55 protein-coding genes and 1 pseudogene (1 of these 56 cut by a window edge) are annotated in these 55,960 nt (G+C 67.8%); 31 read left to right on the plus strand and 25 right to left on the minus strand.

The annotated features are described in order from the left end of the window. Window positions 1-201, minus strand: a 201-nt coding sequence (locus CHC08_RS36405; protein WP_143653483.1) for a hypothetical protein, incomplete at its 3' end; no start/stop codon positions are given. 282 nt (window positions 202-483) lie between these two features. Between CHC08_RS36405 and CHC08_RS36410 the strand changes: the two genes are divergently transcribed. Both CHC08_RS36410 and CHC08_RS36415 read left to right on the plus strand, forming a co-directional pair. Beyond that, the gene (locus tag CHC08_RS36410) at window positions 484-1,401 is read left to right on the plus strand and encodes an N-acyl homoserine lactonase family protein (protein WP_089211935.1); all 918 of its coding nucleotides are present in this window, start codon (window positions 484-486) and stop codon (window positions 1,399-1,401) included. Beyond that, complete coding sequence (locus tag CHC08_RS36415; protein WP_089211936.1) at window positions 1,388-1,861, plus strand: MarR family winged helix-turn-helix transcriptional regulator; 474 nt, start codon at window positions 1,388-1,390, stop codon at window positions 1,859-1,861. The genes CHC08_RS36410 and CHC08_RS36415 overlap by 14 nt, the downstream gene beginning before the upstream one ends. Window positions 1,862-2,186: 325 nt before the next feature. Here the strand turns inward: CHC08_RS36415 and CHC08_RS36420 are convergent, their stop codons facing one another. From CHC08_RS36420 to CHC08_RS36430, 3 genes are all read right to left on the minus strand, one after another. Next, a complete protein-coding gene (locus tag CHC08_RS36420) occupies window positions 2,187-2,375 on the minus strand; it encodes a hypothetical protein (protein ID WP_089211937.1) in 189 nt (62 codons plus the stop codon). Window positions 2,376-2,399: 24 nt separating this feature from the next. Then, window positions 2,400-2,843: a VOC family protein gene (locus CHC08_RS36425; RefSeq protein ID WP_089211938.1), complete on the minus strand. Its 444-nt coding sequence runs from the start codon at window positions 2,841-2,843 to the stop codon at window positions 2,400-2,402. Between the two features lie 180 nt (window positions 2,844-3,023). Beyond that, window positions 3,024-6,371 (minus strand): S8 family peptidase, encoded by a 3,348-nt coding sequence (locus tag CHC08_RS36430; RefSeq protein ID WP_143653484.1) that lies wholly within the window; start codon window positions 6,369-6,371, stop codon window positions 3,024-3,026. A gap of 91 nt (window positions 6,372-6,462) precedes the next feature. Here CHC08_RS36430 and CHC08_RS36435 point away from each other — a divergent pair, with 91 nt between their 5' ends. Continuing rightward, window positions 6,463-7,482, plus strand: a complete 1,020-nt coding sequence (locus CHC08_RS36435) for a TrmB family transcriptional regulator (RefSeq protein WP_089211940.1) — start codon at window positions 6,463-6,465, stop codon at window positions 7,480-7,482. 96 nt (window positions 7,483-7,578) lie between these two features. On the opposite strand, the gene CHC08_RS36440 is transcribed toward CHC08_RS36435, so the two are convergent. Continuing rightward, a complete protein-coding gene (locus CHC08_RS36440) occupies window positions 7,579-8,805 on the minus strand; it encodes a glycoside hydrolase family 16 protein (protein WP_089211941.1) in 1,227 nt (408 codons plus the stop codon). A gap of 58 nt (window positions 8,806-8,863) precedes the next feature. Between CHC08_RS36440 and CHC08_RS48740 the strand changes: the two genes are divergently transcribed. From CHC08_RS48740 to CHC08_RS36460, 5 genes are all read left to right on the plus strand, one after another. Continuing rightward, the gene (locus tag CHC08_RS48740) at window positions 8,864-9,115 is read left to right on the plus strand and encodes a hypothetical protein (protein WP_143653485.1); all 252 of its coding nucleotides are present in this window, start codon (window positions 8,864-8,866) and stop codon (window positions 9,113-9,115) included. A 126-nt stretch (window positions 9,116-9,241) separates the two neighbouring features. Beyond that, a complete protein-coding gene (locus CHC08_RS36445) occupies window positions 9,242-9,715 on the plus strand; it encodes a GNAT family N-acetyltransferase (protein ID WP_089211942.1) in 474 nt (157 codons plus the stop codon). Between the two features lie 453 nt (window positions 9,716-10,168). After that, window positions 10,169-10,516 carry a DoxX family protein gene (locus tag CHC08_RS36450; RefSeq protein WP_089211943.1) on the plus strand — a complete coding sequence of 116 codons (348 nt, stop codon included), beginning with the start codon at window positions 10,169-10,171 and terminating at the stop codon, window positions 10,514-10,516. Window positions 10,517-10,759: 243 nt separating this feature from the next. Next, on the plus strand, window positions 10,760-11,227 hold the full coding sequence (locus CHC08_RS36455; RefSeq protein ID WP_089211944.1) for a pyridoxamine 5'-phosphate oxidase family protein: 468 nt from the start codon (window positions 10,760-10,762) through the stop codon (window positions 11,225-11,227). 17 nt (window positions 11,228-11,244) lie between these two features. After that, window positions 11,245-12,216 carry a zinc-binding dehydrogenase gene (locus tag CHC08_RS36460; RefSeq protein ID WP_089211993.1) on the plus strand — a complete coding sequence of 324 codons (972 nt, stop codon included), beginning with the start codon at window positions 11,245-11,247 and terminating at the stop codon, window positions 12,214-12,216. A 147-nt stretch (window positions 12,217-12,363) separates the two neighbouring features. On the opposite strand, the gene CHC08_RS36465 is transcribed toward CHC08_RS36460, so the two are convergent. Then, the gene (locus CHC08_RS36465; RefSeq protein WP_089211945.1) at window positions 12,364-13,029 is read right to left on the minus strand and encodes a helix-turn-helix domain-containing protein; all 666 of its coding nucleotides are present in this window, start codon (window positions 13,027-13,029) and stop codon (window positions 12,364-12,366) included. An 89-nt stretch (window positions 13,030-13,118) separates the two neighbouring features. Between CHC08_RS36465 and CHC08_RS36470 the strand changes: the two genes are divergently transcribed. After that, window positions 13,119-14,015 carry an oxidoreductase gene (locus tag CHC08_RS36470; RefSeq protein WP_089211946.1) on the plus strand — a complete coding sequence of 299 codons (897 nt, stop codon included), beginning with the start codon at window positions 13,119-13,121 and terminating at the stop codon, window positions 14,013-14,015. 101 nt (window positions 14,016-14,116) lie between these two features. Here the strand turns inward: CHC08_RS36470 and CHC08_RS36475 are convergent, their stop codons facing one another. Further along, the gene (locus CHC08_RS36475; RefSeq protein ID WP_089211947.1) at window positions 14,117-14,545 is read right to left on the minus strand and encodes a DUF6010 family protein; all 429 of its coding nucleotides are present in this window, start codon (window positions 14,543-14,545) and stop codon (window positions 14,117-14,119) included. Window positions 14,546-14,840: 295 nt separating this feature from the next. Here CHC08_RS36475 and CHC08_RS36480 point away from each other — a divergent pair, with 295 nt between their 5' ends. After that, complete coding sequence (locus CHC08_RS36480) at window positions 14,841-15,848, plus strand: GlxA family transcriptional regulator (protein ID WP_089211948.1); 1,008 nt, start codon at window positions 14,841-14,843, stop codon at window positions 15,846-15,848. Window positions 15,849-15,970: 122 nt separating this feature from the next. Here the strand turns inward: CHC08_RS36480 and CHC08_RS36485 are convergent, their stop codons facing one another. Together CHC08_RS36485 and CHC08_RS36490 are read right to left on the minus strand one after the other, a co-directional pair. Beyond that, window positions 15,971-16,651 carry an NADPH-dependent F420 reductase gene (locus CHC08_RS36485; protein WP_089211994.1) on the minus strand — a complete coding sequence of 227 codons (681 nt, stop codon included), beginning with the start codon at window positions 16,649-16,651 and terminating at the stop codon, window positions 15,971-15,973. A gap of 170 nt (window positions 16,652-16,821) precedes the next feature. Then, complete coding sequence (locus CHC08_RS36490; RefSeq protein ID WP_218825656.1) at window positions 16,822-18,051, minus strand: ROK family transcriptional regulator; 1,230 nt, start codon at window positions 18,049-18,051, stop codon at window positions 16,822-16,824. 96 nt (window positions 18,052-18,147) lie between these two features. On the opposite strand from CHC08_RS36490, the gene CHC08_RS36495 reads away from it, so the two are divergent. The 7 genes from CHC08_RS36495 to CHC08_RS36525 all read left to right on the plus strand — a co-directional run bounded on the left by CHC08_RS36495 (window position 18,148) and on the right by CHC08_RS36525 (window position 32,444). After that, a complete protein-coding gene (locus CHC08_RS36495; protein WP_218825657.1) occupies window positions 18,148-19,011 on the plus strand; it encodes a LacI family DNA-binding transcriptional regulator in 864 nt (287 codons plus the stop codon). Between the two features lie 150 nt (window positions 19,012-19,161). Then, a complete protein-coding gene (locus CHC08_RS36500) occupies window positions 19,162-20,478 on the plus strand; it encodes an ABC transporter substrate-binding protein (RefSeq protein WP_089211949.1) in 1,317 nt (438 codons plus the stop codon). A 63-nt stretch (window positions 20,479-20,541) separates the two neighbouring features. Next, on the plus strand, window positions 20,542-21,435 hold the full coding sequence (locus tag CHC08_RS36505) for a carbohydrate ABC transporter permease (RefSeq protein WP_089211950.1): 894 nt from the start codon (window positions 20,542-20,544) through the stop codon (window positions 21,433-21,435). Further along, entirely contained in the window at window positions 21,432-22,262 is an 831-nt protein-coding gene (locus CHC08_RS36510; protein ID WP_089211951.1) for a carbohydrate ABC transporter permease, read from the plus strand. The genes CHC08_RS36505 and CHC08_RS36510 overlap by 4 nt, the downstream gene beginning before the upstream one ends. Next, window positions 22,259-24,853: a glycoside hydrolase family 2 protein gene (locus CHC08_RS36515; RefSeq protein WP_089211952.1), complete on the plus strand. Its 2,595-nt coding sequence runs from the start codon at window positions 22,259-22,261 to the stop codon at window positions 24,851-24,853. Before CHC08_RS36510 ends, CHC08_RS36515 begins: the two co-directional genes overlap by 4 nt. Continuing rightward, window positions 24,850-31,512 carry a discoidin domain-containing protein gene (locus CHC08_RS50930; RefSeq protein WP_089211953.1) on the plus strand — a complete coding sequence of 2,221 codons (6,663 nt, stop codon included), beginning with the start codon at window positions 24,850-24,852 and terminating at the stop codon, window positions 31,510-31,512. Before CHC08_RS36515 ends, CHC08_RS50930 begins: the two co-directional genes overlap by 4 nt. A gap of 578 nt (window positions 31,513-32,090) precedes the next feature. Then, entirely contained in the window at window positions 32,091-32,444 is a 354-nt protein-coding gene (locus CHC08_RS36525; RefSeq protein ID WP_218825658.1) for a helix-turn-helix domain-containing protein, read from the plus strand. Between the two features lie 11 nt (window positions 32,445-32,455). Here the strand turns inward: CHC08_RS36525 and CHC08_RS36530 are convergent, their stop codons facing one another. Continuing rightward, on the minus strand, window positions 32,456-33,058 hold the full coding sequence (locus CHC08_RS36530; RefSeq protein WP_089211954.1) for a ClpP family protease: 603 nt from the start codon (window positions 33,056-33,058) through the stop codon (window positions 32,456-32,458). Then, on the minus strand, window positions 33,055-33,684 hold the full coding sequence (locus CHC08_RS36535; RefSeq protein ID WP_089211955.1) for a ClpP family protease: 630 nt from the start codon (window positions 33,682-33,684) through the stop codon (window positions 33,055-33,057). The genes CHC08_RS36530 and CHC08_RS36535 overlap by 4 nt, the downstream gene beginning before the upstream one ends. A gap of 422 nt (window positions 33,685-34,106) precedes the next feature. Here CHC08_RS36535 and CHC08_RS36545 point away from each other — a divergent pair, with 422 nt between their 5' ends. Then, the gene (locus tag CHC08_RS36545; RefSeq protein WP_143653486.1) at window positions 34,107-34,937 is read left to right on the plus strand and encodes a CPBP family intramembrane glutamic endopeptidase; all 831 of its coding nucleotides are present in this window, start codon (window positions 34,107-34,109) and stop codon (window positions 34,935-34,937) included. Window positions 34,938-34,957: 20 nt separating this feature from the next. Here the strand turns inward: CHC08_RS36545 and CHC08_RS36550 are convergent, their stop codons facing one another. Both CHC08_RS36550 and CHC08_RS36555 read right to left on the minus strand, forming a co-directional pair. After that, a complete protein-coding gene (locus CHC08_RS36550) occupies window positions 34,958-35,656 on the minus strand; it encodes a DsbA family protein (RefSeq protein ID WP_143653487.1) in 699 nt (232 codons plus the stop codon). A 411-nt stretch (window positions 35,657-36,067) separates the two neighbouring features. Beyond that, window positions 36,068-36,736 (minus strand): hypothetical protein, encoded by a 669-nt coding sequence (locus tag CHC08_RS36555; RefSeq protein ID WP_089211959.1) that lies wholly within the window; start codon window positions 36,734-36,736, stop codon window positions 36,068-36,070. Between the two features lie 102 nt (window positions 36,737-36,838). On the opposite strand from CHC08_RS36555, the gene CHC08_RS36560 reads away from it, so the two are divergent. The 4 genes from CHC08_RS36560 to CHC08_RS48765 all read left to right on the plus strand — a co-directional run bounded on the left by CHC08_RS36560 (window position 36,839) and on the right by CHC08_RS48765 (window position 41,793). Further along, complete coding sequence (locus CHC08_RS36560; RefSeq protein ID WP_179282416.1) at window positions 36,839-39,622, plus strand: ATP-binding protein; 2,784 nt, start codon at window positions 36,839-36,841, stop codon at window positions 39,620-39,622. A gap of 96 nt (window positions 39,623-39,718) precedes the next feature. Continuing rightward, window positions 39,719-40,066 carry a hypothetical protein gene (locus tag CHC08_RS36565; RefSeq protein ID WP_089211961.1) on the plus strand — a complete coding sequence of 116 codons (348 nt, stop codon included), beginning with the start codon at window positions 39,719-39,721 and terminating at the stop codon, window positions 40,064-40,066. 110 nt (window positions 40,067-40,176) lie between these two features. Further along, window positions 40,177-40,806, plus strand: a complete 630-nt coding sequence (locus CHC08_RS36570; protein WP_089211962.1) for a zinc-binding dehydrogenase — start codon at window positions 40,177-40,179, stop codon at window positions 40,804-40,806. Between the two features lie 651 nt (window positions 40,807-41,457). Beyond that, window positions 41,458-41,793 (plus strand): hypothetical protein, encoded by a 336-nt coding sequence (locus CHC08_RS48765; protein ID WP_143653488.1) that lies wholly within the window; start codon window positions 41,458-41,460, stop codon window positions 41,791-41,793. A 196-nt stretch (window positions 41,794-41,989) separates the two neighbouring features. Here CHC08_RS48765 and CHC08_RS48770 read toward each other — a convergent pair whose 3' ends face one another. Together CHC08_RS48770 and CHC08_RS36580 are read right to left on the minus strand one after the other, a co-directional pair. Next, entirely contained in the window at window positions 41,990-42,274 is a 285-nt protein-coding gene (locus tag CHC08_RS48770) for a hypothetical protein (protein WP_143653489.1), read from the minus strand. A gap of 64 nt (window positions 42,275-42,338) precedes the next feature. Beyond that, a complete protein-coding gene (locus CHC08_RS36580; RefSeq protein ID WP_089211964.1) occupies window positions 42,339-42,731 on the minus strand; it encodes a hypothetical protein in 393 nt (130 codons plus the stop codon). Between the two features lie 421 nt (window positions 42,732-43,152). On the opposite strand from CHC08_RS36580, the gene CHC08_RS36585 reads away from it, so the two are divergent. The 4 genes from CHC08_RS36585 to CHC08_RS36600 all read left to right on the plus strand — a co-directional run bounded on the left by CHC08_RS36585 (window position 43,153) and on the right by CHC08_RS36600 (window position 45,441). After that, complete coding sequence (locus tag CHC08_RS36585) at window positions 43,153-43,413, plus strand: hypothetical protein (protein WP_089211965.1); 261 nt, start codon at window positions 43,153-43,155, stop codon at window positions 43,411-43,413. Between the two features lie 599 nt (window positions 43,414-44,012). Then, entirely contained in the window at window positions 44,013-44,258 is a 246-nt protein-coding gene (locus tag CHC08_RS36590) for a hypothetical protein (RefSeq protein ID WP_089211966.1), read from the plus strand. After that, a complete protein-coding gene (locus CHC08_RS36595) occupies window positions 44,255-44,593 on the plus strand; it encodes a type II toxin-antitoxin system VapC family toxin (protein ID WP_275937231.1) in 339 nt (112 codons plus the stop codon). Before CHC08_RS36590 ends, CHC08_RS36595 begins: the two co-directional genes overlap by 4 nt. A gap of 266 nt (window positions 44,594-44,859) precedes the next feature. Next, window positions 44,860-45,441, plus strand: a complete 582-nt coding sequence (locus CHC08_RS36600) for a DUF6461 domain-containing protein (RefSeq protein ID WP_089211967.1) — start codon at window positions 44,860-44,862, stop codon at window positions 45,439-45,441. Window positions 45,442-45,719: 278 nt separating this feature from the next. Here CHC08_RS36600 and CHC08_RS36605 read toward each other — a convergent pair whose 3' ends face one another. Continuing rightward, on the minus strand, window positions 45,720-46,418 hold the full coding sequence (locus CHC08_RS36605) for a GNAT family N-acetyltransferase (protein ID WP_089211968.1): 699 nt from the start codon (window positions 46,416-46,418) through the stop codon (window positions 45,720-45,722). A gap of 385 nt (window positions 46,419-46,803) precedes the next feature. Continuing rightward, entirely contained in the window at window positions 46,804-47,358 is a 555-nt protein-coding gene (locus CHC08_RS36610) for a nucleoside/nucleotide kinase family protein (protein ID WP_089211969.1), read from the minus strand. Between the two features lie 331 nt (window positions 47,359-47,689). Between CHC08_RS36610 and CHC08_RS36615 the strand changes: the two genes are divergently transcribed. Then, on the plus strand, window positions 47,690-48,136 hold the full coding sequence (locus CHC08_RS36615) for a tyrosine-type recombinase/integrase (protein ID WP_179282417.1): 447 nt from the start codon (window positions 47,690-47,692) through the stop codon (window positions 48,134-48,136). A gap of 394 nt (window positions 48,137-48,530) precedes the next feature. On the opposite strand, the gene CHC08_RS36620 is transcribed toward CHC08_RS36615, so the two are convergent. Both CHC08_RS36620 and CHC08_RS36625 read right to left on the minus strand, forming a co-directional pair. Next, window positions 48,531-48,851: a hypothetical protein gene (locus CHC08_RS36620; RefSeq protein ID WP_089211971.1), complete on the minus strand. Its 321-nt coding sequence runs from the start codon at window positions 48,849-48,851 to the stop codon at window positions 48,531-48,533. Beyond that, complete coding sequence (locus CHC08_RS36625; protein ID WP_089211972.1) at window positions 48,852-49,196, minus strand: hypothetical protein; 345 nt, start codon at window positions 49,194-49,196, stop codon at window positions 48,852-48,854. Between the two features lie 379 nt (window positions 49,197-49,575). On the opposite strand from CHC08_RS36625, the pseudogene CHC08_RS51955 reads away from it, so the two are divergent. Then, window positions 49,576-49,707 (plus strand): annotated as a pseudogene (locus CHC08_RS51955) (IS481 family transposase); the annotation flags it as partial. 430 nt (window positions 49,708-50,137) lie between these two features. On the opposite strand, the gene CHC08_RS36635 reads toward CHC08_RS51955, so the two are convergent. Both CHC08_RS36635 and CHC08_RS36640 read right to left on the minus strand, forming a co-directional pair. Further along, complete coding sequence (locus CHC08_RS36635) at window positions 50,138-50,698, minus strand: NAD(P)H-dependent oxidoreductase (protein ID WP_089211974.1); 561 nt, start codon at window positions 50,696-50,698, stop codon at window positions 50,138-50,140. 81 nt (window positions 50,699-50,779) lie between these two features. After that, window positions 50,780-51,550, minus strand: coding sequence for an SDR family NAD(P)-dependent oxidoreductase (locus CHC08_RS36640; RefSeq protein ID WP_089211975.1), 771 nt, complete (start codon window positions 51,548-51,550; stop codon window positions 50,780-50,782). Window positions 51,551-51,787: 237 nt separating this feature from the next. Here CHC08_RS36640 and CHC08_RS36645 point away from each other — a divergent pair, with 237 nt between their 5' ends. Then, entirely contained in the window at window positions 51,788-52,237 is a 450-nt protein-coding gene (locus CHC08_RS36645) for a winged helix-turn-helix transcriptional regulator (RefSeq protein WP_245878785.1), read from the plus strand. Between the two features lie 49 nt (window positions 52,238-52,286). Here the strand turns inward: CHC08_RS36645 and CHC08_RS50000 are convergent, their stop codons facing one another. Then, window positions 52,287-52,433 (minus strand): hypothetical protein, encoded by a 147-nt coding sequence (locus tag CHC08_RS50000; protein WP_179282419.1) that lies wholly within the window; start codon window positions 52,431-52,433, stop codon window positions 52,287-52,289. A 191-nt stretch (window positions 52,434-52,624) separates the two neighbouring features. Between CHC08_RS50000 and CHC08_RS53055 the strand changes: the two genes are divergently transcribed. Continuing rightward, complete coding sequence (locus CHC08_RS53055; protein ID WP_179282420.1) at window positions 52,625-53,695, plus strand: integrase core domain-containing protein; 1,071 nt, start codon at window positions 52,625-52,627, stop codon at window positions 53,693-53,695. 152 nt (window positions 53,696-53,847) lie between these two features. On the opposite strand, the gene CHC08_RS36655 is transcribed toward CHC08_RS53055, so the two are convergent. Together CHC08_RS36655 and CHC08_RS51965 are read right to left on the minus strand one after the other, a co-directional pair. Further along, window positions 53,848-54,240, minus strand: a complete 393-nt coding sequence (locus CHC08_RS36655; protein ID WP_089211978.1) for a hypothetical protein — start codon at window positions 54,238-54,240, stop codon at window positions 53,848-53,850. Window positions 54,241-54,299: 59 nt separating this feature from the next. Then, entirely contained in the window at window positions 54,300-54,650 is a 351-nt protein-coding gene (locus tag CHC08_RS51965) for a hypothetical protein (RefSeq protein WP_245878786.1), read from the minus strand. On the opposite strand from CHC08_RS51965, the gene CHC08_RS36665 reads away from it, so the two are divergent. After that, window positions 54,534-55,463, plus strand: coding sequence for a tyrosine-type recombinase/integrase (locus tag CHC08_RS36665; RefSeq protein WP_420823602.1), 930 nt, complete (start codon window positions 54,534-54,536; stop codon window positions 55,461-55,463). The two genes, CHC08_RS51965 and CHC08_RS36665, sit on opposite strands and share 117 nt — an antisense overlap. A gap of 254 nt (window positions 55,464-55,717) precedes the next feature. Here CHC08_RS36665 and CHC08_RS36670 read toward each other — a convergent pair whose 3' ends face one another. Then, a protein-coding gene (locus CHC08_RS36670) for a DUF6461 domain-containing protein (protein ID WP_218825660.1) crosses the window boundary here: on the minus strand, window positions 55,718-55,960 show its 3' portion. The gene runs 282 nt beyond the window's last position; 243 of the gene's 525 nt are visible here — the last part of the coding sequence; the start codon falls outside the window, past its right edge — the gene reads right to left on this strand; its stop codon occupies window positions 55,718-55,720.

Raw genomic sequence — 55,960 nt, forward strand, 5'->3', positions numbered from 1 at the left:
GTAGTTGGAGCGCTCGCCGCGGGACTCGCCGCGGCCGAAGTCGGAGGAGCCGGAGAACCAGTGCTTGGTGTACTGGGCCTGGGCGACCGAAGCGGTGCTGGCGGTGGTGGCGGTGGCGGCCTGGGCGGGGGCGGCGGCGATGCCGGCCGCGAGTGCGCCGGCCAGGGCGGTGCCGACCAGGACGCTGCGAAGCTTGCTCATGAGGGGACTTCCTTTGGGGTGAGGACGCTCGGGGTGAGCGTGTGGTGCCTGGTGTCCGGGGAGCTTTTTGATGGCCGCTCGTTCCGGACAGCACTGACATTAGGCAGGCGCAACGTCCCGTTCTGCGTACAAACGCACACTCAGCGCCGAGCGTGCACTACGACACACACGCGACCTTTCCGGAACGATGCCGCCGCGCTGATGCTCCCGCCGGGAGCCGTGTCGGCCGATACCGGGTCAGAAATACTTGACACGACATATATGTCGTGTAATCTATTTTTCATGAGGAACGAGACGACAGGTGCGACGAGCACGATCAAGCAGGTGTCGGTGGTCAGCACCGGGAGCGTGTCGATCCATCCCGAGCACGTGGGCCCCACCCGCAAGTCGATGTACTGGTGGCTGCTCACCTCGCGCAGGTGGACCGCTCCGTTGCCGATCAACGTCTATGTGATCGAGCGCGGCGATGGGCTGGTGCTGTTCGACACCGGTCAGGATCGCGCGTCGGTGACCGACCCCGGCTACTTCCCCGGCGGTCTCAACGGCCTGGTGTACGACAGGCTGGCACGCTTCGAGATCGGCCCCGCCGAAACTCTCACGAACGGGCTGGCCGCCATCGGCTACGACATCGCCGACGTGCACACGGCGGTGCTCTCCCACCTGCACCAGGACCACATCGGGGGGCTGCGCGAGCTCACCCATGCCGAGATCGTGGTCAGCGGTGAGGAATGGCGATCCTTCAGAAAGCCCCTGCCGGAGCCGCGTGGGTTCCTGCCGTCCCACATCGACCTCCCCGGGCTGCGCTGGCGACATGTCGACCCCGGCCCCATCGACGACCCCGGGCTCGCGCCCTTCACGACCGGCCACGACCTGTTCGGCGACGGCGGTCTTGTCCTGCTGCCCACCCCCGGCCACACTCCCGGGTCGCTGTCGCTGCTGGTCCGGAGCGCCGGACATCCGCCGCTGCTCATGGTCGGCGATGTGACGTACGACGATCATCGGCTGCGGGAAGGTCTGGTCCCGGGAGTCGGGGAGAGGCGGCAACTGGACGACACCACCAAGGCGATCAACACACTGCGGGAGCAGAACCCGGGGCTGGTGATACTGCCGGCGCACGATCCCGGAGCGGCCGCACGCCTGGCCGCCGTGAGCGGGGCCTTCACCGGGAAACGGGAGGCGCGTTCGTATGCGACCGGCTGAAGAACTCCGGTACCTGATCCTGGCCGCCCAGCGAGAGGGCAACCGGCTGCTCGGCCAAGCCCTGCGGCCGCTCGGCATCACCTCCTCCCAGGCCGAAGTGATCCGCATCCTGCAGGATCGCGGGTCGCTCACCCTCAACGGTCTCGGTGACCTGCTGGTCTGCGAGAGCGGCAACAGCCCCAGCCGTCTGGTCGATCGGCTCGCGTCCGCGGGTCTCGTCAACCGCCAGGTGCCGGCACATGACCGCCGCCACATCGAGCTGTCCCTCACGGAGGAGGGGCTGCGCCTCGCCAGGCAGATCATCGAGATCGAAGAGGATCTCTACCGGTCCATCGATGCCGCGTCCGAAGGCCACGACCTCGATGAGATCACCGGATTTCTCCGGGCCTTCGTCACCGGCCTGCCGGCCGGCCAGGCGCTGGCCCGTCGCATCGTCACCGAACAGGGAGTTTCCCCATGACCATCCAGAGAGCGAACCGGCTCCCGAACAACCCGACTCCCGCACGGCCCGGCTCCCGAACGGCCCGGCTTCTGATCGGTTCGGCTCCCGAGCGACCTGGCTCCCGAACGGCCTGGCCCCTGACCGGTTCGGCTTCTGACCGGTTCGGCTTCTGAGCGATCCGGCTTCTGATCGGCCCGGCCCCGATCGGTTCGGCTCCTGAGCGATCCGGCCTCTGAGCGCGTCGCCGGCCCGCGCCCGGCACGTGGGCGAGGGGTCCCGACCCGTCGTTTCCTGTCCCGTCGGCTCCGGTGTCCTGTGGCCGGCGGGACAGGCGTCATGTGTCCTAGCCGTCCGTAGCGCGGACGATCCGGTAGCCGAGTTCGGCGAGTTGCCGGGTCATGTGGTCGGCGTACCACTGCGGCCACTCCTCGTCGCGCCGGCCGCCGAGGTCTTCCTTCTCGTGGAGGTCGTGCGCGGCAGCTGCCTGGTTGAGGAGATCGAGGATGATCTCGGTCGTGTCGATGGGCTTCATTCAGCTCTCCTCTCCGTGCTGTGTTCAGCGGCCGGGGGCGCGGGTGACGATCTCCTGGAGGGTCCACTCGTTGCCGTCGGGGTCGGTGAACGAGGCGAAGGAGCCGTAGTCGGCGCGGTCGGGGTGAGGCCCGGCGACGCGGTTCTCCGTACCGGCGTGGTGGAAGACGCCGTCGGCGTCGTGCCAGACCTCGCTGACGTCGGCGCCGCGGGCGAGCAGCTCGGCGCGGGCGGCCTCGATGTCGGTGACGATCAGGTGCATGCCCTGCGCCGATCCGGGGGCGGCGGCGGAGACGCCGTTCCCGAAGATGATCGACGCCTCCGACCCGGGTGGGGTGACCTGAACGACCCGGAAGCTGTCGCCGACCGGGAAGTCGGCGTCCGGGCGGAAACCGAGCTTCTCGTAGAAGGCCTTGGCGCGGTCGACGTCGGAGACGGGAATGACCAGGACTTCGAGCTTCAGATCCATGATGCTGTTCTCCTCGATGTGGTGATCGGGGGGAATGCGGTCAGTGGCGGACCATGGTGGATCTATCGTCTCAGCCGACGGTGCGAGAGGAGCCTTCGGATCGGTGGTTCCGGTGAGTCCCCCTTGATCCGATGACGGAACCCCCGCCGCGTCCGGGAGACGCGGCGGGGGTTCCAGGACTCACTTGATCTCGTAGGCCCTGATGACGGTCTCGGTGAAGGCGTTGCCGCCGGTGTCGGCGGCCTTCACGCGCAACGAGGCGAACTTGCCGCGCGTGCCGGCCGGATGCCGGGTCTCGGCGGACCAGTCGCCCTTGCCCGACGGGTGTACCTGCGTGGACAGCCAGGTGCGGCCGTCGTCGTAGGAGATCTCCATGGTGAGCGTGGTCACCTTCAGGTCGGGTGAGCCGTCCTGGCGCTGAAGGTGCAGCGGTATGCGCATGTGGCCCGTGGAGGCACGGTTGCGGTCATCCAGCTCCGGGCTGATCTTGACGGCCATCAGGGGCAGCACCTGCCGCTTGCCCGGAGCGGGCGTCTTCGATCTGAACCGCCACTCGGCGCTGACCTTCGTGGAAACCTTGGTCATGACCGGGCTGCGGTCGGAGGTCATGGTGAGCCGGTACTGGCTCTCCTTCTTGTCGACGGGCACCTCGACGTTGCCGAGCAGGTAGTCGGCCGCGTAGATCTCCTTGCCGTCGCGGTAGAGCTTGGCCTGCGAGGTGAGATAGTCGCCGATGGAGAAGCGTTCGAGCGTGCTGTCCTCGAACAGCCCGGAGGCGAACTGCAGCAGGTTCTCCTCGCGCCAGGAGAGGTCGCCGCCCGGGGTGAGCCCGGCCGCGAAGACGCCGGTGTTCCAGCGTTCGGAGGTCTTCTGGCCGGCGCGGTAGACGATGGTCTTGTCGTTCCTGTGGAAGAAGAACTGGTCGATGTTGTCCCAGGCGTCCGCCTTGTACTGGATGAAGGACGGGTACCAGCCGGTGTCACCGGGCGTGTAGTACTCGGTCCGGTGGAACGGGAGCGAGAACTGGGACACGCCGCCGTACGGCATCCACGCCAGCTCCGTCCCGTACAGCGCGGGCAGGGCGAAGTGCTCGCCCTGCTTGCCGTCCTGCTGGGTGCCGTACGTGGAGGTGACCTCGGCGAGGTCGCGGCGGCGCGGGCGGTAGCCGGGGTCGGCGGGGATGCGCGGCTCGGCCTTCATCAGGTGGTAGAAGTACGGGCTGTCGTCGTAGGTGCCGTCGCCCTTCGGCTTGGCCCACTGCGTCCAGCGGTAGAAGGCGAACTTCTTGCTCGCCGTGCGGGTCGTGGGGATGGCCTTGACGCCTTCGACGCGGTCCGCGCCCCACATGCCGCCCAGGTCGACGTCCACGCCGAAGGGCTGCTTGCCGTCGACGAGCTGGAGCATGCCGAGCAGGCCGACGGCCAGCCGGGCCGTCGGCTCCTCCGTGCGCACGTCCACCGGCTTGGCCTTACGGGCGTCGGCGGCGAAGGTGCGGTCGGCGTTGAGGGTGAACTCCGGGTCCGCGGCCATCACCACGGTGCCGTCCTGGTCGGCCAGGAGGGTGACGACCGTGTAGCGGCGGCCCCTCTCCAGCCGGAGGTCCAGCGAGCCGCCGGAGATGTCGTAGTTGACCTGCTCCTCGGTATCGAGGTCGATCACTCCGGCGAAGGCGTTCTGAGCGGGCTTCCCGTCCGAGCCGGTGAAGGTCAGCCTGAGCCCGCGCTTCTCCGGCTCGACCTGCATGCCGATGCCGGTGCGTACGGAGACCTTGGTGCCCGTGGCGATGACCGTGCCGCTGTACATGCCGATCGCGTTCGGCTCGGCGGTCACCTTGACCTGCGCGGTGCCGTGCGCGGGCACCTCCACCGTGGTGGCGCCGAGCTTGAACGGAGTCACCGTCTCACCCCGGCCGTCCTTGGCCGTCACGCTCAGGTCCAGCCGGACGGCGGCGTCACCGTCGTTGCGGTAGGTGAGCGTGCGATCGAGGGGCGTGGGATGGGGCAGCTCGACGTATCCCATGCTCAGCGAGGCGGGCTCGGTCGTGACCTGCTGGGTGACGGCGCGGGCGACGTCCACGCGGCCGGAGCCCTGGACGTAGGCGCCCAGCTCGTAGCCGGGCGCGGTGGAGGCCATCAGCGCCGCCTTGATCTGGGCGGCCTTCCAGTCGGGGTGCAGGCCGGCGACGATCGCCGCCGCTCCCGTCACGTGCGGGGTGGCCATGGACGTGCCGCTCATCGCCGTGTAGGAGTCGTCCACCGGGAAACCGGCGGAGGTGCCCGCGGCCCTGGCCGCGACGATGTCCACGCCCGGCGCGATCAGGTCGGGCTTGACCGCGGCGTCGCCGACGCGCGGGCCGGTGCTGCTGAACCCGGCGACCGTGTCGTCGTCGCGGTAGGAGGCGCCGACCGACAGCGCGCGGTCGGCGCTGCTCGGCGAGCCGAGCGCCTGGGGGCCGTCGTTGCCCGACGCGATGACGAACAGCGTGCCGTACTTCTCCGACAGCGTGTTGACGGCCTGCTCCAGCGGGTCGTCGCCGGGGATGTCGGGGCCGCCGAGGCTGAGGTTGGCGACGCGGGCGCCGTTCTCCGCCGCCCAGGTCATGCCCTCGATGATCGCCGAGTCCGGGCAGTTTCCGCTCTGCTCGCAGACCTTGCCGATCAGTAGCCTCGCCCCGGGGGCGACGCCCTTGTTCTTGCCGCCCGAGGCGGCGCCGGATCCGGCGATGGTGGAGGTGACATGGGTGCCGTGGCCGTTGAGGTCGCGGACGTCGGGCTCGGAGGTGAAGTTCTCGGTCTTGGCGACCAGGCCCTGCAGGTCGGGGTGGCCGGGGTCGTAGCCGCTGTCGAGCACCGCGACGGGGACGTCCTTGCCGGTGTAACCGGCCGCCCATGCCTGGGGGGCGCCGATGTGCGGGACGCTGACGTCGAGGGAGAGCTTGGCCTTGCCGTCCAGCCAGATCTTCTCGGGCCCGGCCGCCGCTCTGGCGACCTGCCCCGTCAGGGACTTCCAGAGTGTGCCCGCGTCGGCGTGGGGCTCGCTCCGGGCGATGCCGTTGATCGCGGGCAGCGGGCGCCCGCCCGCGACGCGCAACGTGGCGGCGTCGGTCTGGCCGGGGTACGTCACGATCAGCGGGAGCGCCTGGCTGGCGGCGTCGTCGTAGCCGAACGCGGCGAGCTGGGTGACGTTGAACAGCCGGGGGTCCAGCTTGCCCGCGGCCAGGAGCGGCATCGCGTCCACGGGGACGATGCTGAGCCCTTCCGTGGCCCGGCGATGTATGAAGTTGATCTTCTCCCTGCCGGGGCCGGGCTTGATGTCGAGCTGGTCCTGCTTGGTGGGGAGCGGGCGAAGGGTGACCTTGTCCCCGGTGATGAGGGTGATCGTCTTGGGTGGTCCGGCCTTCGCGGTGGCCTGCCCGTCCTGGGTGGGGGCCGGGGCCGTGGGGGTGGGGATGGGCGTCGCCTGGGCGGGTGTGGCGGCCGCTACCAGGGCCGCTATCACAATGCCGATAAGGGGGGTTCTCTGAAGCACATCCCGATTTCTAACGGTATGTGAATTTTGGTGACAAGGTGGTTCGTGTGGCCTATTGCGGCAACTGCCGAAAGTGGCCAGGATCCTAGGCATGCTTGATGACGGTCCCGCGCTGGAAGTGGTGGGGATCAGCGCGTTCGACGAGCGGATCTACCGTGAGGTGCTGGCCTGCCCCGGCATCGCGGTGCAGGAGCTCGTCATGAGGAGCGGGGAGAGCTCGGGGCGCATCCAGACGTCGCTGAGCAGGCTCCGTACCAAGGGCCTGGTCAGCCGTCTGTGGGGACGGTCGCCCCGCTGGACGGCGACGAATCCGGGGACCGCCATCCGCTCGCTGGTGCGCGGCCTGCAGAGTGACCTGGACCGGCTCACCGACACGGCCGACCAGCTGGAGGCGGCCTTCCGCACCGTCGGCCAGGACCTGAAGGAGGGGGGGCAGTTCGAGGTCCTGGCGGGGCCCGAGGAACAGGCCCGATGGTACGTCCGGCTGCAGCAGGAGGCGAAGGAGGAGGTGCTGACCTTCGACCGGCCTCCGTACGTGCTGGACTATCACAACCCGGTGCAGACCGGCCTGCTCCGCAAGGGCGTCCGCTACCGGACCATCTACGTGCCGGAGGCGTTCGATCACGCGGGGGCGCTCGACGAGGTGGGCAGCCTGGTCAAGGCGGGCGAGGAGGCTCGGGTCCTGCCCGCGCTGCCGTTCAAGATGGCCATCGTCGACCGGTGGCTGGCGGTCATGCCGCTGGACATGGACCCGCCGCTGACGCGCGGCGTGCTGATCAAGGGGTCCACCATGGTGGTGGCCCTGGTCGAGCTGTTCGAGCGCCTGTGGCAGGAGGCGCTTCCGATGTGGCCGCCCGCGCCCGGTGACGGCGCGCCGGAACCGGCCGGCGACCCCGGCCGGGGCGAGGAACAGAAGTGGGCCGAACTCAGCCCGGAGCATCGACGGCTCCTCGCGATGCTCTCGGCCGGGCTCAAGGACGACGCCATCGCCCGCCAGTTCGGCACCAGCCCGCGCAGCCTCCGCCGCCGGTTGCGCGGCCTCCTGGACGAACTGAACGCCGAGACCCGCTTCCAGGCGGGCGCCCAGGCCAGCCGCCGAGGCCTCGTCTGACCTTCCCACGAGACGGTGACACCCCGCCGTACGAATGTACGGCGGGGTGTACGGGTCCAGCGTGCGGTGGGCGACGCGTTCCCGTAATCCTCTCTGTCAGGAACGGGTCCACTTCTGGTTGGATGCGCCGGTGCAGTCCCAGAGCTGGAGTTGCGCGCCGTTGGCGGTGTTGCGGCCAACGATGTCCACGCATCGGTTGGCGGCCGTGTTGACGAGGTCGCCTGCCGAGGTGAGCGTGAAGCGCTGGGCGCCGGTGCCGTTGCACGTGTAGAGCTGGATCGGTGTGCCGTTGGCCGTGCCGGCCGCCGCGGCGTCCATGCACTTGCCCATCGCGCGGACCGTGCCGTCGCTGTTGACGGACCATTGCTGGGCGGCGCTGCCGTTGCAGTCGTACATCTGCAGCCGGGCGGCGTCCGCGGGGTTGGCGGCGGGGATGTCGACGCAGCGACCGCTCAGGCTGGACCTCAGGGCGTTGCCGGTCCCGGGTCCGTCGTTGGTCCAGGCGGAGACGCGGACGTAGTCGATCAGCATCGTCTGCGGGAACGTGGTGCTGGAGTTCGGGTTGCCCGGCCAGTTACCGCCGACCGCCACGTTCAGGATCATGAAGAACGGGTGGTCGTAAACCCACTGGTTGCCGCGGATGTTGGCCGGCGTGACGCGGAAGTACTCCGAGCCGTCCAGGTACCAGACGATGAGGTTGGGAGACCAGTCGACCGAGTACGTGTGGAAGGCGTCGCCAAGCGGCGCGCCGATCGTGCGACCACCGCCGATGCCGCTGCCGCCGGAGTAGCCGGGACCGTGCACGGTGCCGTGGACGGTGTTCGGTTCGTAGCCGACGTTCTCCATGATGTCGATCTCGCCGGTGGTCGGCCAGTTGCCGCCGCCCAGCATCCAGAACGCCGGCCAGATGCCCTGACCTTTGGGGATCTTGATGCTGGCCTCGAAGCGGCCGTACGCCTGGCTGAACTTGTCGGCGGTCAGGATGCGGCCGGAGGTGTACTGGCAGGCGCCGTAGTGGCATTGGAGATTGGACGGGTTTTCCCGGCGGGCGGTGATGGCGAGGTGGCCCTGCCCGTCGTGGGACACGTTGCGGGTCGAGTTGGTGTAGTACTGCAGCTCGTTGTTGCCCCAGCCGCTGCCACCGGTGTCGAATTTCCACTTGGAACCGTCGATGGACGTTCCTGCGGCGCCGTTGAACTCGTCAGACCAGGTGACGGGGCCGATGGCGGCTTCGGCCCGATCATTGCCCGTGATGGCGACCAGGCCACTGGTCAGGGTGAGGAGCATGGCTGCGGCCATGAGGAGGAGCCGGGGTTTGCGCATGGAAGCCTCCGGTCTGTGGTCCTGCGGGGCACGGGCTTCCGGCCCACGCCCTCACGGTGTGGAGGCGCGCGCCGACGTGCCTGTGTTGTCGGAAGTACGTTTACTAGTTAAATTAAGAGGATGTAACACCCGAGTCACTAATATTGTCAATAAGAAGCTTTACTTATTATTTGGGTGGGCCATCGGCCCGGAGCAGGCATGGATCGCGCCCGGGGCCGTCTTCGACGTGACCGGATTCGGCATCCTGGGAATCGTCACGCTGGGCGGGTCGCCGTTCTCGCTCGGCTGGACGGCCATCGAGAACGCCTGAACCGGCAGGTCCTCGAACCGGACCCTGTTCGTCGAACCGGAACCGTCCGGAGAGGCGTCTCTCGCGCCGGAAGGCAGGGGCGCCGGCCGTACGGGGCCGCGCGTGGCAAACCCGTATGGTTCTCGCATGACTCAGAGCCTCCGGCTGGCGCCTATAACTCCTGCCAATGTCGAGGCGGCCATCGCCGTGAAAGTCCGTCCCGACCAGGAGCGCTTCGTCTCACCGGTGGTGAAGTCGCTGGCCGAGGCCTACGTCCACCCGGAGGTGGCCTGGCCGCGCCTCATCCTCGACGGTGACCGTCCCGTGGGCTTCCTGATGGCCTTCCTCGATATCGACTGGAACGGCGAGGGGGTCGACTTCCGGTCGGGACTGTGGCGCCTCAACGTGGCGCCCGACGCACAGGGGCGGGGTGTCGGCCGCTTCGCCGTCGAATCGGTGGCCGCCGAGATCAGGCGTCGCGGCGGCAAGCGGATGTATGTCACGTGGGAACCGGGAGAGGACGGGCCCGAGGGCTTCTACCGGAGGCTCGGATTCCGGCTCACCGGTGAGAAGAGTGAGGATCAGACGGTCGGGGTGCTGGATCTGACGCACCCTTCGTAACGGCGAGCACCCCGCCGTAAGGGGATCAGGGCCGTCTTCGCGATGCCACGTCCGGAGCGACCTGGCGGTGGCGCGTCGCCGGGGCCGGTGAGCGTTCCGAGTACGGCGGGTGCGTTGCGGTTGTGGCCCGAGGCGTCGCCGGCCGGGACCAGCCCCCCAAGGCTCCACGCCCGGGCGATCAGCTTGCGGACGTCAGGGAGCCGAGGTCGCGGACGGTGCGGGCGAGGGCGCGGATGAGGTGGCTTTCGGTTTCGCTCCGCCACACCAGGGCGTAGGACAGGGGATTCATGTCCCGGACCGGCAAGTAGGCGATGTCCGGCCCGAACAGTCCGTCTGTGGCCGAAGGATGCCCGTCACATTCGCCCGAGCCCCGGTGTCATTGAAGTGTCGGGCCGCTTCTGGCCGGTTCACGGCAGCGGCGAGTCCGGCCCTCGCACCGAAGGAGAATCTCTGATGTCCACCGCTTATGTCATCGTCACCGTTCTGGCCGCAGTCTGGGTGGGGTTCTCGGCCGTCTCGATCTTCATCCGCGCCAAGTGGGTGGTGGAGCCGCTCGCCGAGTACGGCGTTCCTCGCGCATGGTGGCCCTGGCTGGGTACCGCCAAGGCCGCGGGTGCCGCAGGTCTGGTCGTCGGGTTGTTCGTCCCGGCCATCGGCGTCGCCGCCGGCATCGGCCTGGTGGCGTACTTCATCGGTGCGGTCATCACCGTGATCCGCGCGCGCTCCTACAGTCACATCCCCTTCCCCCTGCTGTACCTGGTGCCCGTCGTCGTCGCCATGGCGCTGGGATCCGCCGCGTAAGGACGACTGACATCGGGTGGTCCCGGCAGAAAAGCTGTGGCGACCCGGAGGGGCTGTCGCGCCTCCTGATCGGAGGCCTCGATGCGTCGATCATGGCTTGACGGAGGGTTGAGCTGGGCAGGGAACCGGTCGTGAGGGACCGTTCGCCACCCCTCTCAACGGCCCGACCGATCAAGGCGTGACCTGCGCGGAGACCTTGACCTCCTCCCTGAGGCCGAAATACGGGGCACCAGGAGGAGAGACGTGAAGACAATCGACGACGATATGCGCCTGATCGTGGAGACCGCGCGGCTGTCCTTCGTGGCCACCATGTGCCCCGACGGCTCACCCAATCTCTCGCCCAAGGGATCGATGCGGGTATACGACGACGAGCACATCGCCTTCATGGACATCGCGTCCCCGAACACGGTCGGCAACCTCGAACGCGATCCGCGTATCGAGATCAACTCGATCGACGTCTTCCGCAGGCGGGGCTACCGGTTCAAGGGCACCGCGGAGTTCCGCGAGTCCGGCGACCCCGTGTACGAGTGGCTGCACGCATGGCTGCTCGACCTGAACGGTCCCGGCTACCCCGCCAATCGCGTGATTCTGGTGCACGTGGAGAGGGCGCTGCCGATCCTGTCTCCGGCCTACACCTTCGGCGACGCCGACGAGGGTGATCTCAGGCAGGCGTGGGCACACACGTACCTGGCCGACCTGGACGAGGGATGATGAGCGGCCAGGAGACCATGACCGCGGCGTACGTCACGCGGCCCGGCCCGGCGGACGAGATACGGGTCGGCCGGCTTCGGATGCCCGAGCCCGGCTCGTCGGAGGTTCTGGTGAAGGTGCGGGCCCTCGCCGTCAACCACGTCGACACCTTCGTCCGCTCCGGCGCCTATCGGACGCGCCTGCCGTACCCGTTTGTCATCGGCCGCGACCTGGTGGGGACCGTGGTCACGACGGCGCCGGGATTCGCCCCCGGCGACACGGTGTGGTGCGACAGCCTGGGGCTCGACGGTCGCCAGGGGTCCTTCTCCGAGTACGCCGCCGTACCCGCCGACCGGCTCTACCACCTGCCCGGCGACGTCGATCCGGAGAACGCGGTCGCCTCCCTGCACACCGCCGCCACCGCGCATATCGGCCTGTTCAGGGAGGCGGGCCTGCGGATCGGGGAGACGGTCGTCGTGGCCGGCGCGGGCGGCGGGGTCGGCACGGCCACCGTTCAACTCGCCGCGGCCGCCGGGGCGCGGGTCGTCGCGACCGCACGCCCGGACGACTTCGACTGGTGCCGGCGGTGCGGCGCCGACGAGGTCGTCGACTACCACGACCCGGATATGTACGCGGAGATCGCCAAACTCGCTCCCGACGGGGTGGACGTGTTCTGGGACAACGCCGGCCGCCACCATCTGGAGCGGACCGTTCCCCTGCTCGCCCGCGGCGGCCGGATGATCATCATGGCCGGCCTCGGCGTCACCCCCGTGCTGCCGGTCGGACAGCTCTACACGCGCGACGCCAGCCTCCGCGGTTTCGTGATCAGCAACGCCACCGTGGCCGAACTCGCCGCGGCGGCCACGGCGATCAACCACCTCCTGGCCCGCGGCACCCTGGTCTCCCGGATCGGGACGCGGCTTCCGCTCACCGAGGCCGCCCGGTCCCACCGCCTCCAAGAAGGCGCCGAGCCCCACCACCCCCGCGGGCGCATCGTCGTTCTCCCATAGCGCGGTCCGTCTCCTGCGGGACGCGAGAGGGGTCCGACAGCGGGGCACGGTCACGGTGAAACAGCCCGTGACCGCATCGGTCACGACCGGCTGAAGATCAAAGAGTCCGAGAAACAATGGACGAGCGCATCGGCGGGCCACCGTCGGTTACCCGTTGAGTCCGAGCTCGCCCACGCGCAGCCCGGCCTGGAACCGAGATCTGACCTCCAGCTTCGCCATCAGCTCCGCGACCCGTCTCCGGTAAGTGCGTAGTGAGAGGCCGAGCTGCCTGGCAGCGGTCTCGTCGGTGTGCCCCGCACCGAGGGCGCGGAGGATCGTCAGGCTGTCCGCGTCGAGGTGGGGCACGTCTCCACCGAGATAGGCGGCGAGGTCGGTGGCGGTCTCCCAGGCCGCTTGGAAGAGGGCGTACACGCCGCCGACCATCGTGGGCGAGGTGGTCACCGTGAACTCGCGGAGGCCCGGCGCGTCACGGCCGGCGAGGATCATCACCCGCCGGTCGATAATGATCGTCTCGTGAGGAAGCGGGGTCGAGCTGATCCGGACTCGGGCGCCCTTCTCCATGACCTGGTGAAGGTGCAGTCTTGTCGCCTCGTCGGCCAGGGCGGCCGGGCTGAGGAGCTTGTTCACCGCGAAGCCGGCTTCGCCGCCCGCGCGCATCCGACCGCTGATCGCCTGTCGTGCCGCCGGCTGGGACCACGTGTCGAGGTCACGCGCCACGCACACGAACTCCTGCTGAGCACCGGCGAACAGATGACCGGCCCGGGCGACGAGTTCCGCGTCGCCGCGGACGGTGAGGACCTGGTCAGCGGTCATCCGTTCGTCACCCCCGTCATCGTGCGGGCGGTGGCAGCTTGCTGCCACCGCGTTGGGCCACTGTACATAAACAGGGAAGGCTGACAGACATGACGACGGACAACGCACACTCAGGTTCGGCCACCCCCGCGGCTCTCTCGGGGAGTTTCCTCCTCGGCGGAGATCTTCCCGTACACCGGCTCGGTTTCGGAGCCATGCGGCTCCCGACCGGCAGTTTCCAGGGGCCTGCCCGTGACCCGGAAACCGGCGTCGCCGTGCTTCGCCGTGTGGTCGAGCTGGGCGTCAACCACATCGATACGGCGTGGTTCTACCGAAGGGGCGAGGTGGTGGCCAACGAGCTCATCCGAACGGCGCTTGCCCCGTACGGAAACGACCTGGTGATCGCGACGAAGGTCGGGCCGTTGCTCGGTGGTGACGGGGTTCCGAGCGGTCAGGCCGGGCCGGACCAGCTCCGGGGCCTGGTGGAGGACAACCTGCGCAGCCTGGGCGTGGACCGGCTCGACCTCGTCTACCTGCGGGTGGGTGGCATGACCGGCCCCGGTGGCGAGTCGATCGCCGCCCGGTTCGCGGCCCTCGCCGAGCTGCGCGAGGAAGGGCTGATCCGGCATCTGGGCATCAGCAACGTCGATGCCGCCCAGCTGGCAGAGGCGCAGGCGATCGCCCCGGTAGCGGCCGTGCAGAACAGTTTTCACGTGCAGGACCAGGGTGACGTCAAGCTTCTGGCGCAGTGCGAGAAGGACGGGATCGCCTTCGTGCCGTTCTTCCCGCTCGGTGGTGGTTATCGTCCGATCGACGCGACCCGGATGGCGCAGGTCACGGCCCGTCATGAGGCGACCGTCGCGCAGACGGCACTCGCCTGGCTGCTGGCGAGGTCACCCGTACTGCTCGCCATCCCCGGCACCGGTTCCCTCGACCACCTGGAGGAGAACATGGGGGCGAGCCGTATCCGCCTGACACCTCAGGACCTCGCCGCGCTCGGGGATTGACCACGCGTCGGACACCGCCGCACGTCACCGGCCGCTCGCCCCGCCCCCTTGAGCATTCCGTACATCGTCGGCCCGCCCGGAGGGGAAGCGGGCCGGCGCGATCAGGGCGGTGGCGTTGCGGGCCGTCCGACGCGGGACCGGCCGAGACGCGCGCGGAGCAGGCCGGTGACCGAGGGGCCGCCCGCGAAGCACCAAACGGCGATCACGGGATCGCAGATCGCGCATCCCAGGGAGGAGAGGTCCGCGAACGGGATGATCGGATTGCCGTGCAGGTGGTGCAGCAGATCCCAGCCGGTGTGCAGCAGCCACCCGATGCCGACGAACGTCCACGACTCCAGGCCGCGGTAGGCGCAGTAGGTCATGACGGCCGTGAAGGCGAATTCCCACGGGCCGAAACCCCCGCCGCTGAGGTAGGCGGCCCCGGCTCCGGCCACCATGATCGCGTTGAACCTGCGCCGGTGCGGTTCGCGGATCAGGGACATCAGGCACACGTACAGAACGCCGATCATGATCGGTGCGACGACGCTCATCGTCGGCGTCCCTCCTGCCGACGGCCGCCCGGCGCGGCGGAGGTACTCGCGGTGCCGTCCGCGTGGAGGAGCCCGGGGGCTGTGATGGCATCGAGCTGGGCGATCACGAATGTGTCCGTTCCGGTTGAGAATTACCAGGACGCCGTCGAGGCTAACCGGCGGCGTCCCTCGGCTCCCAGTGGCAGGAATGACAACTTCCAACGGAATATCGCCAGCCGCTCCCTGCGCTCAACAGGCCGAGAAAGAGCAGTAAGAAGGCGTTGGCGAGAATTCGGTGCAGGGGTATGTTGTCGCCATGCACACCGTCGTCGTTCTCGCGCTGGAGCAGGTGATCCCCTTCGACCTCTCCACCCCCATCGAGGTGTTCACCCGCAGCCGGCTACCCGACGGCCGCCCCGGTTACCGGGTGCGGGTCTGCGCCGAACGACCCGACGTGGACGCCGGTCTTTTCACCCTGCGCGCCCCGTGGGGACTGGACGCACTCGCGGATGCCGACACGGTCATCGTGCCCGGCACCGCCGACCCCGCCCGACCCCTGCCACCGGCCGTCCGTGACGCGCTCCGCGGGGCCGCCGCCGACGGCACCCGGATCGCCTCCATCTGTTCCGGCACCTTCGTCCTCGCCGCCGCCGGACTGCTCGGTGGGCTGCGCGCCACCACCCACTGGCTCGCCGCCGCCCAGCTCGCCGCCGCCTATCCGGACATCGACGTCGACCCGGACGTGCTCTACGTCGACAACGGGCAGATCCTCACCTCGGCCGGCGCCGCCGCGGGACTGGACCTGTGCCTGCACATGATCCGCCGGGACTACGGCTCCGCCATCGCCGCCGACGCCGCCCGACTGTCCGTCATGCCGCTGGAACGCGAGGGCGGTCAGGCGCAGTTCATCGTGCAGCAGTACCCGCCCATCCCTCGCGGCTCGGCCATCGAGCCCCTCCTGCGCTGGATCGAGGACAACCTCTCCCGCGACCTCACCCTCGCGGACATCGCCGACCACGCCGGCACGAGCACCCGCACCCTGATCCGGCGCTTCCGCGAGCAGACCGGCACCACACCATTGCAGTGGCTCCACCGGGCCCGTGTCCGCCAGGCCCAGCACCTGCTGGAGACCACCCCCCACTCCGTGGAGCGCATCGCCGCCCGGGTCGGCTTCGGCTCGCCCACGGCCTTCCGCGACCGATTCAAACGCGTCGCCGGGGTCAGCCCTCACACCTACCGGAGCAGTTTCCGCCAGAGCGGGGTCCCCGGCCACCGGCGGGGGAGAGCCAACGGAGATCGGACCCGCACCGCTGAGGGCCCGTAGAGAGACAACGTGCTTGTTCCCAGGGTGATGATCTCGGTGGAAGCGGTGTGAGCACGCAAGTCGTCAATCGGCAGGCCCCTGAGGGGCCTGCCGGTTTGCTGATACCTCGGCCGGTCCGGAGGTCAACGCTGGGCGGCGGCCAGCTTCGCGCGGAGCGCCGCGGCGTCGACGGGCACTCCCGGCGACTCCCAGAAGTTCTCGATTCCCCCCGAGTAAAGGAAGCCGTACGAGGGGGTGCCCGGCTGGAGACGCCACCCGTCCGCGAGCGATCCCGCGTCGACGGTGTCGTAGCCGATCCGGTCGAGGAACGCGGTCGTCTCACCCTTCGCGCCGGCGTCATCGCCCGCGATCGCCAGGACGCTGCGGTCCGCCGCACCGGTGGGCCGGGCCAGCGCCCGCAGATGCTCGAAGTAGATGTTGTTGAAGGCCTTGACGACCTTGGACGTCGTCAGGTGCCGCTGCAGCAGTTCGCTGGACGTGGTGGACGCGGCGTCGAGCTCCGGGAAGGCCCCGTCCCGCTGGGTGTAGTAGTTGTTGGTGTCGAGGACGGTCTTGCCGGCCAGCGGCTCCACCGGAATGTCGCGATAAGCCTTGAGCGGGATGCTGACGACCACCAGGTCGCCGGCCGCTGCGGCCTCGGCGGAGGTCCCGGCACTGGCCTTCGGCCCGAGCTCGTCGACCAGTTCCTTCAAGGTCTGCGGGCCGCGCGAGTTGCTCAGCACCACGTCATAGCCGGCCGCGACGGCGAGCCGGGCGACGGTGCCACCGATATTTCCGCTGCCGATGAATCCAACAGTTGTCATGAAAACCATTAACCTCCGCGCCAGACCCGACATTCCCCGCCGCCTCCACAGCCTGCGGCAACGCGTACGACGGTACCTTCCCGATCGCCCCAGAGCCGGGAGGACACTGCTCTGCGGGGGATCGCCGCCACGAATGCAGCACCGGCATGTGACCAGGGAGTATGGCCGCGTTATGCCTGTGGTGCGGTGACCTGGGGGCCGTGGCCGGGGGCGACGGATCCCTGCAGCACGAGGGCCGCTCCGCCGATGGCCGCGGCGTCGCGGGGATTGCTCGACAGGTCGACCTCCACCGCGTGCACCCCGCGCGAGAATGCCCGCTCCGCGAGGCGGCGGCGGATCTCGCTGACGTAGAGCGAACCGGCGACGGCGAAGCCCGGCCCCGCGAGCACGAGCGTGTCGAGGTCCCAGATGTTGGCGAGCATCAGGGCGCCGTCGGCGAGGAGCAGGGCCGACTCGTCGACCAGCGCGCGGGCCTGCCCGTCGCCGTAGATCGCCGCGCGGGCGAGGACGTCGAACGCCCGCGCGTCCGGGTCGTCAGGACGGATTCTCAGGCGGTTGGCCAGGCCCGGCGTGGCCCGGGCACGCTCGACGAGCACGGAGGGTGCGGCGTACAGCTCCAGGCAGCCCCGGCCGCCGCAGTGACACCGTGCACCGTCACGGACCACCGAGACATGACCGATCTCACCCGCGTTGGAGCTGGCGCCGCGATGGAGCGCGCCGTCGAGGACGACCCCGGAGCCGATTCCCGAGTTCATGTAGAGACATCCGAAGGTCCGCTCCCGCGAGACCTGCCGCCCCCAGAACTCACCCACGGCGGCCGCGGCGGCGTCGCTGTCGACGAGCACCGGCACGCCCAGCTCGGCGGTCAGGGCCTGGCCGAGGTCGAGCTCGGACCACCGCTCCAGCCCCGGGAGCGCGAGGAACCTGCCCCGTGCGACGTCGACCGGACCCGGGCCGACGACGGCCAGCCCCGCCACGCTCTGCGGCGACAGACCCAGACCCTGCGTCACGTCGCCGTAGAGCGCGGCCAGCTGGGCCACGACGTCCTCCGGCTTCTCGGAGGGAGGGGCGGAGACGAGCTCGCGCCCGACCGTGCCGCCACGCGTATCCGTCACGACGCACGTGAGAGTGTCGGCCCCGACGCGGATCCCGACGCCGTATGCTGAGCGGGAGTTGATCACGAGCAGGGTCCGTGGCTTGCCACCGGTCGCGACCGTGGCACCGGTCTCGCGGACGACGCCGTCGTCGAGCAGGCGGCGGACGATGTTGGAGATCGTCGGCTGGGTCAGCCCGGTCGCCTCGACGAGCTCCACCCGGCTGATCGGCCCGGAGGACCGGATGAGGTCGACGATGAGCGCACGGCTCCCGGGCCCTGCGGCCGCGGACTCTCGTCGGGCCACGCTCAACCGCCTCTCGCCCCGGCCGTGCGTACGGCAGCACTACGTTACAGGGCACGAGGTTAGTTCACGCAGGCAGTGCACGAGGGAGGGGCACCGATGGTCGCGGCATGGACGGGCACGGAGACACGTCCGCGGACGGGCACACCGGTGGGTCTCGCCCTCGTACGCGACGCTGAGGTCCTCGGCGCCGAGCCGTTCTTCCATGAGTTCATCGCGGGCATGGAGCGGGTCCTCGTCCCCTTGGGCGTGCCCGTGCTCCTCCAGGTGGTCGCCACGATTCAGCAGGCGAGCGACCGGATGCGCGCGTGGGCGGCCCAGGGGCAGGTGCAGGGGATGATCCTGATCGACCTGCTTCCCGGCGACGAGCGGGTCGCGCTCGTCGGCGAGCTGGGCATGCCGACCGTGGTCATCGGCGACCCGGTCACCGCCGGGGGGCTGTCCGCGGTGTGGACGCAGGACGAGGTGGCCATGCGCGACGTCGTCGCCGCGCTGGTCGCGGGCGGGCACACGCATCTCGGCCATGTCGCCGGGCCGGCGGAGATGGCGCACACGATCATCCGCCGCCGCACGTTCCACGCCGTCGCGTCGGAACACGGCGTGCGGACGACGACGTTCGACGGCGACTACTCCGAGGCGGCCGGGGTGCGCGCCGTCACCGCTCTCGCGGGGATCGACGACCGGCCGACGGCGCTGGTCTTCGACAACGACGTCATGGCGCTCGGCGCGCTCCACGAGGCGCGCCGTCTCGGACTGGGGGTCCCCTCCGACCTGTCCTTGGTGGCGTGGGACGATTCGGCTCTCTGCCAGCTCGCTGAGCCTCCGCTCAGCGCCGTCAGCCATGACGTGCAGGCACTGGGTGAGCTGGTCGGCGACGCCGTGGCCGAGGTGCTGGCGGGGGTGACGCCGTGCATGATCACGGCCGCGCCGGCGACGCTGGTCGTTCGTGGCTCGAGCATTTAATAGATTACTAATCTTTCTTATTGACTTCAGGGCTTCCGGTCCTGCACGCTGTGGTGCGAACAGCCTCTGCAATGTCTGCGCAACCCACGAGTAACCCCCGGGACACACGCCTCCCGACCACCCCCCCGGAACATGAGCAAAGGAAGCCCCATGCACCGCACCATGCCTCGGGCCGTACGCGGGGTGGCCGCGTTCGCCGCCGGAGCCCTGCTTCTCTCCCTCGCCGCCTGCGGCTCCGACGAATCGGCGGCGGGCCCGGCGACCGCGGCGAGCGGCGGCTCCATCGACGTCGTCACCCGTTGGACGGCGGGCAACTCGGCTGCCGCGGCCCAGAAGCGCGTCTTCGACGCGTTCACCGCGGAGACGGGTATCAAGATCAACATCACCGAAGGCCTCGAAGCCATCGACGACCAGGTGGAGACCGCCGTGGCGGCGGGCAAATCCCCCGACCTGGTGATCGTCAACCTGTTCGACAAGACTGTGGGCTGGCTGGACGCGGGCGTCACGGTCCCCGTCGACCAGTACGTCAAGGACTGGGGCCTCGCCGCCACGATGAAGCCGGAGGCCCTCGACGAGTGGCGGGTCGGCGGCGTCGCCGGCGGCGAGCTCCAGGGCCTGCCGTTCTCCGGGTTCAGCTGGCCGTTCTGGTACAACACCGAGCTGCTGACCAAGGCCGGTGTCACGGAGGTCCCGAAGTCCACCGACGAGCTCATCGCCGCCGCCAAGAAGCTGCGCGCCGCGGGTGTCGGGCCCGTCGCCGTCGGCGGCAACGACTGGAGCGGCCAGAAGCTCTTCTACCAGATCGCGCAGTCGTTCACCGACGCCGCGACGATGCAGAAGGTCATGAAGGAGGGCGGTTACTGCGCGACGCCGTCGGTCATGAACGGCATCAAGCTCTTCACCGACCTGCGCGACGCCAAGGTGTTCGTCGACAACGTCGCCGGCCTCAGCTCCGACGACATGTACGCCTCCTACTACTCCGGCAAGGCCGCGATCATGTCCGCGGGCTCGTGGGCGTACACGGAGTCGAAGGCCTCGGGCACCGGGATCGAGACGCGCACGGCCCTCGGCGGCTTCCCCGTCCCGAGTGGCTCGGTCTACCCGAAGCCGACGGCCTACCAGGGCTTCACCGGCGTCGGATTCATGATCACGAAGCAGGGCGCCGAGCCCGACAAGATCGACAAGATCCGTCAGCTCGTGACGAAGTTCTACGGCCGGCCGGCCGTCGGTGACTTCGTCAAGGACGCCGGCATCCTGCCCCCGGTCACCGGCGACTTCTCCTCGTCCGCGACCGACCCGCTGCTGAAGGCCTCGCTCGGCCTCGACGCCGACGTCGACTACGCGGTCCTGCCCGACGTCTGGATCGGCTCCGCGTCCGACCCGATCACCCAGGTCCTGACCGGGGCCTACGGAAAGGCGACCCCGCAGGAGATCTGCGGGGACCTCGACACCGCGACCAAGGGCTGAGACCCGATCGCTGAGTGGGGCCGCCGTGCCAGGCGGCCCCACCATGCCCGAAGGAAACGCACGATGTCCCTGACCAGTACCCGCGTGCATTCGCCCCGGGTCCTCTGGCTGACCGTCCCGTCTCTCGTGTGGTTCGCCGTCTTCTCGGTCGGCCCGCTCGCCGCCATGTTCGTCATCGCCACGCTGCGGTGGAAGGGGCTGCTGTACGAGCCCACGTACATCGGCCTGGAGAACATCGGACGCGTCTTCGCCGACCCGACGTTCCACGCCGCGGTGCGCAACAGCGTGATCCAGGTCGCCATCGCGATCCCGGTGATGATCCCGCTGGCCTTCATGCTCGGCTACCACCTCACCACCAAGCCGCGCGGTTACCGGATCCTGTCGGTGCTCTACTTCTCGCCGGGCCTCATCTCCATCTCCATGACCGGGATGATCTTCTACGGGGTGCTGTCCCCGAACGGCGGGGTCAACGGCCTGCTGCGCGGCATCGGCCTCGACTCCTGGGCCACCGCCTGGCTCGCCGACCCGAGCACCGCGCTGCCGAGCCTCATCGCGATCGACCTCTGGCGTGGCATCGGCTGGACCGCGGTGCTGTTCGCCGCCCGGCTGGCGAGCCTGCCGGCCGAGGTGATCGAGGCGGCCCAGATCGACGGCGCCGGGCGGATGCGCATCATGTGGCGGATCGCCTTCCCGATGGTCAAGGACTACGTCCGCACGCTGGCGATGTTGCAGTTCCTCTGGACGCTGTTCACCTCGGCCGCCCTGATCCTCCTGCTCACCAAGGGCGGGCCCGGCACCTCGTCGACCACGTTGTCGTACCTGGTCTACGCCAAGGCCTTCTCCCAGCGGGATCTCGGTTACAGCCAGGTGGTCGGCGTCGTGCTGCTCCTTCTCGGCGTCGCCGGCATGTTCCTCATCCGCGCGCTGCTGCGCGGCTCCGAGGAGGACTCCCGATGAACACACCACGCCGCAGTCGCAGCCCTCTGGCGACGGTCCTGTCCTGGTTGTACGTGCTGATCCTGGGGATCCCGCTGTACTACCTCGTGGTCAGTGCCATGAAGTCCAACATCGAGATCTTCACCCGGCCGTTCGCGCTGCCGGCGAACTGGTTGTGGGAGAACTTCGGCACCGCCTGGCAGACCGCCGACCTGGGGCGCGCCCTGCTCAACTCCGTACTCGTCTCGCTCGTGGCCATCGCGCTGACCCTGGGCCTCGCGGTGCCCGCGGCGTACGCGCTGGCCCGGACGGACAACCGGCTCGCCCGCGTGATCACGGGCACGTTCTCCGCGGGGTTCCTCATCCCGCCGTTCGCCGCGCTGATCCCCACGGTGGTCCTGGCGATCCAGGTGGGGCTCTACGGCACCCGCGAGTTCCAGATGCTGTTCCTGCCCGCGAGCGCGCTCCCGCTGTCGGTGCTCCTCCTCACGCAGTTCATGCGCACGGTGCCGCAGGCACTGGTGGAGTCGGCCGCCCTCGACGGCGCCGGGCACTGGCTGCTGCTGACCCGAGTCTTCGTGCCCATCGCGATGCCGGGCGTCGTCAGCGTGACGATCCTCCAGCTCCTCACCTTCTGGAACGAATACCTGTTCTCACTGACCATCACCGGCACCGGCCCGGACGTGCGGACGGTCCAGGTCGCCCTGCCGATGCTCGTCTCCGACGCGACCAACCTCGGCGTTCTCGCCGCCGGCACCGTGCTCACCGTCCTGCCGGTGTACGTCGTGTACTCGCTCATGAACCGTCGCATGCAAGAAGCACTCACCGCAGGGGCAGTCAAGGGATGATACAGATCACCACAGAGGTAACCACCTCCGCCGCCACCCGGCTCGACCTCGGTGGCGAGTGGGAGCTGACCTGGTCGGCGGGCCCGGACGACGTCCCCGAGGCCGTCCGCACGGCGGCCATCCCCGCGCAGGTGCCCGGCGAGGTGCACACGGCGCTCCTCGCGGCCGGCCTCCTCGCCGATCCCGACGTCGGGTGGGGCGAGCTGGCGCAGCGGTGGGTCGGTCACTCGCACTGGGTCTACCGGCGCCGCGTCCAGTGGGCGCCGACGCCCGGGGCCCGCACCGACCTCGTGGCCGACGGCCTCGACACGATCGCCGACGTCTACGTCAACGGCCGGCGGATCGGGGTCGCGCGTGACCAGCACCTGGCGTACCGGTGGCGCGTGGACGACGCATTGGTACCGGGCGACAACCTCGTCGAGGTGCGCTTCGCCTCGGCCTGGGACGCCGCCCGCGAGCACGAACGCGAGCACGGCCCGCTGCCGAGCCCGTACGACGAGCCCTACCCGCACGTGCGCAAGTCCGCGGCCAACTTCGGCTGGGACTGGGGACCGCACTACGTCACCGCCGGCATCTGGCGCGACATCCGGCTGGAGACCTACGTCGGCCGGATCGACCACGTCCGGCCGCTCGTCCACCTCGACCCCGACCACGCCGTCGCCCACGTGACGGCGCACGTGCGGGTGGACGCACCCACGGGCTCGGACGTGCGCGTCGACCTGATCGACCCCGACGGCCGGCCCGCCGGGTCGGCCGTCGGCACCGTCGCCGGCGACGAGGCGGCCATCGTCCTGCGCGTCGACGACCCCGACCTGTGGTGGCCGGTCGGCCTCGGCGCGCAGCCGATGTACCGCCTCCGCGTGGAGCTCGATCACGCCGGCACGGTGCTCGACTCCACCGCCGTCCGGGTGGGCCTGCGCAGCGTCGCGGTCGACGAGACCCCGGACGAGCTCGGGACGCGCTGGGCGCTCGTCGTCAACGGCCGGACCGTACGGGTACGCGGCTACAACTGGATCCCCGACGACACCCTCGCCAGCCGCGCCACGCCCGAACGGGTGGCGCGACGGATCGACCAGGCCGTCGCGGGAAACGCCAACCTCCTGCGCGTCTGGGGCGGCGGCCACTTCGCGACCGGGGAGTTCCTCGACGCCTGCGACGAGCGCGGCGTCCTGGTCTGGCACGACTTCCTCTTCGCCTGCGCCGCCTACAGCGAGGACGACGAGATGGTCGAGCTGGTGACCGCGGAGGCGGAACAGGCCGTCGCGCGGATGTCGGCCCACCCGAGCCTGGTGCTCTGGTGCGGCGGCAACGAGACGGTCCTCGGCTGGCACCACTGGGGGTGGGCCGACCAGGTCGGGCTGCGCGGGTGGGGCGCGCGCTACTACCTCGACGTGCTGCCCGGTGTCCTGGCCCGCCTGGATCCGACGCGGCCCTACGTGCCCAACTCGCCCTGGTCGGGCACCGTCGACCGGGATCCACTCGTCGACACGCACGGCCTGAGCCACCTGTGGGACGCCTGGAACGAGCGTGACTACGCCCACTACCGCGACCACGACCCGGCGTTCGTCGCGGAGATGGGCTGGTGCGGTCCCCCCGCGTGGACCACGCTCGGGCGCGTCGTCGTGGGCGAGACGCCCGGGCCCGACTCGCCCCAGACCCTCCACCACCTGCGCGCGATCGACGGCGTGCACAAGCTGACCCGCGGCCTCCAGCCGCACGTGCCCACCCCTCGCAGCGACGCCGACTGGCACTTCGCGACCCAGGTGGTCCAGGCCCGCGCGGTCTCGGCCGGCGTCGAGTGGCTGCGCTCGCGCGAGCGCTGCGGCGGGGCCGTCGTATGGCAGCTCAACGACTGCTGGCCGGTGATCAGCTGGTCGGCCGTCGACAGCGAGGGCATCGAGAAGCCCCTCTGGCACGCCCTCCGCCGCTCGTTCGCCCCCCGGCTGGCCACGGTCCAGCCGGTCAGTCCCGGGCCGACCCACGACCCCACCGGCGACGAGGGTCTCGTGCTCGTGCTCGTGAACGACGCGGACGCCGCCTGGCGTCCCGACGTCCTCATCCGGCGGGTCGGGCTGGACGGCCGGGAGCACGCACGGACGCGGGTACGGCCCGACTGCCCGGCCGGCGGCCTCGTCCGGCTGGCCGTCGACCCCGCGGTCGGACGGCCCGCCGACCCGCGGGCCGAACTGCTCGTCGTCGACGCCGACGGGGTGCGGACCACCTGGTCCTATCGCCCGGAACGGGAAACGACGGCCCCGCGGCCCGAGCGCGTCGTCGACGTCTCCGTCGTCGACGGCGCGCTGCACGTCACGGTCACCGCCGTGACCATGCTGCGCGACGTGTGCGTGTCCGCCGACCGGCTCGCCGAGCCGCTCGGTCTGGAGCCGCCCTCGCTCGCCGTGGACGACGCCCTCGTCACGCTCCTGCCGGGCGAGAGCCATGTGTTCCGAATCATCCGCCGAGACGGCCGCGCGATCCCTCCGGACCGTGCCGCCGCTCTCTCCACCACACTGCTCGACGTCTCGGTCCGGTCCTTCGGGGAGGTCACCGGTTCCGCTGGGAATTCGCTCTGCAACGAAGGAACCCCATGAACAAACTCCGAAGGACCCTCAGGGTCGCGCTAGGCGCGATACTCAGCGCCGTCGTGGTCACGGCGGCGGCGGTGCCGTCGATCGCGGCGGTGCAGGCGGCCCCGGCCGGTCGCCAGATCCACGTGGCCAAGGACGGAAAAGACACCAACGCCGGTACGGCGGCCGCGCCGTATCTGACGATCAACCACGCGGCACAGGAGGCGCAGCCCGGCGACACGGTGGTCGTCCATGCCGGGCTGTACCGCGAGACGGTCAAGCCGGCACGCGGTGGCGAGGGTGAGACGAGCCGCATCACCTACACGAACGCCGGCGACGGAGAGGCGGTCATCAAGGGCTCGGAGGAGATCGACACCTGGGTCAGGCAGAGCGGCGACGTCTGGAAGGTCACCCTGCCGGCCACCTTCTTCGGTGACTACAACCCCTACGCCACCGGGCAGCCCCAGGGAGGCGAAGGCGGCGCCTTCCCGGGCTACACCGCGGGTGACGTCTACCTGAACGAGCAGGCCTACTACGAGAAGGCCTCGCTGGACAAGGTGGCGGCCGCGCCCGACACCTGGTACTCGGAGGTGTCCGGCGGCACCACCGTCATCTACGCCAACTTCGACGGCGCCGACCCGAACGCCAAGCTGGCGGAGATCAACGTGCGCCGGCAGGTGTTCGCGCCGGACGCGTGGGGTCTGGGCTACATCACCGTCCACGGGTTCACCGTCAAGCACGCGGCCGGCACCTACTCCGACTTCCCGAGCAGTCCCTCCCGGCGGCAGGCCGGCGCCATCAGCGTCAACGGCGGACTGAAGTGGATCATCGAGAACAACACCGTCGTCAACGCGCGCACGATCGCCATCGACATCGGTCTCGGCTGTGACGAATGGGCCGGAAACCGGCCCGGCCAGACACGGACGAACTTCCGCGACACCGACAAGTACGGCTCGCACATCGTCCGCAACAACTACATCGCGAAGTCCGGCCAGTCCGGCATCGCGGGTGTCTTCTCCTGGAACTCCGACATTCAGTACAACATGATCGAGGACACGAACTACCGCGGCGAGTTCAGCGGCGCGGAGACGGCCCCGATCAAGGTTCACTACATGAACGAGGGGCTCATCCAGGGCAACTACATCAAGAACTCGAAGGGCGGCAACTCCGCGGGCATCTGGACGGACTGGGGAAACCAGAACGTCCGCATCACCGGCAACATCGTGATGAACAGCCCGTGGGGCTACTACGCGGAGGCCGTCCACGGCCCCATCCTCGTGGACAACAACGTCTTCATCGGCAACAGCGACATCCGGATGCTGGACGCCACCGGCGTCGTGTTCGCCAACAACCTGTTCGTCGACAACGGTCGCATCAACGTGGACGGCGGCGGCAGGGACGCCTACTACTTCCAGCCGGGCACGATGAACGAGACGACCGCGCCCACCTCCGTCCAGAAGTTCTTCTGGTACAACAACCTGGTCCAGGGGTCGACGCTGCCGGCCGACGCCTCCGGCAAGACGCAGGTCAAGGAGGGCAACTCCACCGGCGCCCTGTCCGGCATCCAGGTCACGGCGACCAACCGGGAGGTGAAGCTCGGCTTCGACCTCGACGCCTCCGGCATCAGCGGCCTGACTCCCGTGACGAAGGCCCGGGTCGGCGTCATCCCGAACGCCGGCGAGAGCATCGCCGCCGACGTGACCACCGACTTCTTCGGCAACCCGATCAACGCCGGAAACGTCATGGCCGGACCGTTCGCCGGCGCGAAGGACGGTGCCAACTCCTTCACGTTGTGGCCGCCTGCGGGCCAGACCGTGCCGACACCGCCGGAGCCGCCGGTCGACGTGCCGGTCAACCTGTCGCGGGGCGCCGACGCGAAGGCCGTCGCCTCCTACCAGGACGGCAACCTGCTCGCCGCGAACGCGATCGACGGCAACGGCTCGTCGCGCTGGTCCACCGACCACAGCAACGACCCGAACGCCTGGATCTACGTCGACCTCGGTGACGAGTACGACGTGTCCAGGGCCGTCCTGTCATGGGAGGCGGCCTACGCGAAGTCGTACAAGATCCAGGTCTCGGACGACGCGGAGAAGTGGTCGGACGTCTACACGACCACGACCGGCGGCGGCGGCGTCGAGACCGTGCCGATCCGCAAGACCGCACGCTACGTCCGCATGCAGGGCGTCCTGCCGAACACGCCGTACGGATACTCCCTGTACGAGTTCGAGGTGTACGGCACCCCCGCCGTGCCGGAGGCCCCGGTCAACGTCGCGCTGAACCTGCCGCCGTCCGCGTACACGGCGTCGTCGCAGTCCAACGACGGCAGCGGCGAGCACGACAGCCAGCCGCAGAACGACCGCTCCGCGTTCCGCGCGTTCGACGGCAACCCCGCCACGCGCTGGGGCTCAGGCGGCGGGGACGGCAACTGGATCCAGGTGGACCTGGGCAAGACGCACGTCCTCGACAAGGTCGTGCTCACCTGGGAATCCGCCTACTCCTCCACGTACAAGATCCAGACGTCGGAGGACGGCAGCACCTGGAAGGATGTCCGTTCCCACGACGACTCCTCACCCACCGGCGACCACACGGACGAGATCGCGCTCGACCCGCCGGCGGAGGGCCGCTACGTCCGCATGCAGGGCACCAAGGCGGCGACGCAGTGGGGCCTGTCGCTTTATGAGTTCGAGGTGTACGGCACGGTGAAGCCGGCCGACACCGCCCCGGACTGGCCGGCGTCGGCGCAGCTCCAGGTGAGCGCGGTGACGGGCACATCGGCGACCGCCACCTGGCCCGCCGCGACCGACAGCCAGGCGGTGACCGGCTACAAGGTCTACCTCGGCCAGGCGCTGAAGAGCACGCTGGGAGCGGACGCGCGCAGCTACGCGGTGACGGGCCTGGCCGCCGGCCGGACCTACACCGTGAAGGTGACGGCGCTCGACGCGAACGGCAACGAGAGCGGCGGCCTGACGAAGACGTTCACGACGTCCGGCAACCCGGCGACGAGGGCGCTGTCCACCTCCTACCCGCGCACCTACGCGGACTGGGAGGACGGCCTGCTCGCGGGCGACGGCAAGCAGGGCATCATCGTCTTCGGCGACCCGAACGACGAGACGGTCGTCTTCAACGACCGGGACTTCTTCATGGCACGGTCGGAGGCCCGTCCACATCGGACGTTCAACGCCGTCAGCCAGGCGAACATCAAGAAGATCCGGGACCTGGTGATCGCCGGCAAGTATCAGGAGGCCAACCAGCTCGCGGCCGACGTGCAGGGATACCAGGGCGGCGGCGAGGGCAGCAAGCACCCGGGCTTCAAGATGACCCTCAAGTCGCCGGCCACCGGTGAGGTCGTCAACTACGTCCGGTCCACCGACTACTCCTCGGGCGTCGTCTCGGTGAACTGGAGCGACGACAAGGGCGACTGGAAGCGCGACTCCTTCGTGTCGCAGACGGACGGCGCCACCGTCCAGTATCTGCCGGCCCCGGCGGGGCAGAAGCTCGACGTCAAGCTCGGCCTGTCCATCGACCCGGGCATGAACCTGCTCAACAAGGGCCTGACGGCCGTCAACAACTCCACCGTCGACTACCTCAACCTGCGGGTGAAGTACCCGAACGGCAGCTACAACGCCGGGTACGAGGGCGTCACGCGGATCGTGACGGACGGCGTCAAGACAATGTCCGGCACCGACGTGCAGGTCACGGGCGCGACCTACGTGACGCTGCTGTCGCTGACCCAGCGCTACGACGGCACGTACGAGGGCGGCGTCCCCGCCGAGCAGGAGTGGAACAAGCAGCTCCTGCAGACGAAGCTGGCGGCGCTCTCCGGCGACTACCAGACGCTGCTGAGCCGTCACGTGGCCAAGCACAGCGAGATCTTCAACCGCGTCTCCGTCGACTTCGGGGCGAGCCCCGAAGACCGCTCGAAGTCCAACGAGGAACTGCTCGCCGCGCAGAAGACCGCGACGACGCCGAACCTGGCGCTGTTCGAGCGGATGTTCAACTCCGGCCGCTACCACCTGCTCGCGTCGAGCAGCCCGACGGCCGCGCCCGACCTGCTCGGCAACTGGACCGGCGACAGCAACGTCGGCTGGGACGGCTACTACCACCTGGACGCCAACCTCAACCTGCAGATCTCCGGCGGCAACATCGGCAACATGCCGGAGGCGATGCAGGGCTACTGGTGGCTCAACAAGCAGTGGCAGGAGGACTTCCGGACCAACGCCCAGAAGCTGCTCGGCACGCGAGGCATGCTGACGGGCGGCAACACGCCCAACGGGGAAGGCCTCATCTCCAACATCAACTTCGACTACCCGTACCAGTACGTCACGGGTGGCGAGTCGTGGCTGCTCTACCCCTTCTGGGAGCACTACCAGGTGACGGGGGACAGGAAGTTCCTCGAAGAGCAGTACTACCCGCTGATCCGGGACATGGGTGACTTCTACGAGGACTTCCTCGTCGAGAAGGACGCCAACGGCAAGTACATCTTCGCCGGGTCCATCTCGCCGGAGAACCGCCCGGCCGGCGGCGTGCCGCTCTCCGTCAACTCGGTCTACGACATCTCCGGCGCCCGGTTCGCGCTGTCGACGCTGATCGAGACGAGCAAGCTGCTCAGCAAGGACCAGGACAAGATCGCGGTCTGGCAGGAGAAGCTCGACAACCTGCCTCCGTACCTGGTCAACAACGACGGCGCGCTGGCCGAGTGGGCCTCGCCGGACCTGGCGAACAAGAACAACTACCAGCACCGGCACTCCAGCGGCCTGATGCCCGTCTGGCCGTACCGCGAGATCACGCCGGAGAAGAACAAGACGCTGTATGACGCGGCCAAGGTGTTCCTGCAGAAGAAGGACGGCGGCAACTACGAGAACGCCGGCCACGGCCTGCTGCACGGTGCGCTGATCGCCGCAGACCTGAACAACGCCGAGTCCGTCAACGCGAAACTGATGCGGTTCGCCAAGGACGACTACTACTACAGCAGCCTGGCGACGTCGCACTACAACAACCACGGTGTGTTCGCCACCGACGTCGTCAACTCCGTACCGACGATCATGATGGAGATGCTGGCCAAGACCGATCCCGGCACGCTGGAACTGCTTCCCGCGCTGCCCAAAGGTCTGAAGAAGGGCTCCATCTCCGGCATGCTGGGCAAGAGCCGGTTCAGCATCGACGACCTCGACTGGGACATGGACACCCGCAAGGTGAAGGTGACGTTGACCTCCGACGTCGACCAGAACCTCACGCTGATCCAGCGCGCCGGCATCGAAGAGATCACCAGCGCCGACATCCAGGTCCAGAACTCGCCGCTCGGCGGCATCGCCCGCGTCCTTCCGCTGAAGAAGGACCAGACGGTGACGCTCGAGCTCACGCTGAAGGACACGACGCGGGTCAACCTGGCCCAGGGCAAGACCGCGCGCGCCTCCTCGGAGTCCAGCGGCGACTACACCGCCGCCAAGGCGTTCGACGGCGACCCGGCCACGCGCTGGAGCGCGAGTGAGAGCGCGGACAACTGGCTCCAGGTGGACCTGGGCGGCATCTACGCCCTCAACGAAGTCGACCTGAGCTGGGAGGACTCCTACGCCAAGCGCTACAGGCTGCAGGTGTCGATGGACGGCACCAGCTGGAAGGACGTCCACACCCAGTCCGACTCACGCAGCGGCACGGAGAAGATCCCGGTGAGCGCGCTGGGCCGTTACGTGCGGATGCAGGGTGTGCAGAAGGCCGGCCAGTGGGGCTACTCGCTCTACGAGATGGAGGTGTACGGCCAGGAGGCGCCGAACATCGCCCTCGGCAAGACGGCGACCGCGTCCTCGGCCTCGAACGCCCAGCAGACCGCCGTCGCCGCCTTCGACGGCGACGGCACGACCCGCTGGGGTGCGAGCGAGAGCGCGGACAACTGGCTGCAGGTGGACCTGGGGGACACGTACACCGTCTACCAGGTCGCCATTAACTGGGAGGATTCCTACGCCAAGGGATACAAGCTGCAGACCTCTCCCGACGGCCAGAAATGGACGGACGCGTTCACCGAAACCGCGGGTAACGGCGGCACGGACCTCGTCGACCTGAACGCCGACACCCGGTACATCCGGATGCAGGGCACCGCGAAGGCCGGCCAGTGGGGCTATTCGATATACGAGATGAAGGTCTACGGTGCCCTCCCGGACACCGGGACCACCATCCTCATCTCCGGTGTCGCGGACGGCGTCGAGTACGGCGACAGCCAGGACGTGACCATCGCCTGGGAGGTCGCCGGCGCCGGCATCAAGACCGTGACCGGCACGCTGGACGACCAGCCGTTCACGTCCGGGACCGTCCAGCAGCTCCACAAGCTGGCCCTGGGCGACCACACGCTCACCGTCACCGTCGAGGCCCAGCCCGGCGGCACGTACGAGCAGTCGGTGACGTTCACCACCGTCACCTCGACCGACGAGATCTCCGCCCTGATCGAGCGACTCCAGGCCGCCGGCCAGCTGTCGCCCACCGGTGCCGCGAAGCTCCAGGACAAGATCTCCAAGGTCATGGTCTCCGAGGACAAGGAACGCGAGCGCGACAAGAAGAAGATCGTCAAAAAGCTTGACCGCTTCATCGAGGCGGCCAACGACCCGAAGATCATCTCCGACTCGACGGTGAAGGCGACGCTCATCCGCGACGCCAACTCACTGATCGTGGAAAACGGCGGCACGCCCGTCTAAGCCCGGCCCGGGGCGCCGGGCTTTCCGCCCGGCGCTTCTCCCGAAGGGGGTGCCCCGCAACCTGCGGGGCACCCCTCTCATATTTCCCGGCGGGCCCCTGTCGAGCCGGTCGTGGCGCTACTCGCTCATTTGGACCAAGCCGGTCCGATGACCTCAGGAATGGCGCCTCTGATCTTTGCTGCGAGTTTCTCGGGCTGACGGCATGGGCGGACCGGCCGATGAAGCGCCAAGATCAAGAACGCCCGCGCCCGGCGATCGGGCACCTCCCACCCGAGGAGTACGAGGCCGTCTACTACGCTCGACAGCACCCCAGCCAGCTCGCCGGAATCAGCCGCTGAGGTCTCCATCGAACTCGGGGCGGTTCATCTCCGCGCCACCGGCGAACGTCGATCACGGCAGGTGAGGTCGCTGAGCTCGGCTTCGGCTCGGTCGTGAGTGACCGTGATCGGCCCCTCGTCACCCTGCCTGGTTAATGGCCTGCCAATGGTTCGGTCGTCATTGGGGAAACCCAGGGGTCGCCGTTCTGCGGTGGGCAGAACGCATAGGAGCTGACCGGGCCACCGACTTACGATGTGCGTATGCCCGACACCACCCGACCGCCCATGCCCTCCGACGAACCGACCGCGCCACGCCGGACGACGGAGCCGCTGTGGCGTGACGCGCTCGGCCAGTGCCTGAGGAGCCTGCGTCTCGAGCGCGGCGAGATACTGATCGAGACTGCCCGCCGTGCCGGGGTCTCGCCGCAGTACCTCTCCGAGATGGAACGCGGGGTCAAGGAGCCTTCGAGTGAGATGATCGCCGCAGTCGCCGGTGCCCTGGACGTGACGCTCGGTGAGTTGACGCTCGAGGTCGCCACGAGCCTGCGGGCCGCGCCGATCGGAACCGCTCCGGCGGGCCCGACCTGCCAGGTCGCCTACGCGCTGGCCGCATAGGCGGATTCTCCCTACGTGGGGATCGGTTGCCGTTCCTCGATCACATGGTCGATAAGACCGTAGTCCAGCGCTGTCGTCGCGGTGAACACGCGATCGCGATCCGTGTCGGCGCGCAGCGTCGCGATGTCCTGCCCGGTGTGCCGGGAGAGGATGCTCTCGATGTCCGCGCGCACGCGGACGACCTCGTCCGCCTGGAGAATGAGGTCCGGGATCGCTCCTCGCCCCTGCCCCATCGGCTGGTGCAGGACGACGCGGGCGTGGGTCAGCGCGGCGCGTTTGCCGGGAGCGCCCGCGGCAAGAAGCACGGCGCCGACCGCGACCGCTTGCCCCACGCACGTCGTCGCCACTTGCGGACGGATGTAGCGCATCGTGTCGTACACGGCGAGCATCGCGCTCGGGTCTCCACCCTCGCAATTGATGTACAGCTGGATCTCGCGGTCGGGACTGTCGGATTCCAGGTGCAGCAACTGCGCGACGAGAGCGTTCGCGACACCCGCGTCGATGGCGGTGCCGAGATAGATGATCCGCTCCGTCAGCAGTTGCGAGTAGACGTCCATGATCCGTTCACCGCGAGGGTGCTGCGCGATGACGTTCGGAATCGTGTAGGTGCTCATCGGACGGCTCCTTCGGACGGGAAGCCGAGCCCGATGGGACGATGGCTGGTAGGCGCGACTTCGTCGAAACTGCTGACGATCATGTCGATGAACCCATATTCGAGCGCTTGCCGCGCCGTGTACCAGCGATCGTGCAGCGAGTCCTCGAAGATCCGTTCAAGGGGTTGGCCGGTGTCTTCGGCGATGAGCCCGAGCACCGTGTCACGGGTGTGGCGCAGGTCGCCCGCCTGCAGTTCGATGTCGACGGCGGCGCCGGCGATACCGGCGGAGCCCTGGTGCATCAGCACCCGGGCGTGCGGCATGGCGCGGCGCTTGCCGCGGGTTCCGGACGACAACAGGAATTGGCCGGCGCTGTAGGCGATGCCGAGCACCATCGTGGACACGTCGCACGGGATGAGCCGCATGACATCGCGGATCGCAAGCATCGACGGCACCGATCCGCCGGGGGAATGGATCCACAGCGCGATATCGGACGACGAATCCACTTTCGCCAGGGTGATCAGCTGCGTTGCCAGCAACGTGCCGTTGTCGTCGTCGAGCGCGCCGTCGAGCACAAGAACACGTTCTTGGTAGAGCTCACGCCGCATTCGTTCGTTGAACAACGGGACTTTCTGTTCATTGCTCATGCCTTCACTCTGCGCCACCGCACGCACCGGCCACAGCCCGATCTGCCCACGGCAGATCCGCCCAGAGCAGCAGAACCAAGACAATAACCACCGTGCACTTGCCGAAAAAATACGCCCGCGCAGGTGAGGTAGAGGAGCGTATGCCCACTATCGATGAGGCCAAGCGGCCTGACATGCCGAAGAACGTCCCTCTGCTGGGCGTCTACGCGGCCATGCCATGGTCATCGTCGAGATGCTGCTCCCGGCCGATCGGCACGAGTCGGAAGACGCCTACGCCATCGCCTGCTCGGTCGTGGTGAAGGCTGCGATGCGCTTGGCCGAAGGTAAATCTCGTAGGGCAGGCGCTGAGCGGAGCGTGCCGTACCGCTTTAGAATCAAATCTGAGATCCACTGCCAGGCCATTCGTAGAGAGCGAGCCTGACGTGTCTGATCCCCAGACAACCCCCGACTCTCGCCCCGCTCTGCTCTGGCGAATTCTCATCGTGTTCGCCGTCACCGTCCTGCTCTGGTTGTTCGTCTATCACGGCACCCCGCTCGCCTACGACTACGACCGCCTTACCCATGCCGCCAGGGCCGTCCTCACGACGGTTCTCATCGTTCCCATGGTTGTGGCCGCCCGCCGCCTGCTCGACCGTCGTCCCTGGAGCGGCCTCGGCCTGCCCTCCTTGCGTGTCGGCGGGCGGCGCCTGCTGCTTGGAATGGCCTGCTGGCTCATCCCCGCAGCCATAGGTTTTGCGCTCTGTCTCGGCTTCGGCTGGGTGGAGATCAGCCTGCGCACCTCGGCTGCGGACGCGCTCCGAGTGGCAGCGCTCCTGGTCGTGCTCGCCTTCCTGTACGAGGCGCTGCCGGAGGAACTCGTCTTCCGCGGCTACCTGCAGCGCAACCTCGTCACCGTGCTGCCGGCCTGGCAGGCGGTCATCGGGCAGGCCGCGCTGTTCACGCTGTTCGGATTTCTCGTCGGGGCCGCCACCTCCCTCGACAGGCTCCTCATCCTCCTCTTCTTCGCCCTCGTCCTTGGCGGCTTCCGCGTCGCCACCGGCGATATCTGGGCGGGCATCGGCTTCCACCTCGCCTTCCAGACCGTCGCCCAGCTGTTCGACGGCCCGGGGGCCGTCTTCGACGTCACCGGACCTGGCACCCTGGGACTCGTCGCCTTGGGCGGCTTGCCGTTCTCGCTCGGCTGGATAGCCATGGAGCGTCTCCACCGAGAGCGCCTGAACTGGCAGGTCCTCGAACCGGACCCTGTTCGTTGACGGCGTAGGGCAGCGATCCCTTAGACCGTCGTCGCGCTCGGGGCGGCCCAGGGAGTGCTCCAATCGATGTCCTGGCCGTTGTACCGGACCGTCGGGGTGCCCTGGACTCCCTGGGCGAGGGCCGTCATGGACAGCTGTTCGGCCTTGTCGGAGGTTTCCTTCGAGGAGATGCAGGCGGCGAAGTCGGCCTGATGGACTCCGGCCTTCTCGGCCAGAACCATCAGGTCCCGGACGGCGAAGCCGCCGTCCTGCGCCTCGCTGGGTTGCGCGGCGTACAGGGCGTCGTGGTAGGCGAGCCACTGCTCGGGGTCGGTGACGCACAGGGCCGCCGTAAGGGCACGATGCGAGTTCTCGTGCATCGGCGAGTCCTGGAAGATCGTCATGGGGTGAATCAGCAGCGCGAACTCGCCGCGGAGGGCGGCCTCCCGGGCTGCTTTTCCGTTCCCCCGCTCGAACTCCTGGCAGACCGGGCACTGGTAGTCCTCGTACACCTCAAGGAGCGGGCGTTCCACGCCTGGCTGGGCGATCATGACGCTGCCGTCGGGACGTACGGTGACCAGCTCCGCGAGGGACGAACGCGCCGAAGAGATGCCGGTCGCGTCCTGGACGTCGACCAGGGAGGAGTAGGCCACGAGGGCGCCGAACAGCCCCAAAGCCATGATCACGGCGACGAACCGGCGGGTTCTCCTTGGCTTCGAGGGCACATCAAGGAGGCTCACGCCCTGCACCTTTCCCTAAGCAATCGACCGAAATGGCACTCTAGCGGTGATTTCGACAGCGAGACCCCGTTGACGGAGCGCGGGCACCAGCGGTGGATGCGCCGCCCGCGATCGACCCGATGAAAGGCCCAGGATCGAGAGGGATCGGGCACGTAGCGGGCACGGAAGATCGAAAAAGAATCAGGCCCGGGTCCGGAGGTTATCCGTGACCTGGGCCTTTGAGCGTGGAGCGGGTGACGGGAACCGAACCCGCGCTGTCGGCTTGGGAAGCATCCACTGACCTTGCTGCCCTGAGCTGGGAAAACAGGGGTGCAGGTCAGAGCCGGTCGAGTCCCCGATCCGCCGTCGCGGGCCGGGGACCTCGTCGTTCTCGGAGCGCGACCGGCAACGTGCGGCCGCGAACCTCACCGATCACTCGGAGCGGGCCGGAGACTCGCGGTCGTTTCCACCGGTGTCCGGGCGGCCGAGAGCCAGGCCGAGCGCGGCGAAGGTGAGCATCCAGGCCGTGAGCGTCAGCCGGCCGACGGTGAAGGTGTCATCGCCGGACAGGAAGACACCGGGGAGGACCAGCAGGAAGACCGCCAGGCCGCAGGCGAGCGGGGTGTACATGGCCCATCCCGTCCACCGTCTGGTCTTGACGGTGGCGATTCCGGCCAGGACGAACCCGATGCCGATGACGATGCTGGAGATGCCGTAGCCCGCATCGAGGGTGTCGCTCTGAGGCGTGGGATACGCCGAGTCCGCCAGCGCGATCGCGCCGGCCTCGCACAGGGTCAGCGCCACGAGACCCACCATCGCCGTCCACGAACCGGCGCGTCCCAGACCACCTCCCGCCGCACCGGAGCGGATGAGCCCGAGCACACCGGCGAGCAGCAGCAGGTGGTTGACGATGAGCAGACTTTCCGAGACGACGAAGGCCCCCGGAGTGTGGGGGTAGCTGTACCGGTCGACGGCGACGGCGGGCGAGATCAGGAGGCCCACCAGCGCGACGAGCACGCCGATGACCGCGCCGAGTAGGCAGAGCCGCCCGGAGATGCGTACGAAGCCGGGCCGCGTCCCGGTTGCGGAGGTGATGTTCATATGCCGGACGGTAGGGAATGGCGGGCGCGGCGCCATCCGGGAAACCACTCAGCGGAGTACTCAGACCCACCACGCCCCGGGATCGCGGTTTACGATCACTCAATGGAGGACGGCGTTTTCGTCGGCCGGGTCCGGGAGTTGGCGGACCTGGAAAGGCGCGTGGCCGCGGCCCGCGAGGGCAGCGGCGCGCTGGTCCTGGTGGAGGGCGAGGCCGGTGCCGGGAAGACGGCACTGGCCCATTCGATCGTGCGTCGCGCGCGGCGTGCCGGTGTGCGGGCGGCGTGGGGCTCCTGCCGCGAGGGCGAAGGCGCGCCGGCCTACCAGCCGTGGGTTCAGATCCTGCGCGGGCTGGGGCAGTCCTCCATGATGTTGCTCGATCCGGCTGTCACCGAGACGGGCAGCCGCTTCCACGTCTTCGAGGACGTGGTGGGAATGCTCCACGGCGCCGCCGGCGACGCGGGCCTGCTGCTGATCCTCGATGACCTGCACTGGGCGGACGTGCCGTCGATACGGTTGCTGGAGGCGGTCGCGTCGACGGTCGCCGACTCCCGGCTGCTGGTGATCGGGCTCTGCCGCACCCGCGACACGTCCCCGCATACCGAGCCGGCCGAGGCGCTGCGGCCGTTGACCAGGGAGCGGGCCACCACCCGTCTGAGCCTGGGAGGACTCGCCCCGGCCGAGGTCGCCGAGCTGGCCGCGCGTGTGCTCGGGCGTCGCCCGGAGCCTGCTCTGCTGAGCGCGGTGGATGAGCGCGCCGAGGGCAATCCGCTGTTCGTGCTGGAACTGCTGCGGCTGGTTGAAACGGTCGGGAGCCTCGACCCCGGACTGCCCGGCGGCGTGCGCCACGTCGTCGGACGCCGCCTGGACGGCCTGCCGACGGCGACCCGCCGACTGCTGAGGCACGCCGCGGTGCTGGGGCGCGAGTTCACCGGCGAGGCGGTGGGCGCGCTTGTCGGCGAGGAGATCGAGGATGTGCTCGACCTTCTCGACCCCGCACTCGCGGCGAACGTGATCCGTGCCGACGGGCACTCCCTGCGCTTCACACATGTGCTGACGCAGGAGGTGCTGTACGCCGAGCTGCCCACCGCCGCGCGCCGTCGGCTGCACGCGCGGGCGGCCGACGTCGTCAGGTCGACGAGTGCGGGGGAGATCCCGGTCGATGCCCTGGCGTATCACCTGCGCCAGTCCGCTCCGCTCGGCAACGCGGAGGAGGCGCTGCGGGTCACGCGTACGGCCGCGACGAGGGCACGTGCCCAACTGGCCTACGAGCACGCGGCCTTCCAGTACCGCGCGGCGCTCGACCTGCTGGCGCTGGTGCCGTACGGCGCCGCCCAACGGCCGGAGCTGCTGCTGGAGCTGGCGCGATGCGAGTTCCGTTCCGGCGCGGTGGAGGAGGCGTGGCGGTCGTGCCAGGCGGCGGCCGACCTGGGGCGGGCGACGGGCGAGGGAGCGGTCGTCGCGGATGCCGCGACCGTGTTGCGGGGCATCTCCAACTCGCCGGTGACGGCTGCGATCCACGTGCTGTGCCGGGAGGCGCTGGCCATGCTGGGCGGCTCCGACGAGGTACGCGAGGCGAAGGCGCTGGCTCAGCTCGTCATCACGGCGGATCCCTTCGCCGAACGTGGCGAGAGCGACCTGAGCCTGCGCGCCCTGCGCATGGCCGAGGCGACCGGTGACCCCGACGCACGGTTCCTGGCCATGCAGGCGCGCTACACCGAGCTGGGCAACGGCCGGCACGTGCTGGAGCGACTGTCGATCGGTGAGCGCGCGATCCGGCTCGCGGGCGAGACCGGATACTACGAATACGCGGCGTGGGGACACACCTGGCGGCTGGACGCGTTCTGGGAGCTGGGCCGGCGGATCCAGCTCGACGCCGAGCTGAAGGCGTTCGGCGCGGTCGTGGCGCAGCTGCGAGAGCCGCTGTGGCGGTGGAGACTCATCTCGATGCAGGCGGCGACGGCCCTGCTGGAGGGCCGTTTCGAACAGGCGCGCCTGCTGGCTGACGAGGCGTTGGCGATCGGGTTGCGCGGTGGACACGAGGGCGCGGAGTTCGTCCACCTGGTCTTCCGCTCGCACCTGGGCCTGCAGGACGGGACGGGGCTGGATCAGGTCGAGGCCGCCGTGCGCGGGTTCGTGGAGACCGGACCCTACCTGGCGCGGAGCTGGCATGCGCTCGTGCTCGCCGGCATGGGACGACGCGACGACGCCAAGGCGCTCTGGGAGGCCATCACCCCGCATCTGGCCGCCTTCCCCCGCGACGCACCGGAGTGGATCGTCTCCGGGGCCGGGAACGCCCAGCTCTGCGTCGCGTTCGACGACCGCGTCACGGCCGCCGCCGTCTACGAGGCACTGCTGCCGTACGCGGACCGGCAGGTCGCCCCCGAGTCGCACACCCCCGGCTCCGGCCCGGTGTCGCTGTATCTCGGCATGCTCGCGACGCTCCTGCGGCGATGGGAGGCGGCAGAGGCGCATCTGCACGCCGCGCTGGCATCCTGCCAGGCGATGGGCTCGGCGCCGTACGAGGCGTACACCCGGCTGGAACTGGCCCGGATGCTCCGGCTGCACCCGCCGTCCGGCGCGGGCGCGGCCGCCGACGAGCACCTTGGCGGCGCGGTGCGGATCGCCCGCCGCGTGGGCATGCCGTCGCTGCTGGCCGACGCCGAGACGCTGCACGAGGCCCGGGGACGCGCGGGCGTGCTCACCCCACGCGAGGAACAGGTCGCCGAACTGGTCGCCGAGGGGCTCAGCAACCGGCAGATCGCCCACCGCCTGCGCATGGCGGAACGCACGGCGGAAAACCACGTCACGCACATCCTGACCAAGCTCGGCTTCGACTCCCGCGCCCGCGTCGCCGCCTGGTACACCGCACGCCGGCACACAGGCTGAGTACCGGCCTGAGTGGTCCCCCGGATGGCCACCGCCACCGCAACGCCTAGCGTGACCGATGGCGTCGGTCGATCGGCCGAGGGAGGAAGCAGCGTGATGCATGCGGTGATCGGCATCTGGACCGTGGACCCGGCCTGGCACGACGAGCAACGCCGCCTGCTGCGGGAGGAGATCATCCCGCTGGTCACGCGCCAGCCCGGGTTCCTGACCGGCTACTGGATGCACGATCCGGAGAGCGGCAGGAGCCACACGACGGCCATATTCGGCGATCGGGAGTCGGCTGACGTGTTCAAGGCACTCGTCGAGAGCGGCACCCGGCAGGCCGCCCGGGTCGGCCTCGTCAGCACCGTTCTGACCACCGTCGAGATCGTCGCCCACGCGGGTCGGCAGCGTGATGACGACGAAGGGGAGGGGAAGGCCGACACACCGGTGCCGGTGGACTGATCAAGGGTTGCCGTCGCTACCCGTGCGTCGCCAGTCCGTACATCGCCGTGGAGAGCAGGCGTTCGATCAGGTCCGCGATCGTCACCGCTCGCCCCGGGGCGGACGATGAAGTGGAACTGGTGGACCTGCCCGATCCGCGGCCCGCGGCGGGACAGATTCGCATCAGAATGGCTGGAGCCGCGGTCAACGCGGCCGATCTTCACATCATCGACGCCTCACGCGATGAGGTCAGGACAGGCGGCTCCGTGCCGCACCTCGGCCTGGGGCTGGACGTGGCCGGCGTTGTCGACATGGCGGGGCCCGGCGTCCGCGATTTCGCCGTCGGCACGCCGGTCGCGGCGCTCACCTTCCCGCACGCCCCGCACGCCGCCGCGGGAACGGCCGCCGAGTACGTGAGGGCCGGAGCGGCGGAGACGCGCACAACCCTCGACGGGGCGAGCGGCTTCGACGCGGTGCTGGACACCGCCCTGCTGAACGAGGCGGCCCTGCGGCCGGTCCACGACCACGGAACCTACGCGGGGGTCTTCCCCGGCCTCGAACCCGCCTCCGAACGCGGCACCACCGTTACCTCCGCGGTGGTGGTCCCCGACGGCGCCCTCCTGCGGGAAATGCTCGCGCTGACCGCGCGGGGAGTCCTGGAACCGCGCCGGGCCGGCACGTTGCCCCTGGAGGAGGCCGCGTACGCGTACCGCGCCTTCCGCGACGGCGCACACCGCGGCCGATGGATGCTCACGAGCTGATACGGCCGCTTGGTCCGTCAGGCGGCTCGTCACCACCTCATGAGATGCCATGCCCGATGGCTTCGGCGGCCGCGAGCTTGTTGACGTAGTCACGCGGATGGGCGGGACCGGGCAGCGGAGTTCAAGGGCACCGGCGAGATCAAGCCAGGTAAGAACAGCCAGGCCGTCCACGAGGTCGTCCTGTCCGTCGAAGACGATCTCGGCCGGATCGAACCACGCGAACATCGCTGAACGGCTCGCAGGGGCCTGTGCCGTACGGCCGGGGCTCGCACCGTGAGTAACCGCGCTTCTCCGCCCGTTCTGGCACGCATCTGGCACGGACACGGGGTGCTGTCCTTCCTGCTTGCGATCGCCCGGCCGATGTTGTCCCACATCTTCGATCTTGTCGGTGGGTGAATCTAGGATTCCCGATCATGGCAAAAGATCGGGTTCCCCTGGTGCAGACCAAGCAGATAGATCTTGGAGTGCATTATCACGGGGTCCACCTCGCTGATGGCGAGGACTTCTGGGACCGTTGGCAGGCTGGGCCTGGGCCCGTTGGCAGGCTGGGCCTGGGCCCGTTGGCAGGCTGGGCCGCCGATTTGCTCTGCCGAGATCATCCAGGATGAGGGGAGCTTCGTCGGCCTGCACACCGGTCTCCACACAGGCATCGTGGACTTCACCGTGACCGTTGCGGACGGTGATCCAGGATCCGATCTTGATGGCTATGAAGACGTGGTAGAGATCAGCTACGGGTTCTCATCGGATCTGATCTCGCTGGTGGAATGGGGCGATGAGGCGATCCACCATCTTCCGCCGCTGCCTGCCGGCCCTGGAACATACCGTCTGAGATACCACGCGCGAGGGATGGATGAGGCGAACGCAAGGGACACCTCGGATGTAGCAATCGATCACTATCTCCTACAGATGTGGCCTGCGCCGCTGTATGACCCTGCCGTACTCAAATCCACGAGCTCGTACCTTCGAGATCAGCTGAGCATCGAATGAACCATGAAACCGAGCTGACGTTGTCAGCTTGGGAAGTCTCCAACGCACTTGACCTCTGAGCTGGGTAAGCGCTGACCTGCAGGGGAGAGGGCCGAGCGCTCGCAGTTTCCCTTGATCACCCTCCTGGCGGGCACGGGGAATGTCTGCGCCGTCGATCGCCCCCAGCTCCGTACGGAGATCAGCAACCCGCAGGCGATCACGAAGGCAGTGGTGGCGGCCGACGATGCAGAACTGTCAGCAGAATACCGACCGGTGTCGTAATCACTATCAGTGCCATAAAGAGCAGTGCGTCTATGCGAATATTCATTTGAGGTTCGTAGGTGAGCATGTACCATTCTTCAATGGCAGCCAGGAACCAAGCAACGGCTGGCGAAAGAAGGTGCTCTGAGCGCAGCCGTGTACGGCGTAGGGCCAGGAAGAGCGTTACAAAAACGAACCCACCAAGAGCCAAGGATAAGGGCTGATACAGCACTTCGATCACGCGGCTACTCCTGTCATTCTGGGTCAATTTTAAGTGGCGCCAATATACGTTGAGGGCAGCGCCATCAGAAGTGCACTCCCGATACCCAGCTGCCCCACCCCCAGCGCTTGGGAACCTCGACTGTATAGCCACCCGGAAGCATGGCCTTCTCGAGCTCGTTGCCAAGCTCTAAACCCAGATCGCTGGCCTCGCTCCAATAAGCGTGAAAGTGCTTCTTGTCCATCGTGGTGATCTCGATCCTCCGCTCGGCGTCGATGAGCGTGGCGGTCCAGACCTTGCCCGAACGGATCTGGTTGAGCACGATAGACATGTCTGCCTGCTGAGAATCGTCACGATTAAGCAAGAACAGGCCGCCGATGAGTACCAAGCCTGCGGTGACGGAGCACACGATGAACGTCCTGAACCGCGAGGATTTTTTCTGGTGCCGACGAGGGATTGCGGGCTGCTTCTCGATCATGCCTACAGCATGTCAGTCCACTCTCCGCGTTTGAAGGCCATGGGTTCACTCCCGTAAATGAATATAGCGGTCATGAGAGCAATCTCGATTGCAGTAGCACATCACCAGTTTGGAAGATCTCGGTACGCGCCCCTGTGAGCTGCAACGTCCCAGTTCTGAGGCGGCCTTGCACTGCCCGTGAGTGCTCGTGATCCCCGTTCATTCCCCGGCCTTGCTGACACGTGAATGGTGCGGCCTGAGAACCCTGTGCGGACGCACGGGGTTCTCCCCGACGGGACAATCAGGCCCCCTCGGCCATCTACGGCTCTCGCGTCGGAACGTCGATCATCCCGGAGCCGAGGCCTCCCGCCGGAGGCAATAGACGGTATGGGGGTGGATAGGGCAGGCTTGATCGAAATAATGATCAGATGCTGAGGACAGGGTGGGCGAGTTGAGAGAGCTTTTTGTGTGGCTGTGGGGAGTGCTTTCGTGGTTATTCTCGGTGGCGGTGCTGTTCTTGGTGATCTATGTGGCGATACGGCTGGCGCTCACACATGATCGTCGGAGTCAGGTTCCGCGTCCGCGCGATGTGGCGGATGCGGAGCTGCGGGAGCGTGTGGCGGTGGAGAGAACAGCGCAGAAGCAAGAAGCGGAGGAGCGAGCGGCTCGAGGGCGTGAAGCGGAAGAAGCTGACGACGTGTAGCGGCGGCGGGCCGGTGGTCGGCGCATTAGCTGGGTATGGCGGGCGTGCGGTGCGGGTACGGCTCGGGTCGCTGCCGGCCGGGATCGGCGCCCACGCCGCATGCCTGGGCGGCGGGCGGCAGAGGGCCGGGTACGGCGGCGCGGCGCGCCGTCGCCTTGACCACGCGGGCCGCGCTGATTTATCCGCACACCGAGACCGGGTGGGACCAGATGGTCGCCGATGGCATGGGCAGACTGGCCGACGAGGCGTTGGGAAAGGCCCAGGATCGAGAGGGATCGGACACGGAAGATCGAAGTGGGTTCCGAAAAGAATCGGGCCCGGGTTCGGAAGTTGTCCATGACCTGGGCCTTTTCGTTTGGAGCGGGTGACGGGAATCGAACCCGCGCTGTCAGCTTGGGAATCATCTACTGACCTTGCTGTCCTGAGCTGGGAAAACGGGAGTGCAGTTCAGGGCGGGTCGAGTGACCGTGAGTCCCCGTGAGTAACCGCGCTTCCCCACCTGTTCTGGCACGCATCTGGCACGAAGTCTCGATGTCAAGGCATCGCTGATACGGCGGTTGGGCTGGGGTAAGCGCAGACGCTTACGTAGACTCAGAGGTATGACTGCCGGGCACGCGCACGAGGAGCTCCACCATCTGGTCGATCGACTTTCTCCGGACCAGGCGCGCCGTCTGCTGCGTCTGGTGAAGACGGATCCGGAGTTGGCTGAAACCGTGGACGAAGAGACCGATGAGCCGGTTCGGCGTCGGCGGTTGTCGATCGCGGGGATCGGTGCCTCCGGTGAAGGGGATCTGTCGGAACGGGTCGAAGATCTGCTGGCGGAGCGGTTCAATCGGTCAACGTGACTTCCACGCTCCTGGACACTGGCCCCTTGATCGCTGTTGTTGATCGAGATGACAAGCACCACGCCTCATGCGTGCGTCTCCTCGAAGAGTTGGAGGGGCCACTCCTGCTGCCTTCGACTATCTTGATCGAGGCGGGGTGGACCATTAACAGGCACATGGGGCCTCGCGTGCATGCGCAGTTTCTTGATCTAGCGATTGAGGAGTTTGAACTGGTCGATCTGGTGCCAGTCGATGTGCGACGAATGGCAGAGCTCGTCCGCACCTACCGAGACGCTCGACTCGACCCGGCTGACGTGTCCGTGGTCGCCATCGCAGAGCGCCTGAACGTTACTTAAATCGCGACGCTGGACCGACGTGACTTCACTTTGATCCGACCTCAACATGTGCCGGCGTTCACGCTTCTACCGAAAGTGCTTGGCTGACCTGGCCTGACAAGGGTGGAGCGGGTGACGGGAATCGAACCCGCGCTGTCAGCTTGGGAACCGTATGGATCACGCCTCGTAGGACGGCTGACCTGCGCTTCGGGTCAGTCGTGAGTGACTGCGGTTGATCCCTCGTTGCCCCCTTAATGGCACGACGATCAACAGATGAGGTGTTGCGGATGGCGTTTACCTACGTCGATGTTGCCTGGCTGGCCGAAGACGACGAGCTGGGCGATCTGTGGTGTCTGACCTTCGTGCGTGGAGTCAGCGAGGTGCAGGCGCTTCGCCGGCTGGGTGCCGACCAGGAGAGTATCCGGCCACTCACCTATGACGAGTTGATAGACGATGGCCTTTTTCCTGAGACGGTGCTGGTGGGGCGAGTGGGCGACTGGACGGTGCTCATCGAGGAGAGCGGGTGGACGTGCACGGAAGCCGACAAGGCACGGGCCCTCTCGGCCGGGACCGTGGCCGTGGCGGTGCTGCGGCACGACTACGCATCCGACGGCTTCGTCTACGCGGTGGACGGGGAGTTGGTCACGCACTTCAATCCCAAGATTCCCCAATGGCGGCACGGGAGTGATCCCGATCGGCTCAACGACCTGATGAGGCAGGTGGGCCTTGATCCCGACGACGTACCCGGAACCGGTGCTGAGGCACCGTCGTCCGCGTCCGGGGCACTTCTCCTCGCAGCCCGGTTGACCGGCGTGGTGCTGACCCCGGAGATTGTCAAAGGGCCGCTCATGAGTGGCGTCGTTGGCTGATCCGTCCACGATGCCATGTCCGACAGCCGACCTTGAGAGGCTGGCACCGTATTCCGCTGCCCGGAATCTGCCCGCGCTGCAGCACGGCTCGAACTCACAACCTGCGGATTAAAAGATCGGCTGGGGTTTGTTCCGGACGGTTCAACGCAGACCGGCAGGTATACGTGGTCCATCCTGAACGGTCTGGGACGACTTCGAATTGCAACTGGAAGTGCAACAGGACTCTTTCCGCCCCACCTGCGATCACTTGCCTAGACCGGACCGGAACAGCTCGCTGATTAGGCGGCCTCTTCGGGGCGGAAGACGGCTGCTGTGACGGGCGCACGCAGCGTCCAGCCCAGGGAGCGGTAGAGCCCGAGTCCGTCCCGGGTCGCGACGAGGACACCGGTTCGCGCTCCTTGGATCGCGGCGTAGTGGCCAAGGGCACTCATGACGCGGCTGCCCAACCCTCGACGGCGATGCGATGGGTGAGTCTCCACCTGGTCGACGATCGCGAACGACCCGGTCCGTGCGATCCGCCCCCTGGCGGCTATCTGCTCATCGGAGCCGAGGACTTCTGCATCGGTGACGGCACCCTGTGTCGTAACCCGCAGTGCGTAACCGGTCGGCATGGAGAACTCGGCGGAGCGCAGGGAAACCGTCATCATGTACTCGGGGTCCTTTACGAGCCAGCCGGTCGGCAGTACGGCGGCGACGGCCTCCACTTCCGCGCAAACCTTGAGCCAGGTTCCCGGGGCGAGCGGCTCCCGTGTCAGACGGCGGAGGGCTGCCGGATCAAATCGGGGCAGCACGTAGCGGATGAGGTGGCCTGACAGTCCCACATCGATCCTGTAACCGTCCGGCACCGCCACTGGTGATTCGGTCGCGCGGGAGAGCGTCCATCCCTGTACCCAGGCCGCGGCCACTTCCGGGAGGGCTCCGACGTCTTCAGAGGCGTTGGCCGGGGTACCAAGCACCGTCAGTCCCTTCGTGAACATCACAGACCTACCGGACACCTTATTGCGACTTCCTCGCAATAAGGGATCCTACTCCCGTTAGAGGCCTCTGGCCGACCCGCCATCGTCGTAACCAGTTTGGAAGATTGCGGTGCGTGACGCTCCGGCCTGCTGCGTTCCAGTTCAGAGACGGTTTCGCCTTACCCGTGAGTCCCCGCGGTTCTCCCTTGCTTATCCTCCTGACGGGCACGCAACGGGCATGGGGGACGTCTGGTCCTTCGTTACCTGGCGCCCGGTGGGCCGGGACTGAGGAACGAAGTCTCGGCCTGTCGATCGCCCCAGCCCCGTATGGAGATCAGCCGTCACCAGGCGATCGTGAGAGTGGTACGAGTGCGGCAGACGTTTGGTTCGATTCGACTATCTGAGATCAGTCGCACATGGTCATGAGGCGACGGATGCTCTGTTCGGGTTCTTCTCCCTCGGTGTAGAGGACTGTCGTCGCGAAAGCGTGATTCCCCGTGTTGTGCACCCACTGATGGAGGAAGTCGTACCCGTCCCTGCTGATCCAGTTGGTTCCCTTCGCGGCGAGGCTGCGCTGCCGCAGTACCTGGACAGATCGTTCGAGGTCGGGGGAGGGCAGCACAAGCACCACATGGTTGACAGGGCGAAGCGCAGTCTGGACACGCTGGAACAGTTCGGGTTGCGTGTAGTGGCTGTGGCCGGCCCCCAGGGAGATGATCGTGCCCGGGTGGTCAGCGACAATGCGTTCCACGGCATGAGCGCGCGCAGGTTCCCACTCCTGCTCGGCTGCGACTCGGCCCACGGCCTGGATGCGGTCACGCAGCTTGTCCATGCTCCATCCCACCTCGGCGTAATAGGTCTCGCCGAGTGCGTCAATGTCGACGAAGCTTTTTTCTGCCGCTGAGGCCAGTCCGTCACCGAGTGTGCTCTTTCCTGTTGCGGCCGGACCAATGAGGACCATCCACGGGGCTGTATGCATTCATGCATTCTCGTCTTGCCTGGTCGTGCACCGGCTGCGGTTTCCGTTCGGAGGAAGGAGGCGCTGTGGGCCACCGATCGTTTCCTGATCGGAGACCAGACGGATCGTGTGCGGCATCTGAACGGCGGTGCGGCCCACGTGCGACGGGCAACGGTTGGGTGCGGCGTGGGTGTGGTGCGGCGGGTGCCCGAGTGCGGCCCCGGCCGTGACCGGCGCCCACGCCGCACGCTCGGGCGGCGGGCCGTGCGGCGGCGCGCCGCGCCGTCGCCTTGATGCGGGAACAGTGCGTATCCGAGTGGCCTACGTTGAGCGCTTGACCGGCGGTCTGGTCCTTGGTCCGCTCAAGTCCAAGGCCGGTCGGCGCGTGGTCGGCATTCCCAAGGACATCGTTTCGGCGCTGCGCGAGCACATCGCCACTTACGTTCAGGACGAGCCGGGCGCGTTGTTGTTTCCCGGTGCGAAGGGCGGGCCACTGCGGCGGAGTGGCTTCAACACCCGCACGCGCTGGGTGGACGTGGTCAAGGAGATGGGCATGCCGGGTCTGCACTTTCACGATCTCCGGCACACGGGCAACATGCTCGCCGCCGAGTCGGGCGCAGGGCTCAAGGATCTGATGGCCCGGATGGGGCACGACAACGTGCGCGCCGCGATGATCTATCAGCACGCCGTACGGGGTGCCGACCGGGTGATCAAGGATGCGATCGGCAGGCGGTTGGAAAAGCGGAATGACGGTGAAGTCGATGAGATGCCCGCAGGGTGATCGCGGAGCTAATGGCCCGCTAATAGCCCGAGAAGATCGAACAGTCCGAGAAACGATTAAAGCCCGGGGCGGAAATCCATCCCTGACCTGGGCCTTGAAGCGTGGAGCGGGTGACGGGAATCGAACCCGCTCTGTCAGCTTGGGAAGTCTATTAACGCTCTGGTCCCTCGCCTGCGGAAATGCTGATCTGCGGGGGAGTGCTCCGGCTACCCGTGATTCCCCGTGGGTTCCCCTTGCTCCCCCTACTGACGGGCGCGCAACGGGCACGGGGGCAACGAACTGACCTTCTTCGTGCCAGCGTGATCATTCGGAGTGTCCTACGGTTGCCGTCAAGCTTGGGACGGTGCTCGGCGATCGAGACCAGCCAGCGACGCTCGGGGATAACGTCCTCAAGCTAGCGTCCACGCTCCCGAATCGCCGCCTCGATTCGTAGGCCAACGCCGATCACAGCCAAGATCAGCGTTCCTGTGAGAGCCTGGTCAGGTAGCTCGCCGTCGTTGGCGATAAAGAGCAAAAGGGCCAGGGCCACACCAAGAGTGAAGGCCACATTCCCGCAGGCCCTCACGGTCTCCACGTCGCTTTTTGTCTCGCGGGGTGTGGTGTCCTCTGGCTCATTCACAGCGAAGATCATCCCATGTCGGCAGATCACGGCGAAAGAGTGCGGAGACGCCACCCGCAGGTTTCTCCCGACGGGAAGATCCGGCTCCTCAGCCATCTATGAGCCTTTGCTCTGATCATGGCGATCATCCTGGAGCCGAGTGCCCCCGCCGGAGGCACGGTCTTTCCTCTCGATCATCGCGCAGACGAGAGCTCCAAGCATCATCCCAAACCCTGCCTTAACGGCGATGTCGAGGGTGTCGGAGGTGGTAGCGAAGAAGCGACCCAACAACCGAACCGATCCGATCAGCGCGAGTATTAATAAGACAACACCGCTGGCCAGGAACGCCGTCCGAAAAATCCGAGCTGAGTTTGCGGGGTTTAGGGCGGCGCGGTACAGAGCATTACCGAAGGCGGCCAGAGGGAGAATCGCTAAGAGCACGTCAAAGAAGTTGGGACTCATGGCGGCTGATCGTATGACAGGCGAGTCAGGACGGGAATAGCCAGTTTGGCGGCGGTGTGCCGTCGGTCGGCGGGTTGGCATCGTACGGTGCGATGTCCGTACGGCGATGCCCCGCGCGGCGCCTGCGCCGTGACCGGCCCCCAGGCCGCATGCGCGGCGCAGGAGCGCTGGCGCGGGGCGTACGGCGCGGCGCGCCGCCGCCTTGAATACCCACTAAGAACAATTCGGCAACTCGCTTCCCGCAGCTGTTGTCGTGTCCCGGGACATGCTTGACATGTCAGTCCCAGGACATTCTTGACAGGTGCCGTTTTCGGCTCAGTCTGGCGTGCGTCGTTTGCGGGTGTTGCGTGTCAGGAGGCCGGGATTGGCTCTGGTTGATTTGTCTGTTGTGGAGCAGCGGTATCACGCGGTGCTGGCCGTGTTGGCGGGTGCGCGGGTGAGTGAGGTCGCCGCTGAGATCGGGGTGTCGCGGTATCGCGCCTCGGGCCTGACGGGGTGGCAGGTGCGCAGTGTCGAGTCGGCCGAGCGTCTGCTCACCCTGGCGACCAGGGCCTCAAGGATCGCCCGGCCGCTCACACCCATCACGTCGGAGCAGACGGCGGCGGTGGCTTGGGCGGCGTTCCTGAAGGGGGCCCGGTTGACCGACGAGCTGTCGGCAGAGGTCACCCTGTCTGCCGTTGCATTCTCATCCCACCAGCCTGTCCCGATCTGGCATACACCATCCGCACGATCAAGGTGCTCGGCCCCAGATGGCCCCCACGCCGACTGCTGAGTGCGGTAACCCCGGTCATTTATGGAGCCGGTGCGGGGAACAGAACGTCGCCCACGTTCTCATGCCGCCCGTGCGCCTTGTGTACGGATCACACCGGATGGAAGGCCGTCCCCCGCCCGCCACCGGGCCCCGGAACGACTCCGCTCGGAACGTGCCGGGGGTACGGGGCTCAGGACGCGGGGACCTTGGTGGCGGCGGCGAGGGCGCTGAGCACCTGCACGAGCTGCGCGACGGCTTCGGTGTCATCGGCCGGGTGGGTCTCGGCGAAGCGAGTCACTGAGCCGGGTATCGCGAGTTTGGCGTCCTTCAGGATCGTGGCGCCGGCGATACCGGCGGACTTGCGGGCGTCGTCATGGGCCCACACGCCGCCGTACTGACCGAAGGCGGTGCCGACGACGGCGGTCGGCGAACCCGCCAGGGCGCCGGAGCCGAGCGGGCGGGACAGCCAGTCGATGGCGTTTTTCAGCACAGCAGGGATGGTGCCGTTGTGCTCGGGGGTGACGAGCAGGAACGCGTCGGCGCGCGCGGCGGTCTCGCGCAGGCGGGTGGCGGCGGCGGGACGCTGCTCGTCGGTGTCGATGTCCTCGTTGTAGAAGGGCACCTCGGCCAGGCCCTCATAAAGGGTGACCGTGACGCCCTCGGGGGCGTGTTTGACGGCGGCCTCGGCGAGCTGACGGTTGTGTGAGCCGGAGCGCAGGCTGCCGACGAGGGCGAGGATGTGGACGGGCATGGGTTCTCCAGACATAGACGTGCCGACGGAGCAAATACGACTGAGAGAGATGTGGATCTTGGTTCGCGGTGGTGAGCGGCGCTACTCGCGCATGGTCAGGCCGCCGTCCACCGACAGGATCTGGCCGGTGATCCAACTGGACTCCGCCGACAGGAGGAAGACGATCATGGAGGCGAGGTCCTCGGGCTCACCAAGCCGCGGGAGCGCGGTTTTCTCCGACAGGGCCTCGCGGACCTCGGGGGGCGTGCCGGTGCGGACGTTCTCCGTGAGGACGACCCCGGGGGCGACGGCGTTGCACCGGATGTTCTTGCGGCCCCACGCGTGGGCGGTGTGGCGGGTGAGCGCGTGCAGGGCGATCTTGGATGAGGAGTACGCGGTGAGCCACAGCTCCCGCTGCCACGCCGCCAGGGAGGAGACGTTGACGATCGAGCCGCCGCCCGAGGCGACCAGCGCGGGCAGGCTTTCGCGGATCACGAGCCCGGTGCCGGTGACGTTGATCCGCATCATCTCGGCCCACGCGTCGGGGTCCATGGTGTCGACGCCCTGGTCACGGGCCATGAGGTCCGCGCCGACAGCGGCGGCGACGTTGGCGACGCCGTCGAGTCGGCCGAACCGGTCAGTGGTCTGGGCGACCAGAGAGGCGATGGAATCCTCCTCCCGAAGGTCGAACTGGACCGTGAGCAGCCGGTCGGCCGCTTCCGGTGCCTGCTCGCGGGTCCGCGCGAGCTTGTCGGGATTGGTACCGGCCGCGGTCACTCGGGCGCCTTCGGCCAGCAGTCGCTGTACGGTGGCCGCGCCGATGCCCGATCCACCCCCGGTGACGATGAAAACCTTGTCCTTGAGCCCTTCCATTGCTGGGCATTCCTTTCTGCTTGTGAGGGTGCGGCGGCGGCGCGGCAGGTGGCAACGGTGCCGGAGGCGATGAGGCGGGAATACGCCTAAAGTGCCTGGTAGTTACCGCTATATGCGCAGAACGACCGCTTCGACCAGTGCGTTGACGCTTGGTGCGTAGGCCCACTGTGCAGGAATGCGACGAGGGTTACAAAAGGTATGTCTATGTTCCTGAGGAACACCGGAAGGGCGTCATCGGTGAGTAACTATGAGGGCCAGGCGGCCTCCACCGGCGAGGCGCGGGTGAACGTGCTGCGCCTCTCGGGCCCGTGTGAGCGCTGGGACGAGCGGGACACGGACTTCATTCGCGAGATCCTCGACCTGGTGGGCGACAAGTGGAGCATGCTGGTCATCGGCGTCCTGGCCGGCGGCGACGCCCGCTACTCGGACCTCGACACCGCGATCCCCGCCATCTCCCGGCGCATGCTCACCCTCACCCTCAAGCGCCTTCAGCGCAGCGGGCTGGTCGACCGCACTGCCTACGCGGAGGTGCCGCCCCGCGTCGAGTATTCCCTCACCGGCCTCGGCGCCTCCCTGCTCTCGGCCATCGGGCATCTGGCCGCCTGGAGCGCCGAACAGCACACCGAGATCCGACGCCACCAGGACGCGTACGACATGAGCGCCACACGGAGTGCGTACCTGGCATGAGGCGGAGTGGATCCCGTGCCGCAGTGAGATTTTCTCAGTGAAGATCACTTCAAATGGTTGTTGAAGACGAGAGCGGCGCGGGCGATGTCGCCAATGCGGCTGGGGCCGAGGCTGATTTGAGAGCACGCCAGCGTTCATTGAATTCGGCGGCGGTGCGCTCGCCGAGCGCTCGGACGTGTCCGATCAGCACGTTCATCACGCGGGTATCGACGGGGAAGAGCCTTCTCGGACTGGCCTTGGGGCGGCCGACCGGGACGCGGATGCCGATCCCGGCTCCGATGTAGCCCTTGTCCGTATGTTTCCTAGATCATCTGTCGCCCATGTCCTGGGACAGAAACGTCAGGCATCTCGTGAAACTAGACAGAGCGGATCTGCCGGGAGAACGGCGTGGAGGCGCGTAATACCCAGGTGCGCTCACCGACCACGACCGGGAAGGTCGAGCGCTGGCATAAGACGGTGCGCGAGGAGTTCCTGGCCGCCCATGAGCCGTTCGCCAGTGTCCAGGCGTTGGATGCGTGGGTGGCCGACTACAACACGGTGCGGCCGCACCAGGCGTTGGACATGGCTTCTCCGGCCAGTCGGTTTTCCCTCCGGTCGAGCGTGCTGGCGGGCGTTGTGGCGGAGGTGCCGTTGCGGCTTCCGGCGGATCTGGTCGCATTGCCGGGCTCATCTGCACCGACCGGTGAGGCGTCGGGCGTGCTCATCGCCGAGGCGGTGCCCGTGGCGGTGGAGGTGGAGCGCGTGGTGCCGCCGAGCGGCAACCTGACCGCGTGCGGGCGGCAGGTGTGGCTCGGGCGAGCGCGGGCCGGGCAGACGATCATCGTCTGGGCCAGCGCCACCACCATGTGCGTGTTCAGCGGCCAGGACCTGCTCAAGACGCATCCGGTGACGCTGACCAGCGCCGATCTGGGGCGGTTGATGGCTGGTGGTGGGCGGGCGGGCCGTCCGGCCCCGGCGATCGCGCTGCCGTCGGGACCGCTGGCGGCTGATGCGGTGGTGGAGGTCGACCGGATGGTCAACAACGCCGGGTGCGTGGGTCTGGCGGGCAAGCTGCTGAGCGTCGGGGCCCCGCTCGCCGGTCAGCGGGTGACATTGCGGATCGACGCGCAGACGGTCCGGGTGATCGCCAACGGGGTGCTGGTGCGCACCAAGCCGAGCCCGCTGACGCCCTCGCAGCGGGGCCGGTTGCACGGCGTCCGACTGGCCCGAAGTCCGAACGCGGTCACCGGCCGCTTCCCCCAGGTGCAGCGGGTTGTGGCCGGCAACGGCAACCTGATGGTGGCTGGCTGCAAGCTCCAGATCGGCCAGGTCCACCGCGGCAAGGTCGTCACCATCGTCTTGAAAGACACCCGATTTCGGGTGCTGTTCGAGGGTGAGGAACTGTCGGTGCATCCCCGAACCCTCATCAAGGAGGTCAACCGGCTGCGAGCAAGTGGCCATATCGATTACAGGATCTAGGCCTGGTGGAAAGCATCAACCGAGACTGATCCGTCAAGCATCAACTGAGGATTTACAGGGATGTGTTGTTATATGTACTGCTCCGGGACATGCTTGACATATCAGTCCTGGGACATGTTTGAAGGGTGCCGTTGGTGGTCGCTCTAAAGCAGTCAATCAAGGAGTTCGGGGCGGCGAGTGATTAGGGCGCGGCGGGCGGTCACATAACGTTCGTGGAACTCCTCGGCGAGAGCTTCGCGACGGTAGCGCTGGCGGATGACGCGGTCCAGATCTGCGGCGCGGTTGACCAGGTCGGTGAGAGATTTGCGGTCGATGTCGAACGCTGTCATTCCCTGCTCTACGGCGGCGTCGAGGTTGCCACGCCGGGCGTGGACGATGCCGAGGTCGATGTGAGCGTCGGCGACGCGCATGGGGGCGTTGGACGTGCCGTCCGGGCGGGTGTGCATCTGGATTGTCTCCAGGGCATGTTCTTCGGCGCGGTCGTCGTCGCCGAGCCAGGTGTAAGCGGTGGCAGCGTAGAAGACCCATTTGGCGTGGTCGAACACGAAGTGATGATCCGGGTTCCCGGGAATAGGGAGGCGAGCGAGAACATCGGCTCCGCGGGTCAGGGCCTTGTCGGCTTCGCGGCGGTCACCGATGCGAGCCAGTCCGCGGGCCTCTTGCAGAGTGAGTTGGACCATGGCACTGGATTGCCGGCGGCGGCCTGGCCCATGCGGGCGGCGGTGACCACGTCTTCGTAGCGGCCTTCGACCAGGGCAAACCAAGCAGACATCTCATGTGCCCACCCCATGAGTTCGCTGTGGCCGAGGTGTCCTTCAAGAAGTACGGCTCCGACTGGGTGAACGAGCGCCCCGGCCTGCGATCCAAGACGGTCCAGCTCTATGAGGGCCTTCTCCGCCTTCACCTGGTTCCGACTTTCGGCAACCTGGCCGTGAGTGAGATCAAGGCGGCTCACGTGCGCAAGTGGCGCAAGACGCTTCTGGATGCGGGGGTCGGGCCGGTCACCGTGGCCAAGGCGTACCGACTGCTCAAGGCAATCATGAACACGGCGGTGGAGGATCGGATGATCAAGTCCAATCCGTGTCGGATCAAGAGCGGCGGCAAGGAGGAGTCACCCGAACGGCCAACGCTGACCGTGGAACAGGTCTTCACACTGGCCGCTGCGATCGAACCACGCTTCCGGGCGCTGGTGCTCCTGGCGACTTTCGGCAGTCTGCGATGGGGTGAGCTGGCGGCGCTCCAGCGGAGGAACCTCGACCTGGACGCCCGGACGGTCAAGATCGCAAGCTCCACCACCGAACTCAAGGACAGCTCGGTGACCATCGGCCCGCCCAAGTCCGCGGCGGGTATGCGCACGGTGGCTCTGCCCGAGGTGGTGATCTCCGAGCTTCGTGCGCATCTCGACAAGTACACCGATGACCATGATGGGGCGTTCGTCTTCCTGGGTGCGAAGGGTGCCGTGTTGCGCCGGTTCACCTTCACCCGGATCTGGACCAGGGCGCTTAAGGACGCGAAGCTCTCCGGTGTCCACTTTCACGACCTTCGCCATACGGGCAACAAGTTCGCTTCTCGGTCGGGTGCGACGCTGCGGGAGCTGATGAACCGGATGGGGCACTCGACCACGCGGGCCGCGCTGATTTATCTGCATACCGAGAACGGGCGGGACCAGATGATCGCCGATGGCATGGGCGGACTGGCCGACGAGGCGCTGAGAAAGGCCCAAGATCAAGGGGATTGGGCACGTAACGGGCACGGAAGATCGAAGTGAGTCTTGAAAAGAATAAGGCCCGGGTTCGGAAGTTATCCGTGACCTGGGCCTTTTCGTTTGGAGCGGGTGACGGGAATCGAACCCGCGCTGTCAGCTTGGGAATTGCAGCGCTCACGGGGAGCGCACCTCGGGTTGCCTGGTCGGCGGGGCTGCCGGGATGGCCGCGAGTGACCGTGGTTGACCCCTCGTTGCCGGGGTTAATGGCACGCTAATGGCACGACGATCAGGAGCTAACATGGCGTCCCTCCCCGGACTCACCAGGTGGCTTGCAGATGATCAGTTGAACCGGTTAGGGCTGGTCTGGCGTAGTGAGCGCGAGATAGGTGTACGCCGGTAGCGCGGGAGGCGAGAGCCAGAGCGCTGGCGATGGGGTCCTCGCTGTATCCGTCGCCGTCGTCATACAGGCCCAGGTCACGGACATCCGCAAGGAGCCGATCGGGATCGTCGCCCTCCCGGTAGCGGTAGCTGTACAAGCCGAACGTGGTAATCAGCCGCTC

This window comes from Streptosporangium subroseum (assembly GCF_900188345.1).
GTDB lineage: Bacteria > Actinomycetota > Actinomycetes > Streptosporangiales > Streptosporangiaceae > Streptosporangium > Streptosporangium subroseum.

Excerpts from the sequence above, each read along its gene's own strand:
- CHC08_RS36410 (WP_089211935.1), top strand. The coding sequence starts at position 484 with ATGAGGAACGAGACGACAGGTGCGACGAGCACGATCAAGCAGGTGTCG.
- CHC08_RS36415 (WP_089211936.1), top strand. The coding sequence starts at position 1,388 with ATGCGACCGGCTGAAGAACTCCGGTACCTGATCCTGGCCGCCCAGCGA.
- CHC08_RS36420 (WP_089211937.1), bottom strand. The coding sequence starts at position 2,375 with ATGAAGCCCATCGACACGACCGAGATCATCCTCGATCTCCTCAACCAG.
- CHC08_RS36425 (WP_089211938.1), bottom strand. The coding sequence starts at position 2,843 with ATGGATCTGAAGCTCGAAGTCCTGGTCATTCCCGTCTCCGACGTCGAC.
- CHC08_RS36435 (WP_089211940.1), top strand. The coding sequence starts at position 6,463 with ATGCTTGATGACGGTCCCGCGCTGGAAGTGGTGGGGATCAGCGCGTTC.
- CHC08_RS36440 (WP_089211941.1), bottom strand. The coding sequence starts at position 8,805 with ATGCGCAAACCCCGGCTCCTCCTCATGGCCGCAGCCATGCTCCTCACC.
- CHC08_RS36445 (WP_089211942.1), top strand. The coding sequence starts at position 9,242 with ATGACTCAGAGCCTCCGGCTGGCGCCTATAACTCCTGCCAATGTCGAG.
- CHC08_RS36450 (WP_089211943.1), top strand. The coding sequence starts at position 10,169 with ATGTCCACCGCTTATGTCATCGTCACCGTTCTGGCCGCAGTCTGGGTG.
- CHC08_RS36460 (WP_089211993.1), top strand. The coding sequence starts at position 11,245 with ATGACCGCGGCGTACGTCACGCGGCCCGGCCCGGCGGACGAGATACGG.
- CHC08_RS36465 (WP_089211945.1), bottom strand. The coding sequence starts at position 13,029 with ATGACCGCTGACCAGGTCCTCACCGTCCGCGGCGACGCGGAACTCGTC.
- CHC08_RS36470 (WP_089211946.1), top strand. The coding sequence starts at position 13,119 with ATGACGACGGACAACGCACACTCAGGTTCGGCCACCCCCGCGGCTCTC.
- CHC08_RS36475 (WP_089211947.1), bottom strand. The coding sequence starts at position 14,545 with ATGAGCGTCGTCGCACCGATCATGATCGGCGTTCTGTACGTGTGCCTG.
- CHC08_RS36480 (WP_089211948.1), top strand. The coding sequence starts at position 14,841 with ATGCACACCGTCGTCGTTCTCGCGCTGGAGCAGGTGATCCCCTTCGAC.
- CHC08_RS36485 (WP_089211994.1), bottom strand. The coding sequence starts at position 16,651 with ATGACAACTGTTGGATTCATCGGCAGCGGAAATATCGGTGGCACCGTC.
- CHC08_RS36495 (WP_218825657.1), top strand. The coding sequence starts at position 18,148 with ATGGTCGCGGCATGGACGGGCACGGAGACACGTCCGCGGACGGGCACA.
- CHC08_RS36500 (WP_089211949.1), top strand. The coding sequence starts at position 19,162 with ATGCACCGCACCATGCCTCGGGCCGTACGCGGGGTGGCCGCGTTCGCC.
- CHC08_RS36505 (WP_089211950.1), top strand. The coding sequence starts at position 20,542 with ATGTCCCTGACCAGTACCCGCGTGCATTCGCCCCGGGTCCTCTGGCTG.
- CHC08_RS36510 (WP_089211951.1), top strand. The coding sequence starts at position 21,432 with ATGAACACACCACGCCGCAGTCGCAGCCCTCTGGCGACGGTCCTGTCC.
- CHC08_RS36515 (WP_089211952.1), top strand. The coding sequence starts at position 22,259 with ATGATACAGATCACCACAGAGGTAACCACCTCCGCCGCCACCCGGCTC.
- CHC08_RS50930 (WP_089211953.1), top strand. The coding sequence starts at position 24,850 with ATGAACAAACTCCGAAGGACCCTCAGGGTCGCGCTAGGCGCGATACTC.
- CHC08_RS36525 (WP_218825658.1), top strand. The coding sequence starts at position 32,091 with ATGCCCGACACCACCCGACCGCCCATGCCCTCCGACGAACCGACCGCG.
- CHC08_RS36530 (WP_089211954.1), bottom strand. The coding sequence starts at position 33,058 with ATGAGCACCTACACGATTCCGAACGTCATCGCGCAGCACCCTCGCGGT.
- CHC08_RS36535 (WP_089211955.1), bottom strand. The coding sequence starts at position 33,684 with ATGAGCAATGAACAGAAAGTCCCGTTGTTCAACGAACGAATGCGGCGT.
- CHC08_RS36555 (WP_089211959.1), bottom strand. The coding sequence starts at position 36,736 with ATGAACATCACCTCCGCAACCGGGACGCGGCCCGGCTTCGTACGCATC.
- CHC08_RS36560 (WP_179282416.1), top strand. The coding sequence starts at position 36,839 with ATGGAGGACGGCGTTTTCGTCGGCCGGGTCCGGGAGTTGGCGGACCTG.
- CHC08_RS36565 (WP_089211961.1), top strand. The coding sequence starts at position 39,719 with ATGCATGCGGTGATCGGCATCTGGACCGTGGACCCGGCCTGGCACGAC.
- CHC08_RS36580 (WP_089211964.1), bottom strand. The coding sequence starts at position 42,731 with ATGATCGAGAAGCAGCCCGCAATCCCTCGTCGGCACCAGAAAAAATCC.
- CHC08_RS36590 (WP_089211966.1), top strand. The coding sequence starts at position 44,013 with ATGACTGCCGGGCACGCGCACGAGGAGCTCCACCATCTGGTCGATCGA.
- CHC08_RS36600 (WP_089211967.1), top strand. The coding sequence starts at position 44,860 with ATGGCGTTTACCTACGTCGATGTTGCCTGGCTGGCCGAAGACGACGAG.
- CHC08_RS36605 (WP_089211968.1), bottom strand. The coding sequence starts at position 46,418 with ATGTTCACGAAGGGACTGACGGTGCTTGGTACCCCGGCCAACGCCTCT.
- CHC08_RS36610 (WP_089211969.1), bottom strand. The coding sequence starts at position 47,358 with ATGGTCCTCATTGGTCCGGCCGCAACAGGAAAGAGCACACTCGGTGAC.
- CHC08_RS36620 (WP_089211971.1), bottom strand. The coding sequence starts at position 48,851 with ATGGCTGAGGAGCCGGATCTTCCCGTCGGGAGAAACCTGCGGGTGGCG.
- CHC08_RS36625 (WP_089211972.1), bottom strand. The coding sequence starts at position 49,196 with ATGAGTCCCAACTTCTTTGACGTGCTCTTAGCGATTCTCCCTCTGGCC.
- CHC08_RS36635 (WP_089211974.1), bottom strand. The coding sequence starts at position 50,698 with ATGCCCGTCCACATCCTCGCCCTCGTCGGCAGCCTGCGCTCCGGCTCA.
- CHC08_RS36640 (WP_089211975.1), bottom strand. The coding sequence starts at position 51,550 with ATGGAAGGGCTCAAGGACAAGGTTTTCATCGTCACCGGGGGTGGATCG.
- CHC08_RS50000 (WP_179282419.1), bottom strand. The coding sequence starts at position 52,433 with ATGAACGTGCTGATCGGACACGTCCGAGCGCTCGGCGAGCGCACCGCC.